The 53,961-nt window shown below is 63.7% G+C and carries 54 protein-coding genes, 1 tRNA gene and 2 pseudogenes (1 of these 57 only partly in view); 27 read left to right on the top strand and 30 right to left on the bottom strand.

The window, feature by feature from the left end:
- Positions 1–203, bottom strand: the 5' portion of a protein-coding gene (locus ACLEJP_RS24135) for a benzoate/H(+) symporter BenE family transporter (protein WP_440810525.1). 988 nt of this gene lie to the left of the window's left edge; the window shows 203 of its 1,191 coding nt (coding positions 1–203); the start codon lies at positions 201–203; the stop codon falls past the left edge of the window.
- A gap of 145 nt (positions 204–348) precedes the next feature.
- Between ACLEJP_RS24135 and ACLEJP_RS24130 the strand changes: the two genes are divergently transcribed.
- Positions 349–951, top strand: coding sequence for a glutathione S-transferase family protein (locus tag ACLEJP_RS24130; protein ID WP_440810523.1), 603 nt, complete (start codon positions 349–351; stop codon positions 949–951).
- An 18-nt stretch (positions 952–969) separates the two neighbouring features.
- Here ACLEJP_RS24130 and ACLEJP_RS24125 read toward each other — a convergent pair whose 3' ends face one another.
- From ACLEJP_RS24125 to ACLEJP_RS24105, 5 genes are all read right to left on the bottom strand, one after another.
- Positions 970–1,341, bottom strand: coding sequence for a glutaredoxin (locus tag ACLEJP_RS24125; RefSeq protein ID WP_440810522.1), 372 nt, complete (start codon positions 1,339–1,341; stop codon positions 970–972).
- Between the two features lie 59 nt (positions 1,342–1,400).
- Complete coding sequence (gene folE / locus ACLEJP_RS24120; protein ID WP_170028840.1) at positions 1,401–1,946, bottom strand: GTP cyclohydrolase I FolE; 546 nt, start codon at positions 1,944–1,946, stop codon at positions 1,401–1,403.
- Between the two features lie 69 nt (positions 1,947–2,015).
- The gene (locus ACLEJP_RS24115) at positions 2,016–2,576 is read right to left on the bottom strand and encodes a Smr/MutS family protein (RefSeq protein WP_440810521.1); all 561 of its coding nucleotides are present in this window, start codon (positions 2,574–2,576) and stop codon (positions 2,016–2,018) included.
- A gap of 81 nt (positions 2,577–2,657) precedes the next feature.
- Positions 2,658–2,978 (bottom strand): hypothetical protein, encoded by a 321-nt coding sequence (locus ACLEJP_RS24110; RefSeq protein WP_225776815.1) that lies wholly within the window; start codon positions 2,976–2,978, stop codon positions 2,658–2,660.
- Positions 2,979–3,030: 52 nt separating this feature from the next.
- Positions 3,031–3,621 (bottom strand): cysteine hydrolase family protein, encoded by a 591-nt coding sequence (locus tag ACLEJP_RS24105; protein WP_225776816.1) that lies wholly within the window; start codon positions 3,619–3,621, stop codon positions 3,031–3,033.
- Between the two features lie 180 nt (positions 3,622–3,801).
- Here ACLEJP_RS24105 and prmB point away from each other — a divergent pair, with 180 nt between their 5' ends.
- Positions 3,802–4,710, top strand: a complete 909-nt coding sequence (gene prmB / locus ACLEJP_RS24100; RefSeq protein ID WP_170028843.1) for a 50S ribosomal protein L3 N(5)-glutamine methyltransferase — start codon at positions 3,802–3,804, stop codon at positions 4,708–4,710.
- Between the two features lie 85 nt (positions 4,711–4,795).
- Here prmB and ACLEJP_RS24095 read toward each other — a convergent pair whose 3' ends face one another.
- Complete coding sequence (locus ACLEJP_RS24095) at positions 4,796–5,578, bottom strand: hypothetical protein (RefSeq protein ID WP_440810519.1); 783 nt, start codon at positions 5,576–5,578, stop codon at positions 4,796–4,798.
- A 65-nt stretch (positions 5,579–5,643) separates the two neighbouring features.
- On the bottom strand, positions 5,644–6,603 hold the full coding sequence (locus tag ACLEJP_RS24090) for an alpha/beta hydrolase (RefSeq protein ID WP_289129498.1): 960 nt from the start codon (positions 6,601–6,603) through the stop codon (positions 5,644–5,646).
- Between the two features lie 188 nt (positions 6,604–6,791).
- Here ACLEJP_RS24090 and aroC point away from each other — a divergent pair, with 188 nt between their 5' ends.
- The 3 genes from aroC (at position 6,792) to ACLEJP_RS24075 (ending at position 9,709) form a co-directional block, all read left to right on the top strand.
- A complete protein-coding gene (gene aroC, locus ACLEJP_RS24085) occupies positions 6,792–7,883 on the top strand; it encodes a chorismate synthase (protein ID WP_440810517.1) in 1,092 nt (363 codons plus the stop codon).
- A 132-nt stretch (positions 7,884–8,015) separates the two neighbouring features.
- Positions 8,016–9,173 (top strand): MFS transporter, encoded by a 1,158-nt coding sequence (locus ACLEJP_RS24080; RefSeq protein ID WP_440810515.1) that lies wholly within the window; start codon positions 8,016–8,018, stop codon positions 9,171–9,173.
- Positions 9,173–9,709, top strand: a complete 537-nt coding sequence (locus ACLEJP_RS24075) for an oxidase (protein ID WP_440810513.1) — start codon at positions 9,173–9,175, stop codon at positions 9,707–9,709. The genes ACLEJP_RS24080 and ACLEJP_RS24075 overlap by 1 nt, the downstream gene beginning before the upstream one ends.
- 73 nt (positions 9,710–9,782) lie before the next feature.
- On the opposite strand, the gene ACLEJP_RS24070 is transcribed toward ACLEJP_RS24075, so the two are convergent.
- On the bottom strand, positions 9,783–10,055 hold the full coding sequence (locus ACLEJP_RS24070; RefSeq protein ID WP_170028849.1) for a DUF3509 domain-containing protein: 273 nt from the start codon (positions 10,053–10,055) through the stop codon (positions 9,783–9,785).
- Between the two features lie 268 nt (positions 10,056–10,323).
- Between ACLEJP_RS24070 and ACLEJP_RS24065 the strand changes: the two genes are divergently transcribed.
- The gene (locus ACLEJP_RS24065) at positions 10,324–10,848 is read left to right on the top strand and encodes an ankyrin repeat domain-containing protein (RefSeq protein WP_289129509.1); all 525 of its coding nucleotides are present in this window, start codon (positions 10,324–10,326) and stop codon (positions 10,846–10,848) included.
- Positions 10,849–10,907: 59 nt separating this feature from the next.
- Positions 10,908–11,438, top strand: coding sequence for a hypothetical protein (locus ACLEJP_RS24060; protein WP_289129512.1), 531 nt, complete (start codon positions 10,908–10,910; stop codon positions 11,436–11,438).
- Between the two features lie 105 nt (positions 11,439–11,543).
- On the opposite strand, the gene ACLEJP_RS24055 is transcribed toward ACLEJP_RS24060, so the two are convergent.
- The gene (locus ACLEJP_RS24055; protein WP_440810510.1) at positions 11,544–12,482 is read right to left on the bottom strand and encodes a ZIP family metal transporter; all 939 of its coding nucleotides are present in this window, start codon (positions 12,480–12,482) and stop codon (positions 11,544–11,546) included.
- Positions 12,483–12,607: 125 nt separating this feature from the next.
- Here ACLEJP_RS24055 and ACLEJP_RS24050 point away from each other — a divergent pair, with 125 nt between their 5' ends.
- From ACLEJP_RS24050 to ACLEJP_RS24035, 4 genes are all read left to right on the top strand, one after another.
- On the top strand, positions 12,608–12,799 hold the full coding sequence (locus ACLEJP_RS24050; RefSeq protein ID WP_012271091.1) for a PLDc N-terminal domain-containing protein: 192 nt from the start codon (positions 12,608–12,610) through the stop codon (positions 12,797–12,799).
- Positions 12,800–12,940: 141 nt separating this feature from the next.
- Positions 12,941–15,016, top strand: coding sequence for an LTA synthase family protein (locus ACLEJP_RS24045; protein ID WP_440810508.1), 2,076 nt, complete (start codon positions 12,941–12,943; stop codon positions 15,014–15,016).
- Positions 15,017–15,144: 128 nt separating this feature from the next.
- The gene (locus tag ACLEJP_RS24040; protein ID WP_186677937.1) at positions 15,145–15,381 is read left to right on the top strand and encodes a hypothetical protein; all 237 of its coding nucleotides are present in this window, start codon (positions 15,145–15,147) and stop codon (positions 15,379–15,381) included.
- 175 nt (positions 15,382–15,556) lie between these two features.
- Positions 15,557–15,889: a ribonuclease E inhibitor RraB gene (locus tag ACLEJP_RS24035; protein WP_440810506.1), complete on the top strand. Its 333-nt coding sequence runs from the start codon at positions 15,557–15,559 to the stop codon at positions 15,887–15,889.
- 53 nt (positions 15,890–15,942) lie between these two features.
- Here the strand turns inward: ACLEJP_RS24035 and ACLEJP_RS24030 are convergent, their stop codons facing one another.
- On the bottom strand, positions 15,943–16,743 hold the full coding sequence (locus ACLEJP_RS24030) for a c-type cytochrome (protein WP_440810505.1): 801 nt from the start codon (positions 16,741–16,743) through the stop codon (positions 15,943–15,945).
- A gap of 66 nt (positions 16,744–16,809) precedes the next feature.
- Positions 16,810–17,052: a hypothetical protein gene (locus ACLEJP_RS24025; RefSeq protein ID WP_440810528.1), complete on the bottom strand. Its 243-nt coding sequence runs from the start codon at positions 17,050–17,052 to the stop codon at positions 16,810–16,812.
- Positions 17,053–17,270: 218 nt separating this feature from the next.
- On the opposite strand from ACLEJP_RS24025, the gene ACLEJP_RS24020 reads away from it, so the two are divergent.
- A complete protein-coding gene (locus ACLEJP_RS24020) occupies positions 17,271–18,002 on the top strand; it encodes an amidotransferase (protein WP_440810503.1) in 732 nt (243 codons plus the stop codon).
- A 31-nt stretch (positions 18,003–18,033) separates the two neighbouring features.
- Here the strand turns inward: ACLEJP_RS24020 and ACLEJP_RS24015 are convergent, their stop codons facing one another.
- The 3 genes from ACLEJP_RS24015 to ACLEJP_RS24005 form a co-directional block, all read right to left on the bottom strand.
- The gene (locus ACLEJP_RS24015) at positions 18,034–19,005 is read right to left on the bottom strand and encodes a magnesium and cobalt transport protein CorA (protein ID WP_440810501.1); all 972 of its coding nucleotides are present in this window, start codon (positions 19,003–19,005) and stop codon (positions 18,034–18,036) included.
- 64 nt (positions 19,006–19,069) lie between these two features.
- Positions 19,070–19,789: a lysophospholipid acyltransferase family protein gene (locus ACLEJP_RS24010; protein ID WP_289129533.1), complete on the bottom strand. Its 720-nt coding sequence runs from the start codon at positions 19,787–19,789 to the stop codon at positions 19,070–19,072.
- 95 nt (positions 19,790–19,884) lie between these two features.
- Complete coding sequence (locus ACLEJP_RS24005; protein WP_440810499.1) at positions 19,885–20,574, bottom strand: crotonase/enoyl-CoA hydratase family protein; 690 nt, start codon at positions 20,572–20,574, stop codon at positions 19,885–19,887.
- Positions 20,575–20,773: 199 nt separating this feature from the next.
- On the opposite strand from ACLEJP_RS24005, the gene ACLEJP_RS24000 reads away from it, so the two are divergent.
- Positions 20,774–20,863 (top strand) — tRNA-Ser (locus ACLEJP_RS24000).
- An 84-nt stretch (positions 20,864–20,947) separates the two neighbouring features.
- On the opposite strand, the gene ACLEJP_RS23995 is transcribed toward ACLEJP_RS24000, so the two are convergent.
- From ACLEJP_RS23995 to ACLEJP_RS23980, 4 genes are all read right to left on the bottom strand, one after another.
- Positions 20,948–23,080, bottom strand: coding sequence for a TonB-dependent siderophore receptor (locus ACLEJP_RS23995; RefSeq protein WP_440810497.1), 2,133 nt, complete (start codon positions 23,078–23,080; stop codon positions 20,948–20,950).
- Positions 23,081–23,282: 202 nt separating this feature from the next.
- Complete coding sequence (locus ACLEJP_RS23990; RefSeq protein WP_289129540.1) at positions 23,283–23,663, bottom strand: hypothetical protein; 381 nt, start codon at positions 23,661–23,663, stop codon at positions 23,283–23,285.
- 141 nt (positions 23,664–23,804) lie between these two features.
- Positions 23,805–24,992 carry an MFS transporter gene (locus ACLEJP_RS23985; RefSeq protein ID WP_440810495.1) on the bottom strand — a complete coding sequence of 396 codons (1,188 nt, stop codon included), beginning with the start codon at positions 24,990–24,992 and terminating at the stop codon, positions 23,805–23,807.
- Between the two features lie 127 nt (positions 24,993–25,119).
- The gene (locus tag ACLEJP_RS23980) at positions 25,120–25,869 is read right to left on the bottom strand and encodes a 3-oxoacyl-ACP reductase family protein (RefSeq protein WP_296234227.1); all 750 of its coding nucleotides are present in this window, start codon (positions 25,867–25,869) and stop codon (positions 25,120–25,122) included.
- A gap of 118 nt (positions 25,870–25,987) precedes the next feature.
- Here ACLEJP_RS23980 and ACLEJP_RS23975 point away from each other — a divergent pair, with 118 nt between their 5' ends.
- Positions 25,988–26,926: a LysR family transcriptional regulator gene (locus ACLEJP_RS23975; protein ID WP_225776837.1), complete on the top strand. Its 939-nt coding sequence runs from the start codon at positions 25,988–25,990 to the stop codon at positions 26,924–26,926.
- Between the two features lie 185 nt (positions 26,927–27,111).
- Here the strand turns inward: ACLEJP_RS23975 and ACLEJP_RS23970 are convergent, their stop codons facing one another.
- Complete coding sequence (locus ACLEJP_RS23970; RefSeq protein WP_440810494.1) at positions 27,112–27,582, bottom strand: GreA/GreB family elongation factor; 471 nt, start codon at positions 27,580–27,582, stop codon at positions 27,112–27,114.
- Between the two features lie 2 nt (positions 27,583–27,584).
- Positions 27,585–27,977 (bottom strand): hypothetical protein, encoded by a 393-nt coding sequence (locus tag ACLEJP_RS23965; protein WP_440810492.1) that lies wholly within the window; start codon positions 27,975–27,977, stop codon positions 27,585–27,587.
- Between the two features lie 128 nt (positions 27,978–28,105).
- Here ACLEJP_RS23965 and earP point away from each other — a divergent pair, with 128 nt between their 5' ends.
- Positions 28,106–29,233, top strand: coding sequence for an elongation factor P maturation arginine rhamnosyltransferase EarP (earP, locus tag ACLEJP_RS23960; protein WP_440810490.1), 1,128 nt, complete (start codon positions 28,106–28,108; stop codon positions 29,231–29,233).
- A 48-nt stretch (positions 29,234–29,281) separates the two neighbouring features.
- On the top strand, positions 29,282–29,851 hold the full coding sequence (gene efp, locus ACLEJP_RS23955; protein WP_013971530.1) for an elongation factor P: 570 nt from the start codon (positions 29,282–29,284) through the stop codon (positions 29,849–29,851).
- A 205-nt stretch (positions 29,852–30,056) separates the two neighbouring features.
- Here efp and ACLEJP_RS23950 read toward each other — a convergent pair whose 3' ends face one another.
- The 3 genes from ACLEJP_RS23950 to ACLEJP_RS23940 all read right to left on the bottom strand — a co-directional run bounded on the left by ACLEJP_RS23950 (position 30,057) and on the right by ACLEJP_RS23940 (position 32,092).
- A complete protein-coding gene (locus ACLEJP_RS23950) occupies positions 30,057–30,485 on the bottom strand; it encodes an organic hydroperoxide resistance protein (protein WP_440810488.1) in 429 nt (142 codons plus the stop codon).
- 139 nt (positions 30,486–30,624) lie between these two features.
- Entirely contained in the window at positions 30,625–31,080 is a 456-nt protein-coding gene (locus ACLEJP_RS23945) for a MarR family winged helix-turn-helix transcriptional regulator (protein ID WP_440810486.1), read from the bottom strand.
- Positions 31,081–31,138: 58 nt separating this feature from the next.
- On the bottom strand, positions 31,139–32,092 hold the full coding sequence (locus ACLEJP_RS23940; protein ID WP_440810485.1) for a LysR family transcriptional regulator: 954 nt from the start codon (positions 32,090–32,092) through the stop codon (positions 31,139–31,141).
- 112 nt (positions 32,093–32,204) lie between these two features.
- On the opposite strand from ACLEJP_RS23940, the gene ACLEJP_RS23935 reads away from it, so the two are divergent.
- Positions 32,205–32,954 (top strand): sulfite exporter TauE/SafE family protein, encoded by a 750-nt coding sequence (locus ACLEJP_RS23935; protein ID WP_440810483.1) that lies wholly within the window; start codon positions 32,205–32,207, stop codon positions 32,952–32,954.
- Between the two features lie 60 nt (positions 32,955–33,014).
- Here the strand turns inward: ACLEJP_RS23935 and ACLEJP_RS23930 are convergent, their stop codons facing one another.
- Complete coding sequence (locus tag ACLEJP_RS23930; RefSeq protein WP_440810482.1) at positions 33,015–33,866, bottom strand: LysR substrate-binding domain-containing protein; 852 nt, start codon at positions 33,864–33,866, stop codon at positions 33,015–33,017.
- A gap of 96 nt (positions 33,867–33,962) precedes the next feature.
- On the opposite strand from ACLEJP_RS23930, the gene ACLEJP_RS23925 reads away from it, so the two are divergent.
- The gene (locus tag ACLEJP_RS23925; RefSeq protein WP_440810480.1) at positions 33,963–34,181 is read left to right on the top strand and encodes a DUF1127 domain-containing protein; all 219 of its coding nucleotides are present in this window, start codon (positions 33,963–33,965) and stop codon (positions 34,179–34,181) included.
- 107 nt (positions 34,182–34,288) lie between these two features.
- Here the strand turns inward: ACLEJP_RS23925 and ACLEJP_RS23920 are convergent, their stop codons facing one another.
- Complete coding sequence (locus ACLEJP_RS23920) at positions 34,289–35,635, bottom strand: class II 3-deoxy-7-phosphoheptulonate synthase (RefSeq protein ID WP_440810479.1); 1,347 nt, start codon at positions 35,633–35,635, stop codon at positions 34,289–34,291.
- Between the two features lie 105 nt (positions 35,636–35,740).
- On the opposite strand from ACLEJP_RS23920, the gene ACLEJP_RS23915 reads away from it, so the two are divergent.
- Entirely contained in the window at positions 35,741–36,502 is a 762-nt protein-coding gene (locus tag ACLEJP_RS23915) for a spermidine synthase (protein WP_440810526.1), read from the top strand.
- Positions 36,503–36,821: 319 nt separating this feature from the next.
- A pseudogene (locus ACLEJP_RS23910) lies at positions 36,822–38,535 on the top strand (DEAD/DEAH box helicase).
- Between the two features lie 163 nt (positions 38,536–38,698).
- Here ACLEJP_RS23910 and ACLEJP_RS23905 read toward each other — a convergent pair.
- Positions 38,699–39,466, bottom strand: coding sequence for a DODA-type extradiol aromatic ring-opening family dioxygenase (locus ACLEJP_RS23905; protein WP_440810477.1), 768 nt, complete (start codon positions 39,464–39,466; stop codon positions 38,699–38,701).
- A gap of 101 nt (positions 39,467–39,567) precedes the next feature.
- Here ACLEJP_RS23905 and ACLEJP_RS23900 point away from each other — a divergent pair, with 101 nt between their 5' ends.
- A complete protein-coding gene (locus tag ACLEJP_RS23900) occupies positions 39,568–40,218 on the top strand; it encodes a thiopurine S-methyltransferase (protein WP_440810475.1) in 651 nt (216 codons plus the stop codon).
- Between the two features lie 70 nt (positions 40,219–40,288).
- Here ACLEJP_RS23900 and htpX read toward each other — a convergent pair whose 3' ends face one another.
- Together htpX and ACLEJP_RS23890 are read right to left on the bottom strand one after the other, a co-directional pair.
- Positions 40,289–41,176, bottom strand: coding sequence for a protease HtpX (gene htpX, locus ACLEJP_RS23895; protein WP_023661073.1), 888 nt, complete (start codon positions 41,174–41,176; stop codon positions 40,289–40,291).
- A gap of 334 nt (positions 41,177–41,510) precedes the next feature.
- Positions 41,511–42,722 carry a pyridoxal phosphate-dependent aminotransferase gene (locus tag ACLEJP_RS23890; protein WP_440810473.1) on the bottom strand — a complete coding sequence of 404 codons (1,212 nt, stop codon included), beginning with the start codon at positions 42,720–42,722 and terminating at the stop codon, positions 41,511–41,513.
- Positions 42,723–42,889: 167 nt separating this feature from the next.
- Here ACLEJP_RS23890 and msrB point away from each other — a divergent pair, with 167 nt between their 5' ends.
- Both msrB and ACLEJP_RS23880 read left to right on the top strand, forming a co-directional pair.
- Positions 42,890–43,285 (top strand): peptide-methionine (R)-S-oxide reductase MsrB, encoded by a 396-nt coding sequence (msrB, locus tag ACLEJP_RS23885; RefSeq protein WP_440810471.1) that lies wholly within the window; start codon positions 42,890–42,892, stop codon positions 43,283–43,285.
- Positions 43,286–43,299: 14 nt separating this feature from the next.
- Complete coding sequence (locus ACLEJP_RS23880) at positions 43,300–43,788, top strand: glutathione peroxidase (protein ID WP_440810470.1); 489 nt, start codon at positions 43,300–43,302, stop codon at positions 43,786–43,788.
- On the opposite strand, the gene ACLEJP_RS23875 is transcribed toward ACLEJP_RS23880, so the two are convergent.
- A complete protein-coding gene (locus tag ACLEJP_RS23875; RefSeq protein ID WP_440810468.1) occupies positions 43,778–46,135 on the bottom strand; it encodes a response regulator in 2,358 nt (785 codons plus the stop codon). The two genes, ACLEJP_RS23880 and ACLEJP_RS23875, sit on opposite strands and share 11 nt — an antisense overlap.
- 105 nt (positions 46,136–46,240) lie before the next feature.
- Here ACLEJP_RS23875 and ACLEJP_RS23870 point away from each other — a divergent pair, with 105 nt between their 5' ends.
- From ACLEJP_RS23870 to ACLEJP_RS23855, 4 genes and pseudogenes are all read left to right on the top strand, one after another.
- The gene (locus ACLEJP_RS23870) at positions 46,241–47,131 is read left to right on the top strand and encodes an ATP-binding protein (RefSeq protein ID WP_440810467.1); all 891 of its coding nucleotides are present in this window, start codon (positions 46,241–46,243) and stop codon (positions 47,129–47,131) included.
- Positions 47,128–47,619, top strand: coding sequence for a GAF domain-containing protein (locus ACLEJP_RS23865; protein WP_440810465.1), 492 nt, complete (start codon positions 47,128–47,130; stop codon positions 47,617–47,619). Before ACLEJP_RS23870 ends, ACLEJP_RS23865 begins: the two co-directional genes overlap by 4 nt.
- 363 nt (positions 47,620–47,982) lie before the next feature.
- On the top strand, positions 47,983–52,335 hold the full coding sequence (locus ACLEJP_RS23860; RefSeq protein WP_440810464.1) for a hypothetical protein: 4,353 nt from the start codon (positions 47,983–47,985) through the stop codon (positions 52,333–52,335).
- 171 nt (positions 52,336–52,506) lie between these two features.
- Positions 52,507–53,961 (top strand): annotated as a pseudogene (locus ACLEJP_RS23855) (hypothetical protein); the annotation flags it as partial.

Here is a 53,961-nt window from a genome sequence, read left to right as displayed (position 1 = left end):
ATGCTGCATACCGCCATGCCGATCGACAACGCCCAGATCCACGAAGATATCTGCGCGCTGGTCAGCCCGGCCGCCTGGCCGGCCTGGAACATCAGCACCAGCGAACTGGTATAGCCGGTGAGCATGGCGATGAAGCCGGCGACAATCGCCGACGGAGAGCTGTCCGCCAGTGGCCGCAGGCGAGCGGAAGTGGCATCGGTCATGAACAAAATCCTTGTAAAGGTGTAAGCAGTTTTTTCAGACTACAGCGCGCAAGAATGATCCTTGCCATACAGCGGCCATTGCTTTTAGCCGTACAGTCGCCAACTATTGGGCGCAAATGCAGAACTGCTTGGGAGTGAAGGGGCGATGTACAAGGTCTATGGCGACTACCAGTCGGGCAATTGCTACAAGATCAAGCTGATGTTGAGCCTGCTGGGCCGGCCGTATGAGTGGCACGCGGTGGACATTCTCAAGGGCGAGACGGAAACGCCCGAATTTCTGGCGATGAACCCCAACGGCAAGGTGCCGGTATTACAACTGGAAGACGGCAGCTACCTGTGGGAGTCCAATGCCATCCTCAACTTCCTGGCCGACGGCAGCGAGTTCCTGCCTGCCGAGCCACGCCTGCGTACGCAGGTGCTGCAGTGGCAGTTCTTCGAACAGTACAGCCATGAGCCGTACATCGCCGTGGCGCGTTTCATCCAGTTCTACCTGGGCTTGCCGGATGATCGCGTGGAGGAGTATCGCAAGCTGCACAAGGGCGGCTACAAGGCACTGAGGGTGATGGAGCGGCAGTTGCAGATGACGCCGTACCTGGTCGGTGACCACTACTCGATTGCCGATGTGGCGTTGTATGCCTACACCCACGTGGCGCATCAGGGCGGCTTCGACCTGGCCGATTACCCGGCAGTGAGGGCCTGGCTGGAGCGGGTCAGCAGCCACCCGCGGCATGTGCCGCTAGCGGGATAACCCGCTGCAGGGTTGCGCCTACAGGGCAGCGAACCGCTCATCCAGGTAGGCAATGATGGCCTTGGACTCATACATCCAGGTCACCTTGCCGGCCTCTTCGATGCGCAGGCACGGCACTTTCACCCGGCCGCCGCCTTCCTCCAGGGCCTGGCGGTGGAGCGGGTCGTTCTTCGCATCACGCAGCGCCACCGGCACGTTCAGGCGGTGCAGGGTGCGCCGGGTCTTGACGCAGAACGGGCAGGCATGGAACTGATACAGCGCCAGGCCCTTGGCGGCCTGCTCGACGCGGGCCTGGGCGGCGGCGTCGCGCTTGCGCTTGGCCGGGCGGCTGATCCAGTCGCCGAACACGATGAGCTGGCCGAGGCCAACCCGCAGGGCTTTGACGATCATGGGCAACTCCTGAACATGAAAAAGCCGACCCTGCGGGGTCGGCTTGGGGCGGCAGCCGGTCACTTGATCAGGCTGAGGAACTCGCTGCGGGTGGCGGCGTTTTCGCGGAATTCACCCAGCATCACCGAGGTGATCATGGTCGAGTTCTGTTTCTCGACACCGCGCATCATCATGCACATGTGCTTGGCTTCGATGACCACGGCGACGCCTGCCGCACCGGTAACCTGCTGCACGGCCTCGGCGATCTGGCGGCTGAGGTTTTCCTGGATCTGCAAGCGGCGGGCGTACATGTCGACAATGCGGGCCACTTTCGACAGGCCCAGCACCTTGCCCTTGGGCAGGTATGCAACGTGGGCCTTGCCGATGAACGGCAGCATATGGTGTTCGCACATCGAATACAGCTCGATGTCCCGGACCAGCACCATTTCGCTGTTATCAGAGCTGAACAGCGCATTGTTGGTGACTTCTTCCAGGGTTTGCTCATAACCGCGGCAAAGGTACTTCATCGCCTTTGCAGCCCGCTTGGGCGTGTCGAGCAGGCCCTCACGGGAGACGTCCTCGCCAAGCTGGCTGAGGATCTCGGTGTAGTTCTGTTCCAGGGACATGGATCTACCTGTGGGAAAAATCGCAAAGACGAAGGGTACGGCGGCGAGGGCGGCGCTGCAAGCGCGGCGTTACTCGTCGCGGCCTTCGAGCATGGTTCGCTTGAGCATCACGTACACGGCGCCGGTGCCGCCATGGCGGGCGTTGCACGAGGCAAACCCCAATACCTGCGGGTGCTGGCGCAGCCAGGTGTTGACGTGGCTCTTGATCATCGGGCGCTTGCCGTCCAGGCGCGCGGCCTTGCCGTGGGTAACCCGCACGCAGCGCACTTCCAGCCGGGTGGCTTCGGCGATGAAATCCCACAGGGTTTCGCGGGCCTTTTCCACGCTCATGCCGTGCAGGTCGAGGCTGCCCTCGAACGGAATCTGCCCCAGCTTCAGCTTGCGCAACTGGCCTTCCTGTACGCCGTCGCGACGCCACAGCAGTTCGTCTTCGGCGCCGACGTCGATGACGAACTGGTCGGACATGCCGTCGATCACCAGCGCCTTGTCACTGCGCACGGTCGCCGCCTGACGCAGGCCGGCCAGCTGCTGGCGGTCGGCCTTGGGTTTGCCGACGTCGGCGCGGTCGTGCCGGATCGGCTTCACGCCGCGCACCTCGGCCTTGAACAGGGAAAAATCGTCGTCTTGCATGATGCCTCCACGTGGGCGGCGTAGTTTACGCGACTGCAGGGCCGTGTGCAGCCTGTCCCGGCGACAGGGCTGGAACAGGTTTCAGTCGTGCTTTTTCATCAGGTGCGGCGCCAGGTTCAGCTCGCGCCCGCGGCGCAGGCGAATGCGGCTGCGGCGCCAGAAGCGTACGCCGAGCCACAGCAGCAGCAAGCCAGCCACGCTCAATACGGCGGACAACGGCTTGTTGGCATTGAGTTCCGCCAGGGCAGGGTAGTTGCCCAGCAGGCCGGCGACACCGGCCATCGCCAGCAGCACGCCCAGGGTGGCCAGCAGGGCCGACAGGCCGGCCGCCAGCCGCGCGCCCCAGTTACGCGGTTCGCGCGGGCGCAGGCGCTTGGCGTCGAAACTGCCTTTGAGCTTCATTCCGCTCTCCTCTTTGGATACCCGGAATTCGACCTGGGGCTCACCATCGCGTTCAGATCAGGCTGGCGGTAGGAGCCACGCAAGCGAAGTTGTCGGCCATCACGGCCATTTCACACTGGTGAATCTGCGCGGCCGGGATCACCCCATCCTTGAATGCCAGGTCGCGGGTCGCCGAAGCGTCTTCCACCAAGGTGCAGCGGTAACCATAGTCCTTGGCACGGCGCACGGTGGTGCTGACGCTGGAATGGCTCATGAAGCCGCACACGATCAGGTCCAGGTGGCCCAGTTCCTGGAGGGTCTCGTGCAGCTTGGTGTTCTTGAACGCGTTGGGCATGCGTTTTTCGATGACAATCTCGCCTTCCAGCGGCTCCAGCCCCGGAATGAACTGGCCGGCCGGCCCCTGTGGGTCGAAGCGGCCACCGACGGTGCCCAGGTGGCGAACATGGATGATCGGACGGCCGCTCTTGCGCGCAGCGTCGAGCAACCTGGCGATGTTGGCCACGGCCTCGTCCATGCCCGACAGCGCCAGGGGCCCGCTGAGGTACTCCTTTTGCGCATCGATGACGATCAGGCTGGCGTGGCTCAGCTTGGCTGGCGGGTAATCGCGGCCAGTGAGGCGGAACATCGTGGTTGGAACGGACATCAAGGGCTCCTTGGATAGGGCTTTTGTATACCTATTGTCCCCTGCCTTGGCGCCAATGGGAATGGTTGACAATGCAAGCGGCATGATTACTGGCCTGTGGCCGGTCGGCAGGCAGCCCGAGGGAACAAATGTGCGGTCGGGGCTGTTAGACTTTTGTCCGGTCTGAATTAGGAGTACCCCGTGATCACATCCCGTCTGCGCACGCTGCGCGACTACATCCGCTGGGCGGTCAGCCGCTTCCACGAGCACGACCTGTTCTTCGGCCACGGTGCCGACAACGCCTGGGACGAGGCCCGCCTGCTGGTGCTCGGCGCGGTGCATCTGCCGTGGGAGGTGGCCGACAGCTACCTGGACTGCCGCCTCGAGGACGACGAGCGGGTGCGCCTGCAGCACCTGCTGAAGCGCCGTATCGAAGAACGTGTACCGGCCGCCTACCTGTTGGGCGAGGCCTGGTTCTGCGGCATGTCGTTCATCGTCGACCCGCGCGTGCTGGTGCCGCGTTCGCCGATTGGCGAGCTGATCGAGAAACGCTTCGAGCCGTGGCTGGCCAGCGAGCCGGCGCGCATTCTCGACCTGTGCACCGGGTCGGGCTGCATCGGTATCGTTGCCGCCGATGTGTTCCCCGACGCCGAGGTGGTGCTGGCCGACCTGTCCTTCGACGCGCTTGAGGTGGCCAACCAGAACATCGAGCGGCATGGCCTGGACGGGCGCGTGTACACCGTGCAGGGCGACGGTTTTGCCGGTTTGCCTGGGCAGCGTTTCGATCTGATCCTGTCCAACCCGCCGTATGTCGATGCCGAGGACTTCGACGACATGCCGGCCGAGTACCACCACGAACCCGAACTGGGCCTGGCCTGCGGCAACGACGGCCTGGACCTGGTTCGGCGCATGCTGGCCGAAGCGGCCGACCACCTGACCGACAAGGGCTTGCTGATTGTCGAAGTGGGCAACAGCCAGGTGCATGTCGAGGCGCTGTACCCTGAAGTGGACTTCGCCTGGCTGGAGTTCGAGCGCGGCGGGCACGGCGTGTTCATGCTGACCGCCGAGCAGTGCCGTCAGCATCAGCAACTGTTCAAGGCCCGGGTCTGACACCAGGCCCTTACCGCGCCAGTTACCGCGCCGCCGTTCAATGCAGTGCGGTAACTGAGGGAGCGGGTTTACTCGCCCTGCAGTGTCAGCGGGTAGCGATCCAGATCAGCAACCCGGCCTGAAAGACCGCAAAGGCCACCAGGCAGGTAATGGTAAAGCGCAGGCCACTGTCTTCACGCTGGTACTTGGCCACCCGTTCATCACGCTCACGCAGTTGCCCTTCCTTTTCCTGCAACTGCTGGTCAGCCTGCTGCAGCAGGCCGGCAGCATCCAGGATCTCCACCCGCTGCACATGCTCGCTGTTCCAGGCCCCTTTGAGCTGGCCCACCGTCGTTTCCACGGTACGGCCCTTCAGGTGCTGGCTGTCCTCGTACTCCACCTCGATGCCCATCGCGCGCAGGCAGTGGTCGCGGCGCAGGCGCGAGTCTTCGTTCAACGCATCCTTGCTTGGTAGCGCCACACCCTCGACGCGGTAATGCGACCAGTTCCGCTGCAGCCACTGCACGGCCTGGGCCAGCAGGAAGCGGCCCAGGCCACGGTTCAACGGTTCCAGTTGCAGGCCGGTTTCAGCACCCATGCGCACCAGGCGTTCGGTATGGTCGACGCGAATGTCCAGGCGGTTCTGTTCCTTGTGCACCTTCTGGCCCGGCAGTCTGATTTCCATGCGCAGCAGGCTGTGGGCCTTGTCATGACGCTCGGCGTAGCCGAACTGCACAAAGCGCAGCGGCCGTGCGCCGGTGCTGCGGTCGGTGGGCAGGGCGGCCAGGCGCAGCAGCTGGAAATGTTCGGTGGTCAGCTCGGCCCAAGGCAGGGCCGGGCTTTCCTGGGATTCTTCGGCCGGCTCTGCGGCGGCGGGAGTGGTGGTCATCAGGGCTTGTCCTCGGCTATACCCGCTGTATCGGCAGGCAGGCCGCAGACCTGAGCCCGTTGCCCTCACGCCGAAGGCAAATGCTGGATGAACGTCACGATCCGTTCACCCAGCTCGCGCGCCAGCGGCAGCTCGGGGTTGAGGTAGCTGTCGCGCTGCTGGCTCATGCCCTTGGGGCTGATGCGCAACATATGGTTCATGCCGTCGATCAGGACCAGCTGGGCATCCGGCTTGGCTGCCTTCAGCCGTTCGGCATCGTCCACATCCACCTGCACGTCGTTGCGCCCCTGCACGATCAGCGCGGGCATGGGCAGGCGGGCGAAGGCCGCCGCCGGGTTCTGCCGGAACAGCGAAATCAGGTAGGGCTGCACGCTGGGGCGGAACACCTGGCGCAACGGTGCCGGTACTTCCAGGCTGGTCTGCCCGGCTTGCAGGCGGTCGAGCAGGGCGCTGCCACCGGCCAGTTGCGCCGGTGGCAGGCGCTGGGCCAGCTGTTCGCGCAGCACCTCTGCCAGCGGTCGGCCACTGCCAGCCAAGGTAATCACCGCACTGGCACCGGCCTGCTCGGCGGCCAGGCTGGCGATCAGCGCACCTTCGCTATGGCCGACCAGGATCAGCGGGCCAAAGCGCGGGTCGGCCTTGAGCTTGTGGCTCCAGGCGACCACATCGGCCACGTAGCGCTCCACGCTGAGGTCGCGCTCGTCGGGGGTGGCCGGCTGGCTGGCGGCGACACCGCGCTTGTCATAGCGCACGCTGGCGATGTGCTCGTTGGCCAGCAGCAGGGCCAGGCGCTTGAGGTTGTCGATCCGGCCCGAGGCCGGGTTGTTGCCGTCGCGGTCGGTGGGCCCGGAGCCGGCGATGATCAGCACGACTGGCGGTGGGGTGGCTTGCTGCGGCAACAGCAGGCTGCCGTGCAGCACGCCCTGGCCGGTATCGAGGTCGATCGGGCGTTGCAGCACGCTGGGGGCGGCCTGGGCCAGGCTGGTGCACAGCAGGAAGAACAGGGCGACGAGGCGCGACATCATGCGGTACTACTGTAGGGAGGTGTCACTTTGACCTTATGGCCGTGCGAAGGTTCTCGGCCTGTGCATGGCAGGCTCGGCCTCTTCGCCGGTAAACCCGCTGCCACAGGTTGACGATGCCCAGCACAGGCGAGCAATCCATCTGTATACTGCCGCTTTCGTTCACTTCAGGCAGATCTCGCGGAGCGTCCATGTCCGGCAATACCTACGGCAAGCTGTTCACTGTCACCACCGCAGGCGAGAGCCATGGCCCGGCGTTGGTCGCCATTGTCGATGGATGCCCACCGGGCCTGGAAATTTCCCTTGCCGACCTGCAGCACGACCTCGACCGGCGCAAGCCCGGCACCAGCCGGCACACCACCCAGCGCCAGGAAGCCGACGAGGTCGAAATCCTCTCCGGCGTGTTCGAAGGCCGCACCACCGGCTGCTCGATCGGCTTGCTGATCCGCAACACCGACCAGAAGTCCAAGGACTACTCGGCGATCAAGGACCTGTTCCGCCCGGCCCACGCCGACTACACCTACCATCACAAATACGGCATCCGCGACTACCGCGGCGGTGGCCGTAGCTCGGCCCGCGAAACCGCGATGCGCGTGGCCGCAGGCGCGATCGCCAAGAAGTACCTGGCCACCCAGGGCATCACCGTGCGTGGCTACATGAGCCAGCTGGGGCCGATCGAGATCCCGTTCAAGAGCTGGGAGTCGGTGGAACAGAACGCCTTCTTCAGCGCCGACCCGAGCAAGGTACCGGAGCTGGAGGCCTACATGGACCAGCTGCGCCGTGACCAGGACTCGGTGGGCGCCAAGATCACCGTGGTCGCCGAAGGTGTGATGCCGGGCCTGGGCGAGCCGATCTTCGACCGCCTGGATGCCGAACTGGCCCATGCGCTGATGAGCATCAACGCGGTCAAGGGCGTGGAAATCGGCGCCGGCTTCGCCAGCGTGGCACAGCGTGGCACCGAGCACCGTGACGAGCTGACCCCGCAAGGCTTCCTCAGCAACAATGCTGGCGGCATCCTCGGCGGCATCTCCTCGGGCCAGCCGATCGTTGCCCACCTGGCACTGAAGCCGACCTCCAGCATTACCACCCCGGGCCGCTCCATCGACATCGACGGCAACCCGGTGGACGTCATCACCAAAGGCCGCCACGACCCGTGCGTAGGCATCCGCGCCACACCGATCGCCGAGGCGATGATGGCCATTGCGCTGATGGACCACCTGCTGCGTCACCGCGCGCAGAATGCCGAGGTGAAGGTGAACACCCCGGTGCTGGGCCAGATCTGATTCGCCAGTACCGGCCTCTTCGCGGGCATGCCCGCTCCCACAGGTTCCTCACCGCTTTCAGCGTCTGTGGGTTCCTTGTGGGAGCGGGCGCGCCCGCGAAGAGGCCGGCATAGGTCCCCACAAGGGCATCCCATGCAGCAACCCATCCCCTACTGGCGCCTGTCCAGCTTCTACCTGTTCTACTTCGCCCTGCTCGGTTCCACCGCCCCGTTCCTGGCGCTGTACTTCGACCACCTGGGCTTCTCCCCGGCGCGTATCGGCGAGCTGGTGGCCATCCCCATGCTCATGCGTTGCGTCGCTCCCAACCTGTGGGGCTGGCTGGGCGATCGCACCGGCCAGCGCCTGTTGATCGTGCGCCTGGGCGCGCTGTCGACGCTGGCCACCTTCGCCCTGATCTTCTTCGGCAAGAGCTACGCCTGGCTGGCACTGGTCATGGCCCTGCACGCGTTCTTCTGGCACGCGGTGCTGCCGCAGTTCGAGGTCATAACCCTGGCCCACCTGCATGGGCAAACTGCGCGCTACAGCCAGGTACGCCTGTGGGGCTCGATCGGCTTCATCCTCACCGTGGTCGGCCTGGGCCGGCTGTTCGAGTGGCTGAGCCTGGATATCTACCCGGTGGCCCTGGTCACGATCATGGCCGGCATCGTCGCCGCCAGCCTGTGGGTGCCCAATGCACAGCCGCTGGAGCAGGGCGAGCGCCGCAGCGCCGGCGGCTTCCTGCAGCAGCTGCGTGCCCCCGGGGTGATCGCGTTCTATGCCTGCGTGGCGTTGATGCAACTCAGCCACGGGCCGTACTACACCTTCCTCACCCTGCACCTCGAACACCTCGGCTACAGCCGCGGTGCCATCGGCCTGCTGTGGGCCCTTGGCGTGGTGGCCGAAGTGCTGGTATTCATGTTCATGAGCCGGATCTTCGCGCGCTTTTCCGTGCAGCGGGTGCTGCTGGCCAGCTTCGTGCTGGCGGCGCTGCGCTGGCTGTTGCTGGGTAACCTGGCCGGCGAGCCGGCAGTACTGGTATTCGCCCAGTTGCTGCATGCGGCCACCTTCGGTTGCTTCCACGCCGCCAGCATCGCGTTCGTCCAGGCCAGCTTCGGTGCCCGCCAGCAGGGCCAGGGCCAGGCGCTGTATGCGGCGCTGTCCGGCACCGGCGGGGCGCTGGGGGCGTTGTATTCGGGCTACAGCTGGAAGCTGCTGGGGCCCACCTTCACCTTTGGTATGGCCAGTGCCGCAGCCTTGGCTGCAGCCGTTATCATTGCCCTTTGTTCGCAACCGACCAGGACCCGCCCCTGATGAGCATTCTCAGCGTTTTCCACACTTCCAGCCCGGAACTGCCGAACAAGGTGCTGACCCATCACGATGACATCGCCGCCACCCTGGCGGAACAGGGGGTGCGTTTTGCCCATGCCGAACATGGCCTGCGGGTGCGCCCGGGCACTGCCCAGGAAGAGGTCTTGAGCGCCTGTCGGGCACACCTGGACCAGTTGATGACAACACATGGCAGCAAAGCCTTCGTGGTGCTCAACCGTGACGGTGCCGACCTGGCGCAGGTAGACGTGCGCGATGAGCATGTGCATGACGTTGATGAGGTGTTCGCGGTGATCAGCGGGCGGGCGCAGGTTGGCCTGCGTCTGGGCGATTGGGTGTATTCGCTATTGTGCGAGAAGGGTGACCAGCTGGTGCTGCCAGCGGGTGTCCGGCGCTGGGTGGAACTGGGAGATACGCCGTTTTGCCTGGCGCTGCGCCTGTATGCCAGCGAGCCAGGTGCACAGCCGCGCTTTACCGGGGATGAAAGTGCCCGGGCGTTTCTGGGGATCGACGAACTGTAATGGCTGTATCGGCCTGTTCACCGGCCTGTCCGCGAGCTTGCCCGCGAAGCGGCCGGTGAAGCCAATCCAAGACTCAGCGATAGGTTGGCAAGGCGAAGCGCTGCTGGCTTTGCAGCATGGAAATCACCGGCAACTCACTGGCCTGTTCGGCCAGGTCACGGCGAATGGCGCTGATCGCCCACGACAGCTGTTCGGCGCTGTGCAGTTGGCCATAGGTCAGCACCCGACGGGTCACCTTGCCGTCGGCCGCGCGCAGGGTCAGCAGGATGCCGCCGTCCGGGCGGGGCTGGGTAGTGACCTGGTAGGCCGGAAATACCGAGACGAACTTTTCCTGGATGAGGTCCATATCAACTCCTGGCAGGTTTGGTAGCAATCGTGAACAGATAGATTGCAGTGAGCGTGCCAAGAGTTTTGTTTTGGAAAAATCCTTTTAAATCAGTAAGTTGCTTTAGCGGGAAAACCAATGGGCCGTGCAATCTGCAAGGTCGTGCATTTTGCACAGTGCATTTTGCACGGTGCGCCTGTTGCCTATCGGCTCGATAGAAACTGAACCTTTGACCGGCAACCGGGGCCTGACAAACACTTGGGCAATGACTGATGCCAGGAGGTTCCCGATGTCCACCCAAACCGCCCCCGCCACCATGACCGAAGACGAAGCGGCTGCATTCGCCGAGCAGGTATTCGAGCGCGCCCGCCAGGGTGATGCCGAGATGCTCGGGCGCCTGCTGGCCAGTGGCCTGCCGGCCAACCTGCGCAACCACAAGGGCGACACCTTGCTGATGCTGGCCAGCTACCACGGCCATCACGACGCCGTGCGGGTGCTGTTGGCACACGGCGCCGACCCGCTGATTGCCAATGACAACGGCCAGTTGCCCATCGCCGGTGCCGCGTTCAAGGGCGACCTGGCCATGATCCGCCTGCTGCTCGAGCACGGCGTGCCGGTGGATGCCGCCGCGCAGGACGGCCGCACCGCCTTGATGCTGGCGGCCATGTTCAACCGCGGTGAGATTCTCGATTACCTGCTGGCCCAGGGCGCCGACCCGGCGCGCCAGGATGCCCGTGGGGCTACCGCGCTGATGGCAGCGCAAACCATGGGCGCAGTGGACGCCGCAGCACGCCTGCAAGCGCTGGCCGGCTAACCGCCAGGGGGCGTTTGCGGCTATCCTTGGCGACTTTTCACCCGTCGCAGGCCCCTTTCATGAAAACTCAGTTGCGCGAATTCATCAGCCTCATTGGCGCTGGTTGCATGCGCGAGGAAGACATCGAGCGCATCGCCGACGAGGCCGCCCAGGCCTACGCCGACCCGGCCGCCTTCCTCGCCGCCAACCCCGATATCAACTACGACGACAGCTTCCCCATCCCGCTGGGCGAATGGGTGGTGCTGGGCAGCCTGCCGGACACCGTGGTGTTCCAGGCCGACAGCTACCAGGACCTGTTCCAGCAGATCAGCGCTTCGTTCGACCAGAGCGTACCGTTCACCCTCAAGCCCAAGCAGTTGGCCCGCACCGAGCCGCTGACCGCGCTCAACCGCATTCAGGTGCAGATGGGGGCGCTGAACAAGGAAGCGGGGGGTTATGTACTGCTCAATTTCAGCCAGTTGCTGGATGACGAGCTGCAGATGGTGATGGTGGGGCAGAACGACCTGGCACGGGTGCTGGAGCTGGGGGCGGAACTCGGCATCAGGGTCGAGCCGGCCCTGGAAGCGTTGAAGGTGGCGGTACACGTCTGATTGCATCTTTTGCCTGCTCGCGGACAAATCCGCTGCTACAGGGCCGGTCCTGGCCCTGTAGCAGCGGATTTATCCGCGAGAGGCCGGCCCAGGCAGTGGGTGACCTCAGCCCAGCGCCGTATCCAGAAACATCATCACCGCAAAGCCACCCATCAGCCCCAGGGTCGCCGTGGTCTGGTGCCCGTTGCGGTGGGTTTCGGGAATCACCTCGTGGCTCACCACGAAGATCATCGCCCCCGCCGCCAGCCCCATGCTGATCGGGTAGGCCAGGGCAAAGCCGGTCGAGATGCCCAGCCCGATCACCGCGCCCAGCGGCTCCATCAGCCCCGACCCGATCGCCACCAGTGCCGCTTTCAGGTTCGACAGCCCCGTGGCCCGCAGGGCCAGCGCCACGGCCAGGCCTTCGGGGATGTCCTGGATGGCAATGGCGGTGGTCAGGGGCAGGCCAATATTCATGTCACCGTTGGTGAAGCTGACGCCAATCGCCATGCCTTCCGGCAGGTTATGCAGGGTGATCGCCAGCACGAACAGCCACACCCGGCTGAACCGTGCGGTTTCCGGCCCGGCCACACCGACACGTTCATGCTCGTGCGGGGTGAAACGGTCCAGGCCGAGCATCAGCAGCACGCCCAGGCCCATGCCCACGACCACGGTAAACGCCGCAGCAGGGCCGTTGCCGGTAATTTCCCGGGCAGCGTCCAGGCCCGGCAGAATCAGCGAGAACGAACTGGCCGCCAGCATCATGCCGGCGGCGAAACCCAGCATCACGTCCTGGCTGCGCGTGCTGACATCACGCAGGACCACTGCCAGCACCGCACCCAGGGCGGTCGCGCCGAAGCCGGACAAGCCGCCCAGCGCTGCCAAATGCAGGTGCTGGGCATGGTCACCATTGATCGCGTTCCACAGACTTGCCCCCAGCAGTACCAGCAGCGCCAGCAGGCTCAGGGCCAGGCCGGCGCCGATCCACGGGCTGCTCTGCATCTGCTGGCGCCAGGCACTGACGGGTGAAGGCGGGGTGACGCTGTGGGTGTGTGCGGGTGGCATGGCAACCTCGAATCGGTGGATGGGGCAGTTTATGCAGTGACCCGCGCAAACGGCCAAGGATTCCCTTCTATCGACGTGATAGCTGGCTATGCTGTGCAGTAAAGCCTCTGGACAGGAGTTTGGGCATGGGGTCGACTTTCAACAGCCTGGTCGGGCTGATCATCCTGGCCCTGGATATCTGGGCCATTCTGAATGTCATCAAGAGCGGCAGCGAAGTGGGTATCAAGGTGCTGTGGATCTTGCTGATCGCCTTGCTGCCGGTGGTGGGGCTGGTGATCTGGGCGATAGCCGGGCCGCGGGGAAATGTGCGTATCTGAGCGCCGTAACAGACAAAACCGGCAACAGCTTGGTGACAAAATTTTCACATTGGGTTAAAGAGAATTCGCCCCCGCACACAGCTGCGTTGGTAAACTCCTGCGCCATCTTCGCAAACCCGCCATCCTAGGACCTTCCCATTCATGGCCAACCCTGACGCCTTGAAGCAACGGGGCGCGCGAGCGCCGTTCACGCCGACCCTGAAATCCCACCTGGCCTTCACCCTGCTCAGCGGCCTGGTGATCATGTTGATGCTCAGCCTCGTGCGCCTGGCGCTGCTGGTCTACAACAGCGACATGATCGGCGAAACGCCCTATGCGACTGTCGCCGAAGGCTTCCTCAACGGCCTGCGTTTCGACCTGCGGGTGGTGGTGTACCTGAGCATTCCACTGCTGCTGGCCATCCTCAGCCCCTGGGCCATGGCCCGGCGTGGCGTGTTCCGTTTCTGGCTGACCATCACCTCGAGCGTGGTGATGTTCCTCGGCCTGATGGAAATGGACTTCTACCGCGAGTTCCACCAGCGCCTCAACGGCCTGGTCTTCCAGTACATCAAGGAAGACCCGAAGACCGTGCTGAGCATGCTCTGGTACGGCTTCCCGGTGGTGCGCTACCTGCTGGCCTGGCTGTTCGGCACGTGGTTGCTGAGCCTGCTGTTCAAGGGCATTGACCGCATCACCCGTGGCGCTGGCTCCGGCGAGGCCACCCTGCAGCGCCGCGTGGCGCCGTGGTACAACCGCCTGGCAGTGTTCATGGTGATTCTGCTGGTGGCCGTGATTGCCGCGCGTGGCACCCTGCGCCAGGGCCCGCCGATGCGCTGGGGGGATGCCTTCACCACCGACTCCAACTTCGTCAACCAGCTGGGCCTGAACGGCACCCTGACCCTGATCGATGCCGCCAAGAGCCGTTTCGGCGAGGACCGCGCCAACATCTGGAAGCCGGTGCTCAAGCAGGATGTAGCCACGCAAAGCGTGCGCGAGCAGCTGCTGACCGCCCACGATACGCTGGTCGATGCCGACGAGGCAGCCATCCGCCGCGACTTCGTGCCGCCGGCCGAGCGCACCCTGCCGATCAAGAACGTGGTGGTGATCCTCATGGAAAGCTTCGCCGGCCATTCGGTCGGTGCGTTGGGCAGCCCCAACAACATCACCCCGTACTTCGACAAGCTGGCCAAAGAGGGCCTGCTGTTCGATCGCTTCTTCTCCAACGGCACCCACACCCACCAGGGCATGTTCGCCACCATGGCCTGTTTCCCCAACCTGCCAGGCTTCGAATACCTGATGCAGACCCCGGAAGGCGGCCACAAGCTGTCCGGCCTGCCGGCCCTGCTCAGCGCCCGCGACTACGACGACATGTACGTCTACAACGGCGATTTCGCCTGGGATAACCAGTCCGGGTTCTTCGGCAACCAGGGCATGACCACCTTCATTGGCCGTAACGACTTCGTCAACCCGGTGTTCTCCGACCCCACCTGGGGCGTGTCCGACCAGGACATGTTCGACCGTGGCGCCGAAGAGCTGGCCAAGCGCGACGGCAAGAAGCCGATCTATGCGCTGCTGCAGACCCTGTCCAACCACACGCCGTACGCACTGCCCAAGGACCTGCCGGTGGAAAAGGTCACCGGGCAAGGTCGCCTGGACGAACACCTTACCGCCATGCGCTACTCGGACTGGGCGCTGGGGCAGTTCTTCGAGAAGGCGCGCAAGGAGCCGTATTTCAAGGAGACCCTGTTCGTCATCGTCGGCGACCATGGCTTTGGCAACCACCAGCAGGTCACCGAGCTGGACCTGGGCCGCTTCAACGTGCCGTTGCTGCTGATTGCTCCGGGCATCCAGGAGAAGTTCGGTGCGGTCAACCACACCGTGGGTACCCAGGTCGACATCGTGCCGACCATCATGGGCCGCCTGGGTGGCCAAGCCCGGCATCAATGCTGGGGTCGCGACTTGCTCAACCTGCCTGAGGGCGACCAGGGCGTGGGCATGATCAAACCATCCGGCAGCGAGCAGATCGTCGGCCTGGTGCAAGGCGACCGCATCCTCATCGAGTCCAAGGACATGACCCCGCGCATGTACCGCTACCAGCTGGGTCGCGAGTTCAAGGCTGAACTGATCGAAAGCCCGGACCAGCCGGAAATGCTGAAGAAGCTCGAGGCGTATATCCAGACGGCAACCAAGAGCCTGCTGGATAACACCGCTGGTGTCGTGCACGGTACACCGAAGTAAGGCGCAATCAGGGCCGCTTTGCGGCCCATTCGCCTGCAAGCCTCCCCCGACTGAACATTCTTCCTGCCCCAGGGTCATTTATTCAGGCATCACACACCTGTGTTCCTTGAATTGAGAGGGCTCGTTCAATGAAAGAGTGGGAAGTCATCTTTGCCGACCAGAAAGGCGAACCGTCCTCGCTGGTGCTGCATGCCGAGCATTGTCCCAGTGAAGAGGACGCCGCCCGGGCGATACGCTCGCACCTGTTCCCGGTGATGGATGAGCTGGACCTCAACGACTTCCAGGACCGCACCATTTCCCCCACCGCCCGCTGGCTCAAGGAGCAGAGCGGCGTCACCATCACCAGTATCCACGAAGCGCCCTGATCCGCTCGTTTGCGTGGTGCCCTGGCAAGCACTACGCTGGTGGAAGGTGCCTGTTGTTCTGCAGGTAGGCACCGCATCCCTTCGCGTCTTGCATCAGCTCGAACTGCCCGGCCGCTGCCGGCAGGTGCGTAGTGCACGGAAAGTCTATCCATCGCATTATTCAGGAGGACGATTCATGAGCAGCCAGAACGACGATATCAGTAGCAACGTCCTGCGCCAGATGAAAGCAGGCGGTTTTGACTTCACCCAGATCCACCCCATCGAGTTCTACGCGGTATTCCCCAACGAGGACGGGGCCCGTCGCGCTGCCGGGCAGTTTCGCGGCGAGTCCCTCAACGCCCAGGTCAAGGAGTTGGGTGACGGGGCCTGGCACCTGGAACTGAGCAAGGTCATGTATGCCACCTACGGTGGGATAGGCGACTTCGAAGAGACCTTCGAACAGCTGGTAACGCCCTATGGCGGCGAGGTGGAAGGCTGGGGGGTCAAGCAGGAGCGGGTCATCGCCTGAGCGTATTGTGCCGTTGCTTCGCGGGTTGGCCCGCGAAGCAGTACGCGCAGCGCTCAAGGCTTGCGCTTGGTCATGTGCGCCAGGTAGGCCAGCAGGTTATCCAGTTCCTGTTCGTTCAACACACTTTGTGCGAACCCCGGCATTTTCGCCTGCGGCCATTGCCTCAGGCTCTGCGGGTCGCGAATCAACTGCCGCAGATACCCCGGCTGGAAATACTCGGTCGGGTTGTGCGGCACATTCAGGTCCGGGCCTAGCTGTGCATCACCCGCGCCGTTGAGCCGGTGACACGCCAGGCAGTTCTGCTGGAACAAGGCAAAGCCCTGGCGTACCGGGCTGTCGGCAGGCAGCTTCGGGTCGGGCAGCAGCGCCGGGAAGCGCGCCTCGACAGAGGCGAGCCTGCGAATCGTGGAAATCTGGAACGGCCACTGTTCCGGGCGGATGCCGCTGGCCTGCGGTGCGGTCCACACCAGGTAGAACGGCCCGGCACTCGGTTTGCCCTGGCCCAGTGCCGGCCACGGCTTGCCCGGGTCCTCCACTGCCAGCCAGGCCTGTGCCGGGCCTTTTTGCAGCAGCGGCGCGGCGGGCATTTCGGCAGCAAAGCCGTCCAGCGCTACCGCCTGCAGATGGTCCTTGGCGCTGACCCCCTCGAGCAGCACGGCCAGCGGTACCGCCCGATAGCGCATGGGCCGCTGATAGGAAACGTCCTGGTCAATGCTGATGTCCCGCGCCTGCGGGTGGGCCAGCAGGTCGGCACTGCTCCACTGGCGCGGCGTGGCGCCCAGTTCGAGCTGCAGTTGCGCCGCCGACAGCGGCAGGCTCAGGAACAACGCTAACAGTACAAGGCAGTGGCGCATGGGCAATCTCCGACCGTCAAGGCCAGCAGGTTACCTGTGCGTTGCCTGTTGACGCCACAGCGGCAATCAGCCGAACAGCCGTGTCAGGTTCGGCAGGATCAGCAGCAGCGTCGTGGCGAAGAGAATGAGCCCAGCTTGGCGAATTTTCGATTGTGTGAACATGGCGGACCGCCTTCTTGTTGTTATTCCTGAATACCCGTTGGCTTCCCTGTCGAGCGTCGGGTCGATCGCAGTGGCGTCGCGTGACGCCGGAACTGCCTGCCTCTTGAAAGTGGATATACAACCAACAGTAGGGTGTGCGTCATCCATGTTTGAGAACCCTTTGTTCTAAAAATTTCCTATGTCAACTTTTTCAGCTATGAGGCCATGTGCCATCCGGCTGGCATCCTCTCGCTAGACAGTGGCGCAGGTGCCAGCGGCGCGCCGACGAAATGTGACCGTTCGTCAGTGCGCCCTACTTGCTTGTACGTGCCTTTCGCGTCAGTCTCTACAGCAGATTTCCACCTATGTCGTTCAGGACTATCCCTATGTCGTTACGCATCTGCATCCTTGAAACCGATGTCCTGCGACCGGAGTTGATCGCGCAGTACCAGGGCTATGGCAGGATGTTCGAGCAGCTCTTCTCGCGTCAGCCAATCGCTGCCGAATTTCGTGTGTACAACGTGATGAACGGCGACTACCCCGCCGACGACGAAGTGTTCGATGCGTACCTGGTGACCGGCAGCAAGGCCGATTCCTTTGGTACCGATCCATGGATCCAGACGCTCAAGGCCTACCTGCTGAAGCTTTACGAGCGTGGCGAGAAGCTGCTGGGGGTATGTTTCGGCCACCAGTTGCTGGCGTTGACCCTGGGCGGCAAGGCCGAACGCGCCGAGCAGGGCTGGGGCGTGGGTATTCATCGCTATTCGCTGGCGGCCCATGCGCCATGGATGGACCCGGAAGTGTCGGAACTGACCCTGCTGATCAGCCACCAGGACCAGGTGACCGAGTTGCCCGCGGGGGCCACGGTGATTGCGTCCAGTGATTTTTGCCCGAACGCGGCGTACCACATCGGCGACCAGGTGCTGTGCTTCCAGGGTCACCCGGAATTCGTCCACGACTATTCTCGTGCGCTACTGGACGCGCGCCAGCAATACCTGGGGGATGAGGTGTACCACAAGGCAGTGGCCAGCCTGGCCACCGAGCACCAGGGGGACCTGGTGGGGGAGTGGATGCTGCGCTTCATCCAGCACCCCATCAGCAAGCACGACGCGGCGTAACGGCCGCGGGGCCGCAACGCGGCCCCGGCTTCTAGAGCCAGCCCGACTTCTTGAAGCTGGCATACAACCCGGTGCAGCCCAAACCGATCACCGCCAAAACCGCGAAGTACCCGTAGTGCCAGCCCAGCTCCGGCATGTTCTGGAAGTTCATCCCGTAGATCCCGGCAATCGCCGTGGGGAACGCCAGGATCGCCGCCCAGGCGGCGAACTTGCGCTGCACGATGCTCTGCCGCGACGACTCCAGCAGCATGCCGATCTCGATGGTCTGGCTGGCGATGTCGCGAATGCCGGCGAGGTCTTCCATCTGCCGTGTCACGTGAATCTGCACATCACGGAAGTACGGGCGCATGTTCTTGTCGATGAACGGGAAGCTCAGGCGCTGCAGTTCCTCGCTCACCTCCACCATCGGCGCCACGTAGCGGCGCAGGCGCAGGATGTCGCGCCGCAGGCTGTGCAGGCGACGGATGTCGTCCTCCTGCAGGGAGCCGCCGAGCACGCTCTGTTCCAGCTCTTCGATCTCGCCATGAATGGCCTCGCTGACCGGCTGGTAGTTCTCGGTGACGAAATCGAGCAGGGCGTACAGCACGAAATCCTCGCCGTGCTCCAGCAGCAGTGGCCGCGCTTCGCAACGCTGGCGCACCAGGGCGTAGGATTTCGAGTGGCCGTTGCGGCAGGTGATGATGTAGCCATTGCCGGCGAAGATGTGGGTTTCGATGAACTCCAGTTTGCCTTCGTGGCGCACTGGCGAGTAGGTGACGATGAACAGGGCGTCGCCGAAGGTCTCCAGCTTGGGCCGGCTGTGCTTTTCCAGCGCGTCTTCGATGGCCAGTTCGTGCAGGTTGAACTGCCGCTGCAGGTTGGCCAGTTCTTCGGCGTTGGGCTCCTCCAGGCCGATCCACACGAAATGCCCCGGCTTGCGTGCCCACTCGCTGCCTTCGTCGATGCTGATGTTGGTGACCTTTCTGCCGGCGCTGTACACCGCCGATGCCACGACTCGACCCATGGTTGTTCGCTTATTCCGGTTGGACATGCTGTACAGCTTGGGCTGTACCTGGCGCAAGAGCAACCTAGCCGTTGCCCAGTTCGCCGTCCATACGGTCAATGCATTGCTGCATCTGCACGCGGCACTGGTCGATCAATACCGGCAGGTCCTGCAGGGTCATGCCGGCGGTGGCGATCGGCGGCAGCGAGCGCACGATCACCGTGCGTCGGCGCCAGCTGTTCAGGCTCAGGCGCCCTGCATAGCGGCTGACGCACACCGGCACGATCGGTACACCGGCCTCGATGGCCATGTGGAATGCGCCCTTCTTGAACGCCAGCAGTTGCTCGCCGGCATTGCGCGTGCCTTCGGGGAAAATCCAGATCGAGGTAGCGTCCTGCAGCACCCGGGTGGTCTTCTGCAACGCCTTGCGTGCCTGGTAGGCGTTGTTGCGGTCGACCAGCACGTTGCCGCCCAGCCAGAACAACTGGCCGAACAGCGGGATCCAGCCCAGGCTCTTCTTGCCGATGGCCACGGTGCGCTGGGGCACCACCTGGCCCAGCACGAACAGGTCGAAGTTGGACTGATGGTTGGCAATGATCACGCAGCCGGGCGGCTGGTCCCACAGCGGGCCGACTTCGGCCTTGACCTTGATTCGCATCAGCCAGGTGGCCGGCAGGCTGTAGAGGCGGGCGAACACGCGGCTGTTGTCGGGGTTGAACGGGCGGCACAGGCCAATGACCAGGCCCACGGCGCCAACCACAAGAAAATGCAGCGCCAGCAGAAGCATGCGAAGGGAGTAGAGCATGGTACGACTCACACCAGACAGTCGCGCGCAGTGTACGGCTGTGCACTGGCTGGGGCAAACCCGCTGTGAGTCGGTACCCTGAAGGGCCCGTGTGGCTAGCCCATGTGCTGCTGGTCCAGCTCGATCGCCTTGTCCAGGGCTTCCAGCAGCCCTTTGCGCACCTTCAGCTTGGTGTTCTTGTGCGCCAGCATGTTCAGCTTCTTCAGCTCGCGCGCCGCCGCCAGTGCGGCCTCCTGCAGTTGCTCGGCCGGCACCACCTTGTCGAGGAAGCCGGCGTCTACCGCGCCGTGCGGGTCAAACACCTCGGCGTTGATCACTGCGCGGTGGAAGGCCGAACGGCGCAAGCGGTCGCGGGCCAGTTCGATACCGGCGTGGTGCATGGTCATGCCGATCTGCACTTCGTTCAGGCACACCTTGTAGGGCCCTTCGACACCAATGCGATAGTCGCCCGACAGCAGCAGGAAGGCGCCCTTGGCCACGGCATTGCCCGGGCAGGCGACCACCACCGGGAACGGGTGCGCGAGCAGGCGGCGGGCGAGGGTGGAGCCGGCGGTGACCAGGCTGATGGCTTGTTGCGGGCCGCTGGTCATTACCTTGAGGTCGTAGCCGCCAGACAGAATTCCCGGCTGGCCGGTGATGATCACCACCGCACGTGCTTCGGTGGCGCGGTCGAGCGCGGCGTTGAACGCTGCGATGACGTCTGGCGAAATGGCATTGACCTTGCCGTTGTTCAGGGTCAGGGTGGCGATGCCGTCTTCGGCGTGGTAGTTAATCAGCTCGCTCATGGCAGAGTCCTTTTGTTGGCGTGGCGACGACGTTACCCAGCGTCAGGGGCGAGGTAAAGCAGCAAGGCTGACCGGTCGGTCAGCGTTCGCCGCGGCGCAAATGCAAATACATGAAAAAACTGAAAAAAATGCTTGCCAAAGGAAAGACCTTCCACTAAATTAGCGCGCCTCGACAGGCTGAAAGGCTTGAAGAGGAAACGGTGAAGTGTCCGAGTGGTCGAAGGAGCACGCCTGGAAAGTGTGTATACGAGAAATCGTATCAAGGGTTCAAATCCCTTCTTCACCGCCACATTCTACGAAGAGCCCCCGCGCTGAAAAGCCCGGGGGCTTTTTGTTTTCCGGGAGTTCGGGGCCGCCAGGCGGCCCCGGTATCTCAGAAACTCACCGAAGCCGAAAGCCGGGCGGTGCGCGGAGCCCCCTGGAACAGGTAGTTGTCGCCCAGGTAATCGCCCACGTCACGCCAGTAGCGCTTGTCGAACAGGTTATCCACGGTCAGCCGCAGCACGGTGTCATACCCCCCGACCTGCAGCCGGTATCGGCTGCCGAGATCGAACACGGTGTAGCCGCCAACCTCCACGTTCCCGGCCTGGCTCGCAAACTTGCTGGCGCTGTAGCGGGCGCCGCCGAGCAAGGCCAGGCCTGGCACCGGCAGGGTGTATTCGGCCTGCAGCGCCGCCCGCAACCTGGGCACGTTGATCGCCTGATGGCCCTCGTAGGCATCGGTGCCGCTGTTCTGCACCCGCGCTCGGATGGCGGCGGCGCTGGCCTGCACCTGCAGGTTCGAGGTTACCCAGCCGCTGGCGCCCAGCTCGAGGCCGGTGTTCTTCTGCTGGCCTTGCTGGACATAGGCGTAGTTGCCAGCACCGTCCGGTCGCGCGTACTGGTACGCCTGGCGGATCTGGAACAGCGCGGCGCTGAGGCTCAAGCCTTGCCAGTCGTGCTTGACGCCGAGTTCCAGCTGGTGCGACGTGGTCGGCGCGAGTATTTCGGCGGCGTTGCTGGCGAACCAAGGGGCTGTGCCGCCGGCAGACAGGCCTTTGGCGTAGCTGGCGTATACCGTGGTATCCGGCATTGGTTTGTAGATCAACGCGGCATTGGGCAGCAACTGGTACTGCCGGGTATGGCGGCCCGCCACACCGTTTTCGTCCCAGGTTTTTTCATCCAGGCGCACTTCACGGGCGCCCAGCACGGTCTGCCATTGCTCGCTGAAGCTGATGCGGTCACTGGCGAACAGGCCGTACTGGCGGCTGTCCAGGCGGCGTTCGCTGGCACCGACAGGTTTGTCGGACGGGGTAAGCACCGGGGTACCGGTGTAGATGTTGCCGGTGCCCAGCCACTCGTTGTAATACGGGCGCTGATCAAGGGTGCGCCGCTGCGCGCTGCTGCCTACGGTCAGCTCGTGTGCCACGCCCAGCGCGTCGAAACGCCCATTGAGCACCGCCTGCGCCTCATCGGTGCGGCGGGTGTCGTCGGGGCTGCGGAAGTCGTAGATATCGTAGTCGCCGTTGCTGGCGAAGAACGCGCCTTGGCTCGAACCCCAGGCAAATGAGCTGTAGTCATCGATCACCACCTTGCTGCGCGAAGCACTCAAGGTGCCGCTCCAGGCCTCGTTGAAGCGGTACTCGAAGCGCCCGCCCAGGTTCAGCGCGTCGTTCTGCACCGGCTTGGCCCAAGGCTGGTAGGCCAGGCGGTCGTCGGGGTCGATGCCATGGGGCACTTCGCGACCGCCCAGTAATTGATAACCCGGCACCGAGCGCTGTTCCCGGTGCTGGTATTCAGCATCCAGCTGCAAGGTGGCATCCGGGTTGAGCTGCCAGTCGAAGGCCAGCGAGGCGAAGTCGCGCTTGCCATCGGCGTGGTCGACATAGGAACGGATGTCCTCATGGGCCAGGTTGGCGCGCAGGCCGAATTGCCGCTCGCTGCCGAACCAGCCGCCCAGGTCGGTGGCCAGGTAGCGTTCGCCCTGTTCATTGGTCGATACGGTGACGTTGCGCACGTCTTCGGCGCGCTTGGTCACGTAGTTGACCAGCCCGCCCGGCTCCGACACGCCGCTTTGCAGCCCCGACAGGCCTTTGAGCAACTCCACCTGCTGCTTGTTTTCCAGGGCCACGTTCTGCTCGCCGGCAATGGTCTGGCCGTTGATGCGGTAGCTGCTGGCCGCATTGAGCTCGAAGCCACGGACGTTGAAGTTCTCGTAGTAACCGATGGGGGCATAGCTTTCGCCTACCGAGGCATCGCTTTGCAGCACTTCGCTGAGCAGGCGTACCTGGCGGTCTTCCAGCAGCTGCTGGTTGAAAACGCTGATGGCAGCGGGGGTGTCGAGCAACGGCGCGGGCTGGAAGCCGCCCACTGCGGCGTCGCGGGCCTGGTAGCCATCGTTGGCAGAGGTGTCGGACACCTGCAGCGGGGCCAGCAGCACGCTGCCTTCGGCAAGCACCTGGGGGCAATGCAGGGCCAGGCCCAGGCTGAGCAGGCTCAGGGGCAGGCGGGGTTGACGCGGGGGCATGCGGTGGGGCTCCTGGATGCGCTGCGCCTGTGCCGGCCTTTTCGCGGGCTTGCCCGCTCCCACAGAAAACTCACTGTTCTCAGGTGCAGTGATATCACTGTGGGAGCGGGCACGCCCGCGAAGAGGCCGGCACAGGCCATGAAAAAGGCGGCATCTTACCGCCGCCTTGCCCATAAAACGATCCGGGTGTTGCGATACTCAGTCAGCCTTTGCTGGCTGGCCGCCTGTGCTGGCGCCAGTTGTCATCGATCTTCGACCAGGTCTTGCCGTCGGTACTGGCCATGAGCTTGCGCCCGTCCTTGAAAGTGGCCAGGAAGGTGGCTTCTTCTTCCTTGCCGCCCAGCCACAGCCCGGCCAGCAGCCCCACTGGCCCGGCCATCAGGGCGCCGGCCACGCCCCAGCCCAGGGCACTGCCCAGGCTACGGCTGGATTCGAGGCTGGCCAACCGCAGGTCGCTGATGCGGGCCAGGGAAATACGCTCGCCCGGGGAAGGGCTGCGCGGGGTCTTGAGTGTGAGCGATCCGTTGCGATACTCGCCTTCACCTTGCAAGAAATCGCCGGATTGCACCGTGAGTCTTGTCATAACGTCGTCCTGTCAGTGAAAGGGCATTGACCAACGCTTACTGAGCGCTGGCCAGCCCGGCAAGTCAACGGCCAGACGACGGAGGGTAGTGCGGTACGTTGTCGCCATGGCTGATACGCGCGAACGACCCAACACGGTTTTTCAGGCCACCTGCAACAGATGCCTGCGCTTGCGCTCGGCTACTCCCCACGCCAGCAACGCCAGCGCACCAATCACCAACCCTGCGACCACGATGCCCATCCAGCCCTGGTACTGGAACAACTGCGTACCCAGCAACGACCCAAGCGCCCCGCCAATGAAGTAGCAGGTAATGTAGCCGGCATTCAGCCGCGTACGCGCTTCAGGGCGCAGGGCGATCACCGCATTCTGGTTGCTCACGTGCACCAGCTGCACCGCCAGGTCGAGCATCAGCACGCCCAGCAGCAAGGCCAGCAACGACTGCTCGGCAAAGCCCAGCGGTACCCAGGACAGCAGCAACACCACCAGGCCAACCGTGGTGCCCAGTGCGCCCTTGCCGCGGTCGGCCAGGCGCCCGGCCCAGTTGGCCGACAGCGCACCCGCCGCACCGGCCAGGCCGAACAGGCCAATCACTGCATCGGAATAGTGGTACGGGTCTTTTGCCAGCAAAAACGCCAGCGGTGTCCAGAACAGGGCGAACAGGCTGAATGCCAGCAGGCCGAGCAGCGAGCGCAGGCGCAGCACCGGCTCTTCGACGAACAGGCGGAACACCGAGCCGATCAGCGCCGGGTATTTCAGCCCGGCATGGCTGTGGTGTTGCGGCAGGCTGCGGTACAGCGCCACGGCGGTGATGGCCATCAGCACGGCGGCCAGCACATAGATGCTGCGCCAGCCGCCCAGCTCGGCCATGAAGCCGGCGGCGGTGCGCGCCAGCAGGATGCCCAGCAGCAGGCCGCTCATCAGTGTGCCGACCGCGCGCCCGCGTGAATGGGGCTCGCTGAGGGCCGCAGCCATGGGCACCAGGATTTGCGCCACCACCGAGAACAGCCCGGTCAGCGCAGTGCCGAGGATCAACCAGGGCAGGCTCGGTGAGCAGGCACTGATGACCAGGCCCAGGGTGGCAATTGCGGTCATCACGGTAATCAGCCGCCGCTGCTCGAACAGGTCCCCCAGCGGTGCCAGCAGCAACAGGCCGGCGCCATAGCTGAGTTGCGCGGCAATGACGATGCTGCCTGCGCTGGCGGTGCTCAGGCCAAACTGTTGGGCGATGCTGTGCAGCAGGGGTTGCGCGTAGTAGTTGCTGGCCACGGCCAGGCCGGTGGCGGTGGCCATCAGCAGGATGAGTGCGCGGCTCAAGGTTGGGGTATGCATGCGGTTCTCGTTACGGGCAGGTAAAGGCAAATTATCCACGGAGCGAGTTGAATGAGCGAATTGCGACAGCTGTGCTGGCCTGTTCGCGGATGTACCTGCGAAGGGGCCAGCACAGGCGGGCCTTCAATCAGGCGGCAAAGCCACCATCGACAGTCAGGCTGGCCCCGGTGATATAGCCGGCCTCGGGCCCCGCCAGGTAAGCCACGAAGCTGGCGATCTCGTCCGCCTCGCCATACCGCCCGATCGCCATCAGCGGGATCAGGCTTTCGGCGAATTCACCGCTGGCCGGGTTCATGTCGGTGTCCACCGGCCCGGGTTGCACGTTGTTCACGGTAATGCCTTTCGGCCCCAGGTCACGGGCCATGCCGCGGGTCAGGCCGACCAGTGCCGACTTGCTCATGGCGTAGGGCGCGCCACCGGCAAACGGCATGCGCTCGGCGTTGGTGCTGCCGATATTGATGATGCGCCCGCCCTGGCCCATGTAGCCCGCCGCCGCCTGGCTGGCGACGAACACGCTGCGCACGTTCACCGCCAGCATGTGGTCGAAGTCGGCCAGGTCGAACTCGGTCACGGGCGCCACCGCCAGTACACCGGCGTTGTTGACCAGGATATCGAGCCGGCCGAAGGCCTTCACCGTGTCATCCACAGCCAGTTGTACTGCCGCCGCGTCGGCGCTGTCGGCCCGCAGTGCCAGGGCGCGGCCGCCGTTTTCGGTGATTTCCCGCGCCAGGGCTTCTGCCGGGCCGGCGGAACTTACATAGGTGAAGGCCACCTGCGCGCCTTCACGGGCCAGGCGCCGCACGATGGCTGCGCCGATGCCGCGGGAACCGCCCTGTACCAGGGCCACTTTGCCTTCGAGGGTGTGTTGCTTGGACATGCTGATCTCCTGCTGGAAGCCAGGCTGGAATGCCTTGGATGGGCGCAGTATCGGCGCTCGATTAGCTGCTGATAAGATGGCAATCACTATCAGCAGAGTAAACCTTTGGTTGCTAATCATGGCCATGGAGTCGTTCAACGCTTTGGAGTGTTTCATCCGCAGCGCCGAGGTCGGCAGCTTTGCCGAGGCTGCCAGACGCCTGAGCCTCACCCCGGCGGCGGTGGGCAAGCATGTTGCCCAGCTGGAAGCGCGCCTGGGGGTGCGGTTGTTCCAGCGTAGTACCCGCAAGCTGACGCTGACCGAGGCGGGGCAGCGATTTCTCGGGGAGGTCAGTGACAGTTTCCGCACCATCCAGTACGCCGTGGCCAACCTGGCCAGTGCCGAGGGCCAGCCGGCCGGGTTGTTGCGGGTCAGCATGGGTACGGTGTTCGGGCGTTTGTATGTGCTGCCCCTGCTGGGCGAGTTCCTGCGTCGCTACCCGGGCATTACCCCGGACTGGCATTTCGACAACCGCCAGGTCGACCTGATCGGCCAGGGCTTCGATGCGGCGCTTGGCGGCGGCTTCGAACTGCCGCCGGGCGTGGTGGCGCGCAAGTTGACCCCGGCGCATCGGGTGCTGGTGGCGGCGCCAGCTTATCTGGCCCGCCATGCACCGGTCACCCAGCCGCAGGCTCTGCAGCGGCATGACGGTATCCTGATCCGCTCGCCGCAGACCGGACGCGTGCGATCGTGGCCGTTGACCAGTCGCTGGCAGGAGCAGCAGCCCTTGGCGTTGCGTCAGGCGATGACCATGAGCGATTCGGATGCGGCGTGTGCGGTGGCCGAGCAGGCGTTGGGGATTGCCTTGGTGAGCCTGCCGTTCGCGGTCCCGTACCTGGAAAGTGGGCGGCTGCGCCGGGTGCTGCCGGACTGGTATGTGGACGATGGGCATATCAGCCTGTACTTCGCCGAGCACAAGCTGTTGCCGGGCAAGACCCGGGCGTTTGTCGATTTTGTGGTGGAGCAGTTTGCAGAGCAGGGCTTGGCGAAACGGTTCGATGCCTTGCAGGCGCTTTGAAGCTACTGCGCGGCTTCGAGGCTTGATGCAATCGTTGTGGGAGCGGCCTTGCGTCGCGATGGGCTGCCTAGCAGCCCCGGTTATCCATGCTGGCGCCGAGATCCTGGGGCCGCTGCGCACCCTATCGCGACGCAAGGCCGCTCCCACAACGACCGCATTGGCCGCGCTAGCGTGGAGGGTACAACTTAGGCTACATCGACAATCAACAACATCTGCGACCCCAGCCCCACCTCATCATCCACGTGCTTGCCGATCAACTGCTGCCCCAGCGGCGAGCGCGGGGTAATCACCGTGACCAGCCCATCCCCCTCGCCAATCTTCAACCCCGCTGCCTCGGGCCCGAGGAAAACACGGCGCTGCCCGCCATCTTCATCTTCCAGCGTCACCAGGTTGCTCATCTGCACCCCGCGCGCCGGGTCATGATCGCGCAGCAGCAATTGCTGGTAGGTCTGCAGCGCCGTACGTATCTCGGCGCTGCGGCGGGCCTGGCCGGTGGCCAGGTACGAGGCTTCCAGGCCCAGGGTGTCGTACTTGTTCTCGGCGATGTTCTCCTCGGCGGTGGCCGCTTCATACGCGGTCTGGGCTGCGCGGGTCAGCACATCCAGGTCGTGCTCGAGGGTGGCGACGATCTGCGCCAGCAGGCGGGTCTTGTCCATGATCAGTAACAGAACTCCAGCACATTGGCCTGGCTTTTGTCAGTGGGTGCAGTGCGGTTCTGCTGCAGCCAGAACTGGCACTTGGGGCTGTTGAGGTTGCGCGGGTTACCCTGAGCAGCCTCGGCGGCCTGTTGCTGCTCCTGCTTGCGCAGGATGTCCTGGTAGCGCTGGAACATTTCAGCCTGGGCATCCGCCGCCGGGGCTGGCGCTACAACCGGCCGGGAAACGCTGGGCGCTACCGCCTGGGCCACCGGCTGCACCTGCTCTGGCCATAGCTGCAGGGCCAGCCACAGGCTGGCGGCGATGGCCACGGCGCCGAGCCACAGGCCCAGGGCAACGCACAGGATCAACGGCAACGGCTTGAGGGTGATCTTCAATTCACGGTGGCGGGGCATGGCACTGTCCTGGCGGGGTGGTCGGGGGCATTGTCGCATGCGCCCGGGTATTTTTCCGCGCAGGTGCTTTTGTCAGCGACAATTTATCCGCAGAATGCGCGGTTTTTCGCCGGGCGAGGGCAGGGCACATGAAAGCCACTTGGGACATCTTCTGCAGTGTCGTCGACAATTACGGCGATATAGGCGTGACCTGGCGCCTGGCCCGGCAGCTGGTGGCTGAGCACGGCCTGGCTCTACGCCTGTGGGTGGATGACCTCAATGCGTTCCTGCCCATGTGCCCCGGGGCCGACGCCAGCGCCCCGCAGCAGTGGCAGCACGGTGTGGAGGTGCGCCAGTGGCCGGTAAACTGGTTGCCGGTGGCGCCGGCCGATGTGGTAATCGGTGCCTTCGCCTGCCAGTTGCCAGCAGCTTACATAGAGGCAATGCGTGCTCGCGCCACGCCGCCGCTGTGGCTGAACCTCGAATACCTCAGCGCCGAGGACTGGGTGGAGGGTTGCCATGGCTTGCCTTCGCCGCAGCCCAATGGCTTGCGCAAGATGTTTTTCTTTCCCGGCTTTACCGAAAAAACCGGTGGCCTGCTGCGCGAGCGCTCGCTGCTGGCGCGGCGTGATGCGTTCCAGCAGGGCGAACGGCAGGCCTTCTTGCAGGGGCTTGGTGTAAACCCTGAAGCGGGGACGTTGCTGGTTTCCCTGTTCGCCTACGAAAACCCGCAACTGGGCAGCTGGCTTGATGCCTTGGCCTCAGGCGAGCAACCGTGTCACCTGCTGGTGCCGCAAGGCCGCGTTGTCGCGGGGCTCAGCCAGTGGCTTGGCGAGTCGGCACTGCCCGTGGGCAGCGTTCGCAAGCGAGGAGCGCTGACCGTACAGGTACTGCCTTTCGTCAGCCAGGACGACTACGACCGGTTGCTGTGGAGCTGCGATTTCAACGCCGTGCGCGGCGAAGACTCGTTCGTGCGCGCGCAGTGGGCCGGGCAGCCCATGCTATGGCACATCTACGTGCAGGACGAGAATGCCCATTGGGAAAAGCTTGAAGCGTTTCTGGCGCATTATCGTCACGGCTTGTCAGACGATGCCGATGCCGCCCTGCTTGGCCTTTGGCGTGCCTGGAACATGGACCGCGACATGGGCCAGGCCTGGCAGGCGGCTCGCCAGCACTGGCCGGAACTGCAGCAGCATGCCCGGCTTTGGGCCGCGCGACAGGCCGCTCAGCCGGACCTTGCCACAGCGCTGGTACACTTTTACCGAAATTCGCTATGATACGCGGCCTCGATTTTTATAAATCCATCCAGATTCGGATACTTCGTAATGAAAACTGGTAAAGAACTGAAACCCGGTACCGTCCTGCGGATCGACAACGACCCGTGGCTGGTTCAAAAAGCTGAGTTCACCAAGTCGGGCCGTAACAGCGCGATCATGAAGACCAAGCTGAAGAACCTGCTGACCGGCTACAAGACCGAAACCGTCTACGGTGCAGACGACAAGCTGGACGACGTGATCCTGGATCGCAAAGAAGCGACCCTGTCGTTCATCAACGGTGACGAATACACCTTCATGGACACCACCGACTACACCATGTACGAACTGAACGCCGAGGACATCGAAGCCGTTCTGCCGTACATCGAGGAAGGCATGGAAGACGTCTGCGAAGCCGTGTTCTTCGAAGGCCGCCTGGTATCGGTTGAACTCCCGACCACCATCAGCCGCCAGGTTGTCTACACCGAGAACGCTGCACGCGGCGACACCTCGGGCAAGGTCATGAAGCCTGCCAAGCTGAAGAACGGTACCGAAATCTCGGTTGCCGACTTCATCCAGATCGACGAGTGGATTGATATCGACACTCGCGACAACAGCTTCAAAGGCCGCTCCAAGAAGTAATCCTTCTTGTGAAACGCAAAAAACCCGGCCTTGGCCGGGTTTTTTTGTGCCGCGTTTTGGCAGTTCTCGATGCTGACATCTAGCTGATGTGGGAGCGGCCTTGTGTCGCGAAAGGGCCGCAAGGCGGCCCCGGCGGTATCAGGGTGTACCCGAGATTCTGGGGCCGCTTCGCGCCCCATCGCGACGCAAGGCCGCTCCCACAGCCTTAGACAGTAACGTGCAGGCGCACATCCACATTGCCACGGGTGGCATTAGAGTACGGGCACACCTGGTGCGCCTTCTCCACCAGCCCTTCGGCCTCGGCCTGGGCCAGGCCCGGCAGGTTGATGTGCAGGTCGATGTCCAGGCCGAACCCGCCCGGAATCTGGCCGATGCCGACCTTCGCGGTAATCGAGGCAGCCGCTGGCAGGGCTTTCTTCTCTTGCCCGGCCACGAACTTCAAGGCGCCGATGAAGCATGCCGAGTAGCCGGCGGCAAACAGCTGCTCGGGGTTGGTGCCGTCTCCGCCTGCGCCGCCCAGCTCCTTGGGGGTGCTGAGCTTGACTTCCAGCTTGCCGTCGCTGGAGCGGGACTTGCCGTCGCGCCCACCGGTGGAGGTAGCTTCTGCGATGTACAGCGGATTGACCTTTTGCATCTTGAGCCTCGCTAACGTGTTGTGCGCTTCACTCGGGGAAGGGCGCGGGTTGGTGTGGGATTTAAATTAGCGCGCAATTAGTTTGTGCGCAAGATAAATTATCGCCGTTCGTCTGAAGGGCTATCCCACAGCCAGGCTGTCAGAGGGTCTTCTGCAGGTTCTCGCGCAATTTCAGCAGGTCGGCCTGCAGCTGTTGCAGTTGTTCCAGGCTGCGGCCACTGGCCTTGAGGATGCACTGCGGCACCTCCCTGGCCCGCTGTTGCAGGGCGCGGCCTTTGTCGGTCAGTTGCACCAGTACCACCCGTTCGTCTTCGCGGCTGCGGTTGCGCTGCAGCAGGCCTTCGCTTTCCAGGCGTTTGAGCAACGGCGTCAGCGAGCCGGGGTCGGTAAGCAGGTGCTGGCTGATCTCGCCCACGGTCAGGCCGTCGTGCTCCCACAGCACGAGCATGGCCAGGTACTGCGGGTAGGTCAGGCCCAGGGCCTGCAGCAGCGGTTTGTAGACCTTGGTCATCAGCAACGAGGTGGAGTGCAGGGCGAAACAGACCTGGTTGTCCAGCAGCAGCTCGTCACAGGAGGCTTGGGTGTCGGCGTTCATGCAGGTCCTTGAAAGTAATCAATGGGTAAGTCTGGCACGTTGATCATCAGTGCGCGCGCTACTCGTGCAGTCCACTGCGCAAAGCCAGGTCCCAGGGTGGAATCGGGCTGAATCGGCTCTTGAGAAATTCGAGCAGCAAACGGCTGCGAGAGTTCGTTTCATGTTCCAGGCGTAGCGCGTAGATACCGCTGCTTTCGGCTTGCGGCAAGCCGCCGTCGCAAAACAGCGGTACCAGCTCGCCGCGCAGCAGGTATTCGCTGATCAACCAGGTGGGCAGGTGGGCGATGCCCAACCCGGCGAGCGCACCGAACAGCAAGGTTTCGGCGTTGTTCGCGGCCATGCGCATGCGCGCGGGGCGGTACAGGCGGGTTTGCCCGGCTACAGTGAAGCGCCAGGCAAAGGGCGGCGCCAGGCCATCCCAGTCCAGGCCATCGTGCCCAGGCAGTTCACTGGGGCAGCTGGGTATGCCGCGGCTGGCCAGGTAGGCGGGGCTGGCGCAGGCGATACGCACCATGTACGCGAGTGGCGTGGCGACCAGTCGGGTGTCGGCCAGAGGACCGGCGCGCAGCACCAGGTCAACTTCGCCAAGGTGGCTGCCATGCAGGTCGACGAAGCTGTCGATCAGGCGCAACTTCACGTCCAGCCCCGGGTAGGCCACCAGAAAGTCGGCAATGGCCGGTGCCAGGTGGCGACGGCCAAATGCGGCAGGGGCGTCGATGCGGATCAGGCCTTCAGGAGCATTGCTCAGCGATACCGCTTCGGCGCGGGCCAGGCGCAGCTCTTCGATGATGCGCCTGGCCCGTTCGGCAAAGGCGTTGCCCGCCGGCGTGGCGCGTACGGCGTGCGTACTGCGGGTGAACAGGCGGCTGCCTACGGCGCCTTCCAGGTTGTCGATACGCCGGGCTACCGCAGATGGCGTCAGCGGGTGGCGGCGGGCGGCAGCAGAAAAGCTGCCGGTTTCCAGCACATCGAGGAACAGGCTCAATTGGTCGGTCAGGGTATCGGGGCTCATGGCTGCCTTGCTTGTGCGGATGACGCACAGCCATTGTGCGCTGCTGTGCGTTTCCCCGCCAGCCCGCAGTGGTTAGCATGCTCGCATCATGTGAACAGGCAGTGAGGCGCTGATGATCGAGTGGGTATTGTATATCGTGCTGGGCGCTGCCCTGGGGACCATGGGTGGCCTGTTCGGCATTGGTGGCGGGTTGATCGCGATTCCGGCACTGGGCGTGCTGTTTGGCCTGGACCAGCAGCTGGCCCAGGGTACCGCGCTGGTGATGGTGGTGCCGAACGTGCTGCTGGCGCTGTGGCGCTATCACCAGCGTAACCGCATCGAATTGCGCCATGCCGTGCCGTTGTCGCTGTGCAGCTTCGTGTTCGCCTGGCTGGGGTCGATCTGGGCGGTGGGGCTGGATGCGCATTCCATGCGCCTGGGCTTTGTCGGTTTCCTGGTGGCGCTGGCGGTGTGGAACGTGGCGCGGATGTTCATGAAAGTCTCGCCGCCAAGCGCCGAGCTGCGCCATGCCTGGCCGTGGCTGGGCGTGCTGGGCAGCTTTGCCGGCACCATGGGGGGCTTGTTCGGGGTGGGTGGGGCGGTGGTGGCCACGCCGATCCTGACCAGTGTGTTCGGCACTACCCAGGTGGTCGCGCAGGGGCTGTCGCTGGCGCTGGCGGCGCCGAGTACCCTGGTGACCTTGCTTACCTATGGGGTGCACCACAGCGTCGACTGGGGCGTGGGCATCCCGTTGGCGGTGGGCGGCTTGCTCAGTATCAGCTGGGGCGTGAAGCTGGCCCACGCGTTGCCGGAGAAGGCGCTGCGGGCGATGTTCTGCGTGTTCCTGGTGATGTGTGCGGTGATGCTCGGGTTTGAGCTGTGAGGGCTTGGGGCCGCTTTGCGACCCTGGCGCGACGCGAAACCGCTGTTGCGGCAGCCCGGCTCACTTGAAGCCTTCGATGATGTAATCGGCCATGCAATCGGTAATCGGCGATGCGCTCTGGGTATTGCGCACCAGCATCACATTGGCCACTGGCAATTGCGGCAGCCCTTCGCTCTCGCCCAGGATGCGCAGGTTCCCGCCGATCAGGCTCTGCAACTGCGCCGTTACCGCCAGCCCGGCCGTGACGATGGCAAAGATCGCTGCCAGGCTCGGGCTGGTATAGGCGATGCGGTAATCGATGCCCTGGGCCTCCAGGGCGTTGCAGGTCCAGGCCCGGCAGAAACAATCGCTGTTGAACAATGCCAGCGGAACGGGCCGTTGCTCTTGTGGGCAGAACCCCTCGGCGGCGGCCCATGCCAGGCGCTCCTGGCGCAACAGCTGGCCAATCTCGTTGCCCGGCTCGCGGGTGACGATGGTCAGGTCCAGGTCCTGGCGCAGCATCAGTTGCTTGGACGATTCGCAATGCACCTCTACCTGCACCAGCGGGTAGGCCTGGGCAAAACTCGACAGGATGGTCGGCAGAAAGCGCATGGCGTAGTCGTCCGGCGTGCCGATCCGCACCATCCCGACCATGTGCGGCATGCGCAGGGTATTGAACACTTCGCCGTGCAGTTTGAGGATACGCCGGGCATAACCCAGCAGCACCTGGCCTTCGGCCGTCAGCCGTACCTGACGGCCGTCGCGCTCGAACAGCTGCCGCTGCAGGATGTCTTCTTCCAGGCGTTTCATCTGCATGCTCACCGCCGACTGGGTGCGGTTGACCACCTCGCCGGCGCGGGTGAAGCCGCCTTGCTCGGCGATGGCGACAAAGGTGCGCAGGACGTCGGTGTCGAGGCTCTGGTACTGGGACATTGCATCAATCTCCGAGATGCATGGCATCAGAAACATTCGTTGGATTGATCTTATGCCCGGCGGCAGACTGGAGCCATCAACACGGAGGGCTTCACGATGAAAGGTCATGTCAGCAGCATCCAGCAACCTGCCTTTTCCCTGAACCACCTGTTGCATGCCGGCGTACAGCAGATGGTGCGGTGGCTGCAGCTGTACCGCCAGCGCCAGCAGCTGGCCAGCCTCAGCGATGCGACCCTGCACGACCTGGGGTTGAGCCGGGCCGACATCCAGCAAGAGGCCGAGCGGCATTTCTGGGATGATCCGCTGCGCAAGTAGGGCAGGCCGGTGCAGGTCCCTTGGCGGCCTCGCCCGTTCTCACAGGTACTGCACTGCTCTCGAAGCGTGTGCCCCACCTGTGGGAGCGGGCGAGCCCGCGAACGCTTCTAGCGCCGCACCTGCTTGAGTGTTTCGGCGATCAGGAACGCCAGCTCCAGCGACTGGTCGGCGTTCATGCGCGGGTCGCAGTGGGTGTGGTAGCGGTCCGACAACGCATCTTCGGTAATCGGCCGCGCACCGCCGATGCATTCGGTCACGTTCTGCCCGGTCATCTCGATGTGGATGCCACCGGCATGGCTGCCCTCGGCCTGGTGCACCTGGAAGAACTGCTTGACCTCGTCGAGTATCTGCGCAAAGTCGCGGGTCTTGTAGCCGCTGCTCGCCTTGATGGTGTTGCCGTGCATCGGGTCGGAACTCCACAGCACCTTGCGCCCCTCGCGCTCGACCGTGCGGATCAGCCCCGGCAGGTGGTCGCCGACCTTGCCGGCGCCCATGCGCACGATCAGGTTCAGGCGCCCGGGGTCGTTGGCCGGGTTCAGCGTGTCGATCAGGCGAATCAGCTCCTCGGGGTTCATGCTCGGGCCAACCTTGACCCCGATCGGGTTGTGCACGCCGCGCAGGAACTCCACATGGGCTCCGTCGAGCTGACGGGTGCGGTCGCCAATCCACAGCATGTGCGCCGAGCAGTCGTAGTAGTCGCCGGTCAGGCTGTCCTGGCGCACGAACGCTTCTTCGTAGTTCAGCAGCAACGCTTCGTGGGCGGTGAAGAAGCTGGTTTCGCGCAGTTGCGGCGCGCTGTCCAGGCCACACGCGCGCATGAATGCCAGGGTTTCGTCGATGCGGTTGGCCAGCTGGTGGTACTTGTCCGCCAGCGCTGAGTTGGCGATGAAGTCCAGGTTCCACTTGTGCACCTGGTGCAGGTCGGCAAACCCGCCCTGGGCGAAGGCGCGCAGCAGGTTGAGGCTGGCGGTGGCTTGATGATAGGCCTGCAGCAGGCGCTCCGGGTCGGGGATACGGCTGTTGGCGTCGAAACCGATGCCGTTGACGATATCGCCGCGGTAGGCCGGCAGGGTGACGTTGCCGATGGTTTCGTCGCCCGAAGAACGCGGTTTGGCGAATTGCCCGGCCATGCGCCCGACCTTCACTACCGGACAGCCGGCGGCAAAGGTCATGACGATGGCCATCTGCAACAGCACCTTGAAGGTGTCGCGGATTTTCGCCGCCGAAAACTCGGCGAAGCTTTCGGCGCAATCGCCGCCCTGCAACAGGAAGGCGCGGCCTTCGGTGACTTCGGCAAACTGCCGGCGCAGCTCGCGCGCCTCGCCCGCGAACACCAGCGGCGGGTAGCTGGCCAGGGTCTGTTCGACTTTCAGCAGGTGCGCCGCATCGGGGTAGGTCGGTTGCTGCTGGATCGGCAGGGCGCGCCAGCTGTCAGGGCTCCACGGTTGGTTCATCTCGGGCTCGGTCTTGTCGGTTGTAGGCTATTGGCCATGTTAACAGTTGGCGCTGTGCTTGTTGCATCGGGGGCGTTGGCGGACAATGCGCGTTTTGCGGGTTGGATGGTGAACATGGCGGAACGGCAAGAGCGGCTGCTGGCACGGGTGGAAGATGCCTTTGGCGTCATCAGCGTGTACGAAGTGGACGACTACCGCTTCCTGGAGTTCGGTGATGCAATCGAGCAGAGCTGCGTGTTCACTGCCGACCCGAGCTGGCTGGAGTACGACTATACCCGCGCCATGCTGGTCGGGGCGTTGTGCCATGAGCAGCCGGAAAGCGCGCTGTTTCTCGGCCTGGGCGCCGGCACGCTGACCCAGGCGTGCATGAAGTTCCTGCCGCTGGACGACATCGAGGCCATCGAGCTGCGCCCGGACGTGCCGCGCCTGGCCATGGAATACCTGGGCCTGGACGACGACCCGCGGCTGTATGTGCGCATCGGCGATGCCCTGGAACTGCTGCCCACGGCGGAAAAGGCCGACCTGTTGTTCGTCGACCTGTACACCGACCATGGGCCCGGGGTAGGGCACCTGGCATGGAATTTCCTCGAGAACTGCCAGCAGCAGCTCAACCCGGGCGGCTGGCTGGTGATCAACCAGTGGGCTACCGATGACGGCAAGCCGCTGGGTGCGGCCTTGCTGCGCGGCTTGTACCACCGGCATTACTGGGAACTGCCGGTGAAGGAGGGCAATGTGATCCTGCTGGTGCCGGCGGACCTGGACCAGACGCTGGACCTCGGCGGACTGCGGGCACGGGCCGAGGCGCTGGCGCCGCGGTTGGGCTACAGCCTGGAAGGGTTGATCCGCGAGATTCGCCCGGCTACCTGATGGCTGTCGCGGTCGCGCCTGCGCCGACCTTTCAGGGGCCAGGGGATTATCGATTCAGCTCGCGGTAATTGATGGCCCGATACTGGCCGTACCTCGCGAAAATTTTCCTCACGTCTTTGCACCATTTCGGGTATAGTACGCGCCGGTCTTTTAGCGGGCCGCAAAATCAGGTGGTGCAAACCCTCCGAGTCCAGCTTCGGCTGCGCGTCCGCTAGGCGGACTTTCCCACGTTTTCTTTTTCAATCGTTTTCGCAAATCCCCGCCGCCAAAGCTGCCTGGGTGACCTGTCGGTCTTTCATGGCTTGTGCAGCTTTGGAGCATGGGTCTTTGCGGATGCACCTAGAGGCAGACCCATGACCCAGGAAACCGGCGGCTTCGCCGCTCTCGATCTCAATCCGAACATTGTTGCTGCCGTTCTGGCGACCGGCTATGAAGAGCCGTCCGCCATTCAGCAACAATCGATCCCGATCATCCTCGCCGGTCACGACATGATCGGCCAGGCGCAGACGGGCACCGGCAAGACCGCTGCCTTCGCCCTGCCGATCCTCAACAAGATCGATGTGAGCAAGCGCGAACCGCAAGCCCTGATCCTGGCGCCGACCCGTGAGTTGGCGCTGCAAGTTGCTACCGCTTTCGAAACCTACGCCAAGCAGATGCCGGGCGTGAACGTGGTCGCCGTCTACGGTGGCGCCCCGATGGGCCCACAGCTGCGGGCGATCCGCAATGGCGCGCAGATCGTCGTCGCCACCCCGGGTCGCCTGTGCGACCACCTGCGCCGTGACGAAAAGGTGCTGTCCACCGTGCAGTACCTGGTCCTGGACGAAGCCGACGAAATGCTCAAGCTGGGCTTCATGGACGACCTCGAAGTGATCTTCGATGCCATCCCGGCCAGCCGCCAGACCGTGCTGTTCTCTGCCACCCTGCCGTCGTCGATCCGCTCGATCGCCGAGCGTCACCTGCGTGAGCCCAAGCACGTCAAGATCCAGAGCAAGACCCAGACCGTCACCGCGATCGAGCAGGCCCACCTGATGGTCCACGCCGACCAGAAGATCCCGGCTGTGCTGCGTCTGCTGGAAGTGGAAGAGTTCGACGCGCTGATCGCCTTCGTGCGCACCAAGCAAGCCACCCTGGATCTGGCCGCTGCGCTGGAAGCCAAGGGCTACAAGGCTGCCGCGCTGAACGGCGACATCGCCCAGAACCAGCGTGAACGCGTCATCGACTCGCTCAAGGATGGCCGCCTGGACATCGTCGTCGCCACCGACGTCGCCGCCCGTGGCCTGGACGTACCGCGCATCACCCACGTGTTCAACGTGGACATGCCGTACGACCCGGAATCCTACGTGCACCGTATCGGCCGTACCGGCCGCGCCGGTCGCGATGGCCGTGCACTGCTGCTGGTCACCCCGCGTGAGCGCCGCATGCTGCAGGTCATCGAGCGTGTTACCGGGCAGAAGGTGGCCGAAGCGCGCCTGCCGAACGCCCAGGCCGTGCTGGATGCCCGCATCAAGAAGCTGACTTCGAGCCTGGCGCCGCTGGTAGCCGAAGCCGAAGCCACCCACGGTGACCTGTTCGACCGCCTGACCAACGACCTCGGTTGCAGCGCGCGTGCCCTGGCTGCGGCCCTGCTGCGCAAGGCCACCAATGGCCAGGCGCTGGACCTGGTTGCAGTGGAGCGTGAGCAGCCGCTGGTGCCGAGCTTTGCCCCGCGTGGCGAGCGCACCGAGCGTGGTGAGCGTGGCGACCGCCCGGAACGCGGTGACCGCGAGCGCCGTGCGCCGATGCCGCTGGCCGAAGGCCGCGTGCGTTGCCGTACTGCCCTGGGTGCCCGTGACGGCATCGCGGCCAAGAACCTGCTGGGCGCGATCCTCAACGAGGGTGGTCTGGCGCGTGACGCCATCGGCCGCATTCAGGTGCGCGACAGCTTCAGCCTGGTCGAGCTGCCGGAAGACGGCCTGGAGAAGCTGCTGTCCAAGCTCAAGGACACCCGTGTGGCAGGCAAGCAGCTGAAGCTGCGCCGCTACCGCGAGGATTGATCCTGGCGCAATGAAAAAATCCCCGGCCCAGGTCGGGGATTTTTTTGCCTGTGCCATCTTGGGGCTGCTTTGCAGCCCATCGGGACAAGGCCGCAGGGTTACGCGGTCCCTGGTGGGAGCGGCCTTGTGTCGCGAAAGGGGCGCAAAGCGCCCCCGGCTATCTTCAGTCGAACCGATAAATGTCCATCCCCAACGCCCCCAGGGTAAACCCTTGGTGCACCACGCCAAATCTGCCCCCCGCCCCAAGGGCAAAGAACAGCGGCAGGAAATGCTCATCACTGGGATGGTTGCGCAGCGCAAATGGCGCCTGCCGGCGATAGTCCAGCAACGCCGCCCGGTCATCGGCTTGCAGCTTCTCCACCACCCAATCCCTGAACGCCAGCGCCCAAGGCTCGATCACCTCCGGCCCGGCATGCCAGTCCAGTTCACCCAGGTTATGGGTAATGCTGCCCGAACCGATCAGCAGCACGCCCTCGTCGCGCAGCCCCGCCAGCGCCGCGCCCACGCGTAGTTGCAATGCCGGCCCCAAAGCGCTGGGCAGTGAAACCTGCACCACAGGAATGCTGGCATCCGGGTACATCAGCGACAACGGTACCCAGGCGCCGTGGTCGAACGGGCGTTGCGGGTCTAGCCGGGCCGACAGCCCGGCAGCCGTCAGCAAGGTGCTGACCTGCCCGGCAAGGGCGGGCATGCCTGGCGCCGGGTACTGCACGGCATACAGGGCCTGCGGGAAACCGTAGAAGTCATGCCACGTCTCGGGCCGCTCACTGCCGGTCACCAGCAATTCGCGGCTTTCCCAGTGCGCCGACACCACCACGATCGCTGTTGGGCGCGCCAGGCGGGTGGCCAGGCCGGCCAGCGCTGGCCCGCTGGCACCAGGCTGCAGGGCAAGCATGGGCGAACCGTGGGAAATGAACAGGCTGGGCAGCATGGCAAGGTCCTGGAGGTTAAGATGCAATCATCTTCGGTCAACTACAGATCGAAATCCAAACCAAGTTTTACCGACCAATCATCGAAAAAACTGGAGTGATCATGGAGCCAGCGTTCTGGCAGCAACGGTGGGCCGACAACCAGATCGGTTTTCACCAGGCGCAGGTGAACCCCTACCTGCAAAAGTATTGGGCGCAGCTGCAGCGGCTGCCGGGTAGCCGCGTGCTGGTGCCGCTGTGCGGCAAGAGCCTGGACCTGGCCTGGCTGGCCGGGCAGGGGCATCGCGTGGTGGGCATCGAGCTGTCGCGGCGGGCGGTGGAGGATTTCTTCCGCGAACATGGGCTGGATGCCGAGGTGCAGCAGCGCGGGGTGTTCGAAGTCTGGCGCAGTGGCGTTCTGGAACTGTGGTGCGGTGATTTCTTTGCGTTGCAGCCGGAGGATGTCGGCGACTGTACGGGGCTGTATGACCGGGCGGCGGTAATCGCGTTGCCGCCGCAGATGCGAGCGCGTTATCTGCAACGATTGTCGGCGCTGCTGCCGGCGGGGTGCCGCGGGCTGGTGGTAACACTGGACTATGACCAGGCATTGATGGACGGGCCGCCGTTCTCGGTCGGCGACGAAGAGCTGCGTCAAGGCTTGGCCGGGTGGCAGGTGGACGAGCTGGAGGTTGCGGAGGTCATCGAGCAGAGCCCGAGGTTTGTGCAGGCGGGAATCAGCAGCCTGTTGGAGAGGGTGTACCAGGTAAGCCGCTGATTGCTGTGTTGCCGGTGCCGGCGTGTACAAAAAAGGGCGACCGAAGTCGCCCTTTTTGTCACTGAATGGATCAACCGCGACGGCGCAGGGCCTCGATGCGGTCTTCCAGCGGCGGGTGGCTCATCAGCAGGCCGGCCAGGCCGTGCTTGAGGCCGCCATTGATACCGAACGCCTTCAAGGTGTCGGGCATGTGCACGGGCAGGCCTTGCTCCACGCGCAGGCGTTGCAGGGCACCGATCATCGCTGCAGTACCGGCCAGCTGCGCACCGGCCTCGTCGGCGCGGTATTCGCGGCGGCGCGAGAACCACATGACGATCATGCTGGCGAGGATGCCAAGGATCAGTTCGGCAACGATGGTCGCCACGTAATAGGCAATGCCCTGGCCTTCTTCGTTCTTGAAGATGACCTTGTCGACGAAGTTGCCGATGATGCGGGCGAAGAACATCACGAAGGTGTTGACCACACCTTGCACCAACGCCAGGGTGACCATGTCGCCGTTTGCCACGTGGCCGATCTCGTGGGCCAGTACCGCGCGCACCTCATCGGGCGAGAAGCGCTCCAGCAAACCCTGCGACACCGCCACCAGCGCGTCGTTGCGGTTCCAGCCGGTGGCGAAGGCGTTGGCCTCGTACGCCGGGAAGATACCCACCTCGGGCATCTTGATACCGGCCTCGCGGGACAGCTCCTCGACCGTTTGCAGCAGCCACTGTTCGTGGCGGGTGCGCGGCTGGCTGATGATCTGGGTGCCGGTGGTCATCTTCGCCATCCACTTGGAGATGAACAGCGAGACGAGGGAGCCGGCGAAGCCGAACACGGCGCAGAACACCAGCAGGCTGCTGAGGTTCAGGTCGACCCCGTTGGCGGCCATGAACCCGTTGAAACCGAACAGGCTCAGGGTAATGCTTGCAACCAGCACCACCGCGAGGTTGGTGGCTACAAACAACAGAATGCGCATCATGGTTGTTACGTTCTCCTGACGGATGAGTTGTCGCTTACTGCGGGGTATATAAGGTGCCGGCCGTGCTGATTCAATCGGGTGACTATTTCAAACTGTGTACGGCGGAGTATGGCAGAGGATGGCCGAGGGGCTGTGGGATAGAGCGTTGCAGGATGTAAGAAGCGGCGCATGCCTTTGGATCTCTGGTTGCGTTGAGATCGAGCGCCGCCCGCGCGGCGCTCGATCCCCCAGGTACCGCAAGGCTCAAGCCAAGCACCAAGGCTGCCAAGCATGGTGTAACAGGTTCGGCACGCGGGCTGCGCGCAATGCCGCCGCCCCGATCACCCGGTAAACCTTACTGCGAATACCCCTTCAGGAAATTGCCAATCCGCCCGATCGCCGCTTCCAGGTCATCCACCCGCGGCAAGGTCACCACGCGGAAGTGGTCCGGCCACGGCCAGTTGAACGCCGTCCCCTGCACGATCAGCAGCTTTTCCGACAGCAGCAGGTCGAGGACGAATTTCTCGTCGTTGTGGATCGGGCACACCTTCGGGTCGATCTTCGGGAACGCATACAGCGCGCCCATCGGCTTCACGCAGCTCACCCCCGGGATATCGTTGAGCAGTTCGTAGGTGCGGTTGCGCTGTTCCAGCAGGCGGCCCGGTGGCAGCACCAGGTCGTTGATGCTCTGGTAGCCGCCCAACGCGGTCTGGATGGCGTGCTGCGCCGGCACGTTGGCGCACAGGCGCATGTTGGCCAGCATGTCGATGCCTTCGATGTAGCTCTGGGCATGGTGCTTGGGCCCCGAGATGATCAGCCAGCCGGAACGGAAGCCCGCCACCCGGTACGACTTGGACAGGCCGTTGAAGGTCAGGCACAGCAGGTCGGGAGCCAGCGAGGCGGTGCTGATGTGCACGGCTTCGTCGTACAGGATCTTGTCGTAGATCTCGTCCGAGAACACCACCAGGTTGTGCTGGCGGGCCAGCTCGAGCATACCCAGCAGCAGCTCGCGGGAGTACACCGCGCCGGTCGGGTTGTTCGGGTTGATGATCACCAGCGCCTTGGTGTTCGCGGTGATCTTGGCCTTGATGTCGTCGAGGTCGGGGAACCAGTCGGCCTGTTCATCGCACAGGTAGTGCACCGGCTTGCCGCCGGCCAGGCTCACGGCAGCGGTCCACAGCGGGTAGTCGGGGGCCGGGATCAATACTTCGTCGCCGTTGTTCAGCAGCGCCTGCATCGACATGACGATCAGCTCGGATACCCCGTTGCCGAGGTAGATGTCTTCGATGGTGACGCCTTCGATACCCTTCTGCTGGCAGTACTGCATCACCGCCTTGCGTGCACTGAACAGGCCCTTGGAGTCGCTGTAGCCCTGCGCGGTGGGCAGGTTGCGGATCACATCCTGGAGAATTTCGTCAGGCGCCTCGAAGCCAAACGGCGCCGGGTTGCCGATGTTCAGCTTGAGGATGCGATGGCCTTCCTCTTCCAGGCGCTTGGCGTGCTTGAGCACTGGGCCGCGAATGTCATAGCAGACATTGGCGAGCTTGTTCGATTTGCTGAACTGCATGATGGGATCCCGATTGAGAAAACGCGCAACGCCCCGCCGAAAGGTTTGAAAGGGCAGGAAGCGGGTGCCAGACTGAACGCCTGGCACACGAAGCCAACTAATATACGTGCCACCCGCGCCCCGGAAAAGACGGTGCGCGGTGAAATTCAGCCTGCCGAGGTCCCTACATGCAAAAGATCGAGAAAACCCTGGAAGAATGGCGCTCGATGCTCGACCCCGAGCAGTACCAGGTATGCCGCCTCAAAGGCACCGAGCGGCCATTCAGCGGCAAGTACAACAGTGAGCGCCGTGATGGCATCTACCACTGCATCTGCTGCGGCCTGCCCCTGTTCGATGCGCAGACCAAGTTCGATTCCGGTTGCGGCTGGCCGAGCTTCTACGCCCCCATCGAAGACCGCGCGATGATCGAGATTCGCGACACCTCCCACGGCATGATCCGCACCGAGGTCACCTGCGCCCGCTGCGATGCGCACCTGGGCCACGTGTTCCCGGACGGCCCGCCACCGACCGGCCTGCGCTACTGCATCAACTCGGTGTGCATCGACCTGCGCCCGCGCGACTGACCGGAGCCCGCCACATGGCTGAATCGATGCTGGATATCAAATGCGTAACCCTGGGCGGCGAGCACAAGACACTCGCTGACTTCCCCGGCAAGGCCCTGTTGGTGGTCAACACCGCCAGCCAGTGCGGTTTTACCCCGCAGTACAAGGGCCTGGAGCAACTGTGGCAGGCCTACCGGGCGCGTGGCCTGGTGGTGCTGGGCTTTCCCTGCAACCAGTTCGGCAAGCAGGAACCGGGCGATGCGCGGGAGATTGCGCAGTTCTGCGAGCGCAATTTCGGCGTGAGCTTCCCGCTGTTCCGCAAGGTCGAGGTGAATGGCCCGGGCGCCCACCCCTTGTTCGTCGAACTCAAGCAGCGCGCGCCGGGCCTGCTCGGTTCGCAGAAGATCAAGTGGAACTTCACCAAGTTCCTCGTCGACCCGGCCAGCGGCCAGGTCAGGCGTTATGCCCCCACCACCAAGCCGCAGGCCCTGGAAGCGGAAATCGAGCGCCTGCTCAGCCGCTGACGGGTACCCAGTGGTCGATCAGCGCCAGCAGTTCTTCGCGGCGGAACGGTTTGGCCAGGTAGTCGTTCATCCCGGCCGCCCGGCAGCGCTCACGCTCTTCGGGCATGGCATTGGCGGTAAGGGCAACAATCGGCAGGTCGGGCCAGCGGCCGCTCTGGCGAATGCGTCGGCTGGCCTCGTAACCGTCCATCACCGGCATGTTGCAGTCCATCAGCACCAGGTCGAATGGTTCCTGCTCCAGCATTTCCAGGGCCTCGGCGCCCTGGGTTGCCAGGTGCACCTGGCAACCGAGCTTGGCCAGCATGCCCTTGGCCACCAGCTGGTTCACCGGGTTGTCCTCCACCAGCAGAATCCGCGCGCGGCCTTGTTCGAGGGTGATGGCCGGGCTGGCTAGCGGGTGCTCGGGCTCGAAGCCTTGCAAGGTGCGGCGCAGGGTCTGGTACAGGGCGTTGCGCGCCAACGGCCGGGCCAACTGATGCAACGGGGCGAGGGCGACCGATTGTTCGCTGGGCAGGAAGTTGCCGTAGGCGGTCACCAGCAGGATCGGGGTTTTCAAGGCCGGACGCAGTTCGAACAGGCGGTCGAGGTCGTCGGTGATCACCAGGTCGATTGTGGCGGCATCCAGCGTGCTGCTGTTGTCATGACGCCGGTAGGTCAGGCCCCAGGCGGGCAGCAGGTCCTGCAGCAGTTCATCGAGCCCACTGCCGGCCATGCTCAGCGCCGCCACCCGCCCTTGCAGCGGGGCTGGTGCAATCGCCTCGGTGTGCACGGCCAATGGCAGGTCGGCACTGAAACGGCTGCCAAAGCCCGGCCTGGAATCGATGTGCAGGTGGCCCTGCATCGCCTTGCACAGGTTGTAGGTCAGGGTCAGGCCCAGGCCGGTGCCGCCAAACTGGCGGGTGATGCCGGCGCCGGCCTGGGTGAATGGCTGGAAGATGCGTGCCTGGGCTTCTTCGGGGATGCCAATGCCAGTATCGCGCACTTCCAGGCGCACCCCGCCGACGATAGTGCTCAGGCGTACATCGACACGGCCGAAACGGGTGAACTTCAAGGCGTTGGACAGCAGGTTGCTGACCACCTGGCGCACCCGGGTGGGGTCGCCGAGCACGCTGCTGGGGAAATCGCGGGCGATCAGGCAGGTCAGCTCGACACTTTGCGCAGTGTTCTGCGACAGCAGGTTGGCGGTGTCTTCGACCATCGAACCCATGTCGAACGGGATGCGCTCCAGCTCCAGTTGGCCGGCGTCGAACTTGGACAGGTCGAGGATATCGTTGAGCAACTCCACCAGGACCTTGCCCGAGTCATGGGCAATCGCCAGCTGCTGGCGCTGCTCGCTGGGCAACGGGCTGTCCAGGGCCAGCGCGATCATGCCGAGCATGCCGTTGAGCGGGGTACGGATCTCGTGGCTCATGTTGGCGAGGAAGGCGGCCCGCGCCTGGGCCATGTCCAATGCCCGGCGGCGGGCTTCTTCCAGTTCCTGGTTGGAGCGGCTCAGGCTGTTGTTGCTGGCCTTCAGCTCGTTGGTGCGCGCCGAGACGATGTCTTCCAGCTCGTTGAGGTATTGGGTCAGGCGGTTTTCCGCGTTGCGGCGCTGGTCGATCTCGGTGGCCATGCTGACGAACTGCTGGTTGGCGACCTTCACCAGTACACCGATTTCATCGTTCTCATGCCCATGCGGGCAGTCCAGGCGGGTTTGCCGAGGCTTGCGCGGGTCGCGGCCACTGAGCGCACCGATCACCGTCACCAGGGGTTTGGTCAGCATCATGTAGAACAGTGCCAGCAGGATGCCGGTCAGCACCAGGCTGCGGGCGAAACCGTTGACCAGGGTGATGCCGGCGCGGTCGAGGAAGCGGGCGCCGAAGGCGTAGGTGTCCACTTCCAGGTACAGGGTACCGAGGTCGTCAGCGGGCATGTGGGTCAGGTACAGGCGATCCTCGAACTGGCGCTGCTCGCCGAACAGGAAGTCGCTCAGCGGCCGGTAGCGGTCCTGCATGCGCGGGCGGCTGACATCGGCCAGCACCATGGCATTGTTGTCGCTCAGCCGCGCGCGGGTCACCGCTGGCGATTGCAGCAGGCCGCTGGTCAGCTCCAGGGCCAGCTCCGAGTCGATGTTGTAGGCGATGCGTGAGGCCGGGTTGTGGCTGATTTGCAGCAAGGCGCGCACTTCGCGGTTGATAGACGCGTCTTCACTGGCATAATCGATGCCGATCTGGATGAGACTGAGCAATGTTCCCAGGATGAAGCCGACCAGGACTGTCAACCGGGCTTGCTTGTATGACAGACGATTGGTGAACTTGATATCCATGAGTCCCGAGCCGGTTCCACGTTCCTTGCGCAGCGCAAGCATAGCCGATCACACCCGGCTTCTGGTGGGTCTGTCTGTTCATTTCAGTTGGTCGCCAAGCGGGGGCCGCTTTGTGCCCCCTAATAACTGAAATTTGTAGGAGTCTTCATGGACGCCCGCTTGATAGCTTTCCTGGACCGCGCCGAATCGGTACTGGCGCGTCTCGAACCCCTGTTGCCGGCACAACGCCCGGATATCGACTGGTGCACCACCCTGGCCGCGCGCTGGCAGCGTGATGGCCGCAGCGGCTACCTGCTGCCGCTGCAAGTCAGCCTGGACATCCGCCTGAGCGACCTGATCGGTGTCGACCAGCAGCGTGACCAGCTGGGCCGCAACACCCACCAGTTCATCAACGGGCTGCCCGCCAACCATGCGCTGCTGTGGGGCTCGCGTGGCACCGGCAAGTCGTCGCTGGTACGCGCCCTGCTGGCCGAACACGCCAGTGCCGGCCTGCGCCTGATCGAAATCGAGCGCGACCACCTGGCCGACCTGCCGCGGGTGGTCGAACAGCTGCAGAAGCTGCCGCAACGTTTCATCCTGTTCTGTGACGACCTGTCATTCGAAGCCGGGGAGGGCGACTACCGGGTGCTCAAGAGCGTGCTCGACGGCTCGCTGGAACAAGCCCCGGACAACGTGCTGCTGTACGCCACTTCCAACCGTCGCCACCTGGTGCCGGAAAAACAGAGCGACAACGAAAACTGGAAAATGGTCGACGGCGAGCTGCACCCCAACGAAGCGGTGGAGGACAAGATTGCCTTGTCCGACCGTTTTGGCCTGTGGCTGTCGTTCTACCCCTTCAGCCAGGAACACTTCCTCAACGTGGTCGAGCACTGGATCGGCCAGCTGGCGCGCCCGGCCGGCCTGCGCTGGCAGCGTGACGAAGCCCTGGACATCCTCGCCGTGCGCTGGGCCACCGGCCGCGGTAACCGTAATGGCCGCTGTGCCTATCAGTTCGCCCGCTATTGGGTCGGGCTGCAATTGCTGGAGCAACGTAAATGATCGACCTCAATGCCAGTGGCGCCGGACTCGACGGCTATGACCTGCTGGCGGCGCAAGTGCAGGCGCTGTTTGCCGACGAGCGCGACTTTATCGCCAATGCCGCGCAGTTCTCGGCGTTTCTGTACCACCAGGTAGACGACCTGAACTGGGCGGGGTTCTACCTCAACCGCAACGAAGAGCTGGTGCTCGGCCCGTTCCAGGGCCAGGTCGCTTGCGTCCGTATTCCGTTCAGCAAGGGCGTGTGCGGAGCCGCGGCGGCCACCCGCCAGACTCAACGTGTGGAAGACGTGCATGCGTTCCCGGGGCATATCGCCTGTGACAGCGCGTCGAACAGCGAGCTGGTGATCCCGCTGGTGAAGGAGGGCAGGTTGATTGGTGTACTGGACCTGGACAGCCCGAAGATCGGCCGTTTCAGCGAGGCGGACCAGGCAGGGCTGGAACGGTTGGCAGCGATCTTTCTGCAATTGACGGACTGTTCACTGACCTGATTGAGTGGCATAGCCATTAACCATAAAGGCCCTGTTTCGGGCCTTTTCTTTTCGCTGATTACAGCCATTTAACCTGCCGCGGGTGCACTATGCACCTTGCATTTCTGTCAGTTTTCAAGTTCAAACGCTTCTGCGGACTGCGGAAATCTGCTCCCGATGATAAATCAGTAGTTGTATCCAGGCACCTGACAGTTTTATCAGTAGACAGCCCAGGCGAAAGCTGGCAGGACGTTTACCGCACTAGTAATTTTGCCAGTTGGAAAAGTATTGCTTGCAACGTTCACTGTTGTTTGTCCCTGTCACCGGTTGGCGACAGGTAACAGCCGTTCAATGGTGCAATCACTTTCCGCAAGAGGCATATTCATGAACCGGTTCGCTGCAAGGCTCTTTCCTCCTCCTGCCGATGGCTCTGTTCCGTTGGTTGTACGGCCACTGTTGATTGCCGGGATGACCACGCCTGTCGCGGCAGCCGATGGCGGTATCAATATCACCACGATCGAAGAAGACCCCGACGGTTTATTGTCTGCCATCGACCCTTATCTGGAAATGAACGAGGGAGACGAGCTGACGGTGTATATCGAAGGCGACCCGGTCCACTTTATCCGGGTTCGCGAGGCTGATGTCGACAAACGGATTTTTTTCTACCTGCCGGCCGACAAGTTCAGTAAGGATAAGGAGTGGGTGGACAAGGTGTACTTCGAAGTGCTGCGCAGCGGCACGACGGTGCCAGAGCCATCGGCAATGCTGCGTCTGCGGGTGAAGCTGTACCGCCCGGGCGGCGTCGACAAGGAACCGCATCTGCCCGGGCACTCGGAGTTGCCACTGCCCGCAGTACCGCAGGATGTCATCGACAATGGCGTGACGGCGGAGTGGGCGGCCAAGGGCGTGCCGGTTACCATCGATGTCTATCCTGACCGTGCCTCGCAGGATGTGGTGGTGTTGCACTGGGGCAGCGAGAAAGTGCAGCGCACGATCAGCGAAGACGAAGCGGCAGGAGACGACCCGGTGGAAATCCTGGTCGGGCAGGAGGTGATCCTGGCTGCCGGTGACTCCGACGAGCTGCAACTGAGCCATTGGCCCCATGATGAAGTCTGGAACTTTGCCAGCGACCGCTCGCGACCCACCGTTATCAAGGTAGACGCGGGAGCCTGGCGGCTGGAGGCGCCAATCATCAAGGAGGCGGTCAACGGTGTAATCGACCTGGCCACGCTCGAAGCCAGTGATGTCACGGTGTTTATCCGTACAGACCAGTCTCCGATTGCAGTAGGCGACAGCATCGAATTCACCTGGGTCGGTACGCCGGCTAGCGGAGAGCCACTTGTCCATCACCAGACGCTGACTGTCGAAAGCGTCCCGGCGCTCCTGGAAGCCACGGTTCCCAATCGCCTGGTGCGTGACACAGCCCAAGGCACAGGCGATGCGTCCTATGTGCTGCGGCCGGCGGATGGCTCGCAAGCGCTGTCGTCAAAGCGGGCGTTTGCCCGAATCGAAGGTGCCCTCTACCAGCTACCGGCGCCGATCGTGCTGGAAGCCATCGAAGACCTGATCGACAGTGGTACCGATTCGGCCTGGGTGCTTGCCGGGCCTTATCCACGTATGGCCAGCGGCGATGTGGTCAACCTGGTCTGGCGCGGCAAGCGCGCGGATGGCAGGCCTTACATTTACGAAGATGAGCAGCTCGTCTCCCAGGGGCAGGAAGGCGAGGCATTGGAGTTCTTTGTTGAAGGTGAGCATGTCCAGGCGCTCGCCGACGGTACGCTGGAGCTGTACTACCGAGTGACCAACAACCGTTCGACGGTCTATGACTTGCGTGAATCCGATCGCAGTTACTACCGGGTAACCTCGCTGCGCCAGACTTTGCCCGCACCAGAGGTGCTCGAGTCGGATGGCGAGGTGCTGGACCCGGAATGGATCTTTCCCAATGGCGCTACCCTGCGTGTTGGCTACACCGGTCTGGTTGCGGAGGACGTGCTGACCTACTACTGGCGTAGCGTGTACCCGGCCGGCACGACCACTGACTGGCTGAAGATCACCCAAGGGCAGCAGGGCCGGCCGGTAGACTTCCGCATCAGCCCTGCCGTGGTAGAGGTTTCGCGCACCACCGTGATCCTCGCGTACTACACCGTCAAGCGCGCGGGCACCGAGCAGGTCGACATTTCCAACTATGTCGAGCTCTATATCGGCACACCCATCCCCCTCGCGATCACCGCAGCTGTCGACAGCTACGGTGCCGTTGCCAATGGCGGGATCAGTGTCGACACTGCAGTAACCTTGAGCGGTACTGCGCGGGCAAGGTTCGGCGTTGACATGCTCGATGGCGATGATGAGATAGGGCAGGCAGGGGCGGACGGCGATGGCGTATGGAATTTCCCGATGACCGGCTTGGTGCCTCGCGTGTACAGCCTCAAGGCCAGGGCTCAGTACGGCAGGCGCCTGGTATCGGAGCCCTGGGCCTTTACCGTGGTGGAGTATGTCGTGCCCAGCATCACCCGCATCGAGGACTCGCGCCGCGAGTTGGCCGAAGGGGCGACGACGGTCGACACGACTGTGACCGTAACCGGGCGCGCGAGCCCAGGCCTGCAAGTCGATCTGCTCGAAGCCGAAACCTTCCTGCAGGCCGTGGATGTCGGGCTTGGCGGCGTCTGGAGCGTGACTCTCAGTGGTTTGATGCGCCGTGGCTATGAGCTGAGGGCGAGGGCCGTATACGGCAACAAGGACCTTTCTGCGCCGCGTTCCTTCGAGGTGGTCGCAGAGCAGGCACCCACGCTGGAAAGTGTGCAGGACTCACGCGGCGAGCTGGCCGACGGCAGGACCACGGTCGATACGCAGATCGTGCTGGCGGGCAAGGCCAGCATCGGGCAGCCGGTGCAGATTCTGGATGGCACCTTGCCCGTCGATACTGCGCAGGCTGATACCCAGGGTGACTGGACCCTGACCTTGCGCAACCTGCAGGTGAAAGGCTACGCCGTCAAGGCCACAGCGCTCTACGGCAGTGGCCAGGAGTCGGGTGTGCGCCGCTTTACCGTGGTCGACTACATCTTTCCGAGCATCGACAGTGTCGTGGACTCCAGAGGCGAGGTGCCCGATGGCGGTGCGACGGTCGATACCACGCTTACCCTTTCGGGCGAAGGCAGTGCCAATGAGCAGGTTGAAGTCTTCGATGGCAATGACAGCCTCGGCACGTCGCCGGTCAGCCCGGCGGGTCTCTGGACGTTGAGGCTCGAGAAGCTGCCGACCAAGGTCTATGGCATCAGGGCCAGGGCGCTGTATGGGGCGGGTGAAGAGTCCGCAGTCAGGACGTTTACCGTCTATGAGGAAATCAAGCCGAGCATTACCAGTGTCCAGGACAGCGACGGCGAGGTGGCACAGGGCGGTACCACCGTACATGAACAGGTCAGCCTGGCCGGCAAGGCCAGCATCAACCAGAGAATCGAGCTTTTCGACGGGAGCCGCTCCCTGGGTGAACTCCCCGTTGATGCAAGCGGCAACTGGCGCCATGACATGCCAGGGCTGGAGCGTCGCGCCTACAGTTTGACGGCCAAGGCATTGTACGGCGCCGGCCTGGTATCGGACGCCCGTACCTTCACGGTGGTGATGGAAGTGGCGCCGAGCATCGACAGGGTGCGGGACAGTCTGGGTGATGTAGCGAACAACGGCTTCACGTTCGACTCCAGTGTGACGGTCACTGGCAAGGCGAGTATCAGGCAGCGGGTTGAACTGTTCGACGGTACCACGCCAAAGGTCCAGGCACCGGTTGACGGCAGCGGCAATTGGAGCGCTGTGGTGTCTGCCCTGGCGGTCGGCCAGCACTTGGTCAAGGCTGTGGCCTTGTACGGCAGCAAGCTGGAGTCGGGGGGGCATGGCTTTGAAGTGCGTCAAGGTGCCACGCCGGTCATCAGCCATGTGGTCGATAGCAAGGGCCAGCCGATTGGCAATGGTGGCCGCACCTATGAAACCGGGCTCACACTACATGGTACTGCTCAAACCGGGCTGCAAGTGCAGATCCTGGACAATGGCACGCCCAAGACTACTGTAGCCGCGCCGGGAGGCAACTGGCAGGCATCGCTTTCGGCACTTGCCACCGGCCGTCACGCCTTCACGGCGAAAGGCCTCTATGGTAACCAGCCGGTGTCCGGCCAGTGGATCGTCACGGTCGAGAACAGGCCGCCGTTGGTGATCGATACCAGCACCATGGTGCTCAACGGCAGAGTGTTCGTGCGCGGGGATAATGGCCAGGGGCCCAGTACGCCACCCGCCAACGCAGCGCGGCAGCGCGTGGCCAGTGGCGGTGTACCACCCTATAGCTACAGCTCCAGCAACCCTGGCGTGGCGAGCGTCGATGCCAGCGGTACCGTAAGGTCGTGTGCCAATGGCAGTGCTGTCATCACCGTGCGCGACCAGGCGCAGCAAACGGTGAGTTACAACGTGACAGTACAGAATGTCGTTCGCATGTATCTCATGGGCTCTTCCCAATACATTGTCGGGTGGAATCAGCGCATTTACATGAGCGACTTGCGGGAAGTGTTCAATCAGTACAGGGCAGGCGGTGGGCTTGGCCAGCTTGGCTGGCCGGGCGGGACGTACTGGGCCCGGGATCAGCGGGTGATCCACAATCCGTTCCCGCGTCAGCAAGCTCAGCACAAGGACATGAACGGCGGCGGAGAGGGATGGTCCGCACAGATCGGGCCTTCGTTCCCAGGGATCAGGTTAGGGTAAAGGCATGCCTTGATGTGAAGTAACGGCATTGCAGGCTTGGCCTGCAATGCCGTTTTGCTTCAGGTATGAATCTGCCGTCTGTTTTTACCTGGCATTTCTGCCAGTAGCGTCGGTTTATGGCGTGGCGTTCAATGTTGCGTACTTCATCCTCACTCGGAAAGGAGCTGCGCAATGTTGGACACTGATCAAACGGCAGGCAATACCACTGCTCTGGCTTCGGGTGCCGGGCCCTTGCTGCTCGACGAACTCTCCATTCCCGGCGCCACCGGCCCGGTGCCCAGCGGTGAGTGGGGAATCAACCTTGCCGCTGCTCATGAAAACTTCCCCAGGCAAGGCCTGCAGTTATATGTCCCGGCATGGCCGCAAATGGGCCGCGGTGATAGGGTCCGGGCCATGGCCGGCAGTGACGAAGTCGACAGCGTGACCATTACCGAGGAGCTGGAGAACCAGCGCCAGACGCTCTTCGTTCCGCCAGGCCACTTGCAGACTGGCGCTGCTGAACTCAGCTATCGGGTCAAGCGCCTGGGCCAGGTAGAGGAGCCCTCGGCAACAACCAGGATCTACGTCAAGCTCGAGCGCCCCGGTGGCCAGGACCAGGATGGCTCCAACCCCGGCCATTCCGAACTCAAATTCACCCTGCCGGACGATGTCGGCAACGACGGGGTGGACGCGGAGCGCGCCAGGCAGGGTGTGGAAGTGACCATCCTGCCGTATCCGTTCATGGCCGAGCAAGACAAGATCCGCCTGAGCTGGGGCGGAGTGTTCGTTGAGCACCTCGTGAAACTGGAAGAGGTGGACGATCCCATCGTGATCCTGGTTGAGGAAGCGGTCATTCTGGAGGCGGGCGACTCGGATGACAAAGGCCTGGCGGTGGCCTATGAAGTCTATGATCTGGTTGACAACCGCTCCGAGGACTGGAGCGCCGAGCAGCGGGTGGTTGTCGACACCGGTAATGCGCGCCTTGCCGCCGGTATCGTGAAAGAAGCCAAGAACAACGTTCTCGATCTGGAGCTTCTGGGAGAGGCCGATGCAACGTTGCAGGTGGTGGCGTTTGCTGAGCCGTTCGCGGTGGACGACAGCATCGTGGCCAACCTGTTCGGTGAGACCGAGGATGGGCGTCCCGTGAACATCTCCTATCCACCCAAGGTCGTCGAGAGCGTGCCGGGGGTGATTGAAATCACAATTGCCAATGCAGATGTGCGCCAACTGGCCAAGACCCAGGCGAAATTCAGCTATGAGCTGGTCAAGTCGGAGGCGGCGCGCCAGAGCATGGGTGCGCTGGCTTATCAGCAGCAGCGGGCCGAAGGTACCTACAAGTCCAGAGGGCAGTTCGTCTCTATTGTGGGTGAAGCAGTGCGCCTCTCTGCGCCGAAGGCAGTGGATGCCCAGCAGGGAATGCTGGACCCGGCACTGCCAGAAACCACCATCGACGTGCCCTGGGACGACAGCATGCAGGCGGGCGATGTGATTACCTTGGTCTGGGAGGGCGAAAAGCCGGACTTTACGCCCTATTTCCCGGAAATCCCCCCCCACGACATCAGCAACGGCGAGGCAGGCCGCAAGGAGCCGATTCCGTTTACGGTCGATGGCAAGCACCTGAAGGCGATCAAGGGCGGCAAGCTGGTG

The sequence above is a fragment of the Pseudomonas sp. SMV7 genome, assembly GCF_052041995.1.
GTDB lineage: Bacteria > Pseudomonadota > Gammaproteobacteria > Pseudomonadales > Pseudomonadaceae > Aquipseudomonas.
The sequence above is the reverse complement of the archived record's forward strand: the minus strand, read 5'-3'. Positions and strand labels throughout refer to the sequence as shown.

Excerpts from the sequence above, each read along its gene's own strand:
- ACLEJP_RS24130 (WP_440810523.1), top strand. The coding sequence starts at position 349 with ATGTACAAGGTCTATGGCGACTACCAGTCGGGCAATTGCTACAAGATC.
- ACLEJP_RS24125 (WP_440810522.1), bottom strand. The coding sequence starts at position 1,341 with ATGATCGTCAAAGCCCTGCGGGTTGGCCTCGGCCAGCTCATCGTGTTC.
- folE (WP_170028840.1), bottom strand. The coding sequence starts at position 1,946 with ATGTCCCTGGAACAGAACTACACCGAGATCCTCAGCCAGCTTGGCGAG.
- ACLEJP_RS24115 (WP_440810521.1), bottom strand. The coding sequence starts at position 2,576 with ATGCAAGACGACGATTTTTCCCTGTTCAAGGCCGAGGTGCGCGGCGTG.
- ACLEJP_RS24110 (WP_225776815.1), bottom strand. The coding sequence starts at position 2,978 with ATGAAGCTCAAAGGCAGTTTCGACGCCAAGCGCCTGCGCCCGCGCGAA.
- ACLEJP_RS24105 (WP_225776816.1), bottom strand. The coding sequence starts at position 3,621 with ATGTCCGTTCCAACCACGATGTTCCGCCTCACTGGCCGCGATTACCCG.
- ACLEJP_RS24095 (WP_440810519.1), bottom strand. The coding sequence starts at position 5,578 with ATGACCACCACTCCCGCCGCCGCAGAGCCGGCCGAAGAATCCCAGGAA.
- ACLEJP_RS24090 (WP_289129498.1), bottom strand. The coding sequence starts at position 6,603 with ATGATGTCGCGCCTCGTCGCCCTGTTCTTCCTGCTGTGCACCAGCCTG.
- aroC (WP_440810517.1), top strand. The coding sequence starts at position 6,792 with ATGTCCGGCAATACCTACGGCAAGCTGTTCACTGTCACCACCGCAGGC.
- ACLEJP_RS24080 (WP_440810515.1), top strand. The coding sequence starts at position 8,016 with ATGCAGCAACCCATCCCCTACTGGCGCCTGTCCAGCTTCTACCTGTTC.
- ACLEJP_RS24075 (WP_440810513.1), top strand. The coding sequence starts at position 9,173 with ATGAGCATTCTCAGCGTTTTCCACACTTCCAGCCCGGAACTGCCGAAC.
- ACLEJP_RS24070 (WP_170028849.1), bottom strand. The coding sequence starts at position 10,055 with ATGGACCTCATCCAGGAAAAGTTCGTCTCGGTATTTCCGGCCTACCAG.
- ACLEJP_RS24065 (WP_289129509.1), top strand. The coding sequence starts at position 10,324 with ATGTCCACCCAAACCGCCCCCGCCACCATGACCGAAGACGAAGCGGCT.
- ACLEJP_RS24060 (WP_289129512.1), top strand. The coding sequence starts at position 10,908 with ATGAAAACTCAGTTGCGCGAATTCATCAGCCTCATTGGCGCTGGTTGC.
- ACLEJP_RS24055 (WP_440810510.1), bottom strand. The coding sequence starts at position 12,482 with ATGCCACCCGCACACACCCACAGCGTCACCCCGCCTTCACCCGTCAGT.
- ACLEJP_RS24050 (WP_012271091.1), top strand. The coding sequence starts at position 12,608 with ATGGGGTCGACTTTCAACAGCCTGGTCGGGCTGATCATCCTGGCCCTG.
- ACLEJP_RS24045 (WP_440810508.1), top strand. The coding sequence starts at position 12,941 with ATGGCCAACCCTGACGCCTTGAAGCAACGGGGCGCGCGAGCGCCGTTC.
- ACLEJP_RS24040 (WP_186677937.1), top strand. The coding sequence starts at position 15,145 with ATGAAAGAGTGGGAAGTCATCTTTGCCGACCAGAAAGGCGAACCGTCC.
- ACLEJP_RS24035 (WP_440810506.1), top strand. The coding sequence starts at position 15,557 with ATGAGCAGCCAGAACGACGATATCAGTAGCAACGTCCTGCGCCAGATG.
- ACLEJP_RS24030 (WP_440810505.1), bottom strand. The coding sequence starts at position 16,743 with ATGCGCCACTGCCTTGTACTGTTAGCGTTGTTCCTGAGCCTGCCGCTG.
- ACLEJP_RS24025 (WP_440810528.1), bottom strand. The coding sequence starts at position 17,052 with ATGGATGACGCACACCCTACTGTTGGTTGTATATCCACTTTCAAGAGG.
- ACLEJP_RS24020 (WP_440810503.1), top strand. The coding sequence starts at position 17,271 with ATGTCGTTACGCATCTGCATCCTTGAAACCGATGTCCTGCGACCGGAG.
- ACLEJP_RS24015 (WP_440810501.1), bottom strand. The coding sequence starts at position 19,005 with ATGGGTCGAGTCGTGGCATCGGCGGTGTACAGCGCCGGCAGAAAGGTC.
- ACLEJP_RS24010 (WP_289129533.1), bottom strand. The coding sequence starts at position 19,789 with ATGCTCTACTCCCTTCGCATGCTTCTGCTGGCGCTGCATTTTCTTGTG.
- ACLEJP_RS24005 (WP_440810499.1), bottom strand. The coding sequence starts at position 20,574 with ATGAGCGAGCTGATTAACTACCACGCCGAAGACGGCATCGCCACCCTG.
- ACLEJP_RS23995 (WP_440810497.1), bottom strand. The coding sequence starts at position 23,080 with ATGCCCCCGCGTCAACCCCGCCTGCCCCTGAGCCTGCTCAGCCTGGGC.
- ACLEJP_RS23990 (WP_289129540.1), bottom strand. The coding sequence starts at position 23,663 with ATGACAAGACTCACGGTGCAATCCGGCGATTTCTTGCAAGGTGAAGGC.
- ACLEJP_RS23985 (WP_440810495.1), bottom strand. The coding sequence starts at position 24,992 with ATGCATACCCCAACCTTGAGCCGCGCACTCATCCTGCTGATGGCCACC.
- ACLEJP_RS23980 (WP_296234227.1), bottom strand. The coding sequence starts at position 25,869 with ATGTCCAAGCAACACACCCTCGAAGGCAAAGTGGCCCTGGTACAGGGC.
- ACLEJP_RS23975 (WP_225776837.1), top strand. The coding sequence starts at position 25,988 with ATGGCCATGGAGTCGTTCAACGCTTTGGAGTGTTTCATCCGCAGCGCC.
- ACLEJP_RS23970 (WP_440810494.1), bottom strand. The coding sequence starts at position 27,582 with ATGGACAAGACCCGCCTGCTGGCGCAGATCGTCGCCACCCTCGAGCAC.
- ACLEJP_RS23965 (WP_440810492.1), bottom strand. The coding sequence starts at position 27,977 with ATGCCCCGCCACCGTGAATTGAAGATCACCCTCAAGCCGTTGCCGTTG.
- earP (WP_440810490.1), top strand. The coding sequence starts at position 28,106 with ATGAAAGCCACTTGGGACATCTTCTGCAGTGTCGTCGACAATTACGGC.
- efp (WP_013971530.1), top strand. The coding sequence starts at position 29,282 with ATGAAAACTGGTAAAGAACTGAAACCCGGTACCGTCCTGCGGATCGAC.
- ACLEJP_RS23950 (WP_440810488.1), bottom strand. The coding sequence starts at position 30,485 with ATGCAAAAGGTCAATCCGCTGTACATCGCAGAAGCTACCTCCACCGGT.
- ACLEJP_RS23945 (WP_440810486.1), bottom strand. The coding sequence starts at position 31,080 with ATGAACGCCGACACCCAAGCCTCCTGTGACGAGCTGCTGCTGGACAAC.
- ACLEJP_RS23940 (WP_440810485.1), bottom strand. The coding sequence starts at position 32,092 with ATGAGCCCCGATACCCTGACCGACCAATTGAGCCTGTTCCTCGATGTG.
- ACLEJP_RS23935 (WP_440810483.1), top strand. The coding sequence starts at position 32,205 with ATGATCGAGTGGGTATTGTATATCGTGCTGGGCGCTGCCCTGGGGACC.
- ACLEJP_RS23930 (WP_440810482.1), bottom strand. The coding sequence starts at position 33,866 with ATGTCCCAGTACCAGAGCCTCGACACCGACGTCCTGCGCACCTTTGTC.
- ACLEJP_RS23925 (WP_440810480.1), top strand. The coding sequence starts at position 33,963 with ATGAAAGGTCATGTCAGCAGCATCCAGCAACCTGCCTTTTCCCTGAAC.
- ACLEJP_RS23920 (WP_440810479.1), bottom strand. The coding sequence starts at position 35,635 with ATGAACCAACCGTGGAGCCCTGACAGCTGGCGCGCCCTGCCGATCCAG.
- ACLEJP_RS23915 (WP_440810526.1), top strand. The coding sequence starts at position 35,741 with ATGGTGAACATGGCGGAACGGCAAGAGCGGCTGCTGGCACGGGTGGAA.
- ACLEJP_RS23905 (WP_440810477.1), bottom strand. The coding sequence starts at position 39,466 with ATGCTGCCCAGCCTGTTCATTTCCCACGGTTCGCCCATGCTTGCCCTG.
- ACLEJP_RS23900 (WP_440810475.1), top strand. The coding sequence starts at position 39,568 with ATGGAGCCAGCGTTCTGGCAGCAACGGTGGGCCGACAACCAGATCGGT.
- htpX (WP_023661073.1), bottom strand. The coding sequence starts at position 41,176 with ATGATGCGCATTCTGTTGTTTGTAGCCACCAACCTCGCGGTGGTGCTG.
- ACLEJP_RS23890 (WP_440810473.1), bottom strand. The coding sequence starts at position 42,722 with ATGCAGTTCAGCAAATCGAACAAGCTCGCCAATGTCTGCTATGACATT.
- msrB (WP_440810471.1), top strand. The coding sequence starts at position 42,890 with ATGCAAAAGATCGAGAAAACCCTGGAAGAATGGCGCTCGATGCTCGAC.
- ACLEJP_RS23880 (WP_440810470.1), top strand. The coding sequence starts at position 43,300 with ATGGCTGAATCGATGCTGGATATCAAATGCGTAACCCTGGGCGGCGAG.
- ACLEJP_RS23875 (WP_440810468.1), bottom strand. The coding sequence starts at position 46,135 with ATGCTTGCGCTGCGCAAGGAACGTGGAACCGGCTCGGGACTCATGGAT.
- ACLEJP_RS23870 (WP_440810467.1), top strand. The coding sequence starts at position 46,241 with ATGGACGCCCGCTTGATAGCTTTCCTGGACCGCGCCGAATCGGTACTG.
- ACLEJP_RS23865 (WP_440810465.1), top strand. The coding sequence starts at position 47,128 with ATGATCGACCTCAATGCCAGTGGCGCCGGACTCGACGGCTATGACCTG.
- ACLEJP_RS23860 (WP_440810464.1), top strand. The coding sequence starts at position 47,983 with ATGAACCGGTTCGCTGCAAGGCTCTTTCCTCCTCCTGCCGATGGCTCT.